Origin of the sequence: Virgisporangium ochraceum, from assembly GCF_016863655.1 — a bacterium.
In the GTDB taxonomy this organism is placed as follows: domain Bacteria; phylum Actinomycetota; class Actinomycetes; order Mycobacteriales; family Micromonosporaceae; genus Virgisporangium; species Virgisporangium ochraceum.
Genome location: NZ_BOPH01000122.1, coordinates 1 through 50,118, shown reverse-complemented (window position 1 = coordinate 50,118; position 50,118 = coordinate 1). Strand labels below are relative to the sequence as shown.

General features: G+C 73.7%; 41 protein-coding genes. 6 read left to right on the top strand and 35 right to left on the bottom strand.

Translation table 11 applies throughout. The annotated features are described in order from the left end of the window. Positions 1–110: 110 nt before the first annotated feature. From der to Voc01_RS43060, 7 genes are all read right to left on the bottom strand, one after another. Positions 111–1,472, bottom strand: a complete 1,362-nt coding sequence (der, locus tag Voc01_RS43090; RefSeq protein WP_203933520.1) for a ribosome biogenesis GTPase Der — start codon at positions 1,470–1,472, stop codon at positions 111–113. Next, entirely contained in the window at positions 1,469–2,128 is a 660-nt protein-coding gene (gene cmk, locus Voc01_RS43085) for a (d)CMP kinase (RefSeq protein ID WP_203933519.1), read from the bottom strand. Before cmk ends, der begins: the two co-directional genes overlap by 4 nt. Positions 2,129–2,205: 77 nt before the next feature. Further along, complete coding sequence (locus tag Voc01_RS43080) at positions 2,206–2,940, bottom strand: pseudouridine synthase (RefSeq protein ID WP_203933518.1); 735 nt, start codon at positions 2,938–2,940, stop codon at positions 2,206–2,208. Next, complete coding sequence (gene scpB / locus Voc01_RS43075; RefSeq protein ID WP_373873941.1) at positions 2,930–3,730, bottom strand: SMC-Scp complex subunit ScpB; 801 nt, start codon at positions 3,728–3,730, stop codon at positions 2,930–2,932. Before scpB ends, Voc01_RS43080 begins: the two co-directional genes overlap by 11 nt. A gap of 364 nt (positions 3,731–4,094) precedes the next feature. After that, on the bottom strand, positions 4,095–5,099 hold the full coding sequence (locus Voc01_RS43070) for a segregation and condensation protein A (protein ID WP_373873939.1): 1,005 nt from the start codon (positions 5,097–5,099) through the stop codon (positions 4,095–4,097). Then, a complete protein-coding gene (locus Voc01_RS43065; protein ID WP_203933517.1) occupies positions 5,096–5,740 on the bottom strand; it encodes a hypothetical protein in 645 nt (214 codons plus the stop codon). Before Voc01_RS43065 ends, Voc01_RS43070 begins: the two co-directional genes overlap by 4 nt. A 7-nt stretch (positions 5,741–5,747) precedes the next feature. Next, positions 5,748–6,686 (bottom strand): ParA family protein, encoded by a 939-nt coding sequence (locus Voc01_RS43060; RefSeq protein WP_203933516.1) that lies wholly within the window; start codon positions 6,684–6,686, stop codon positions 5,748–5,750. A gap of 216 nt (positions 6,687–6,902) precedes the next feature. Between Voc01_RS43060 and Voc01_RS43055 the strand changes: the two genes are divergently transcribed. Then, on the top strand, positions 6,903–8,363 hold the full coding sequence (locus Voc01_RS43055) for an alkaline phosphatase PhoX (protein ID WP_203933515.1): 1,461 nt from the start codon (positions 6,903–6,905) through the stop codon (positions 8,361–8,363). Here Voc01_RS43055 and Voc01_RS43050 read toward each other — a convergent pair. Next, positions 8,291–9,400, bottom strand: a complete 1,110-nt coding sequence (locus Voc01_RS43050; protein ID WP_203933514.1) for a zinc metalloprotease — start codon at positions 9,398–9,400, stop codon at positions 8,291–8,293. The two genes, Voc01_RS43055 and Voc01_RS43050, sit on opposite strands and share 73 nt — an antisense overlap. Before the next feature lie 39 nt (positions 9,401–9,439). On the opposite strand from Voc01_RS43050, the gene Voc01_RS54325 reads away from it, so the two are divergent. Beyond that, positions 9,440–11,296 carry an Hsp70 family protein gene (locus tag Voc01_RS54325; RefSeq protein WP_203933513.1) on the top strand — a complete coding sequence of 619 codons (1,857 nt, stop codon included), beginning with the start codon at positions 9,440–9,442 and terminating at the stop codon, positions 11,294–11,296. Here the strand turns inward: Voc01_RS54325 and Voc01_RS43040 are convergent, their stop codons facing one another. The 3 genes from Voc01_RS43040 to Voc01_RS43030 form a co-directional block, all read right to left on the bottom strand. Continuing rightward, a complete protein-coding gene (locus Voc01_RS43040) occupies positions 11,297–12,199 on the bottom strand; it encodes a site-specific tyrosine recombinase XerD (protein ID WP_203933526.1) in 903 nt (300 codons plus the stop codon). It lies immediately after the preceding gene. A gap of 13 nt (positions 12,200–12,212) precedes the next feature. Then, a complete protein-coding gene (gene ald / locus Voc01_RS43035) occupies positions 12,213–13,328 on the bottom strand; it encodes an alanine dehydrogenase (RefSeq protein WP_203933512.1) in 1,116 nt (371 codons plus the stop codon). Between the two features lie 391 nt (positions 13,329–13,719). Next, positions 13,720–14,103, bottom strand: a complete 384-nt coding sequence (locus tag Voc01_RS43030) for an FHA domain-containing protein (protein WP_203933511.1) — start codon at positions 14,101–14,103, stop codon at positions 13,720–13,722. Between the two features lie 217 nt (positions 14,104–14,320). Here Voc01_RS43030 and Voc01_RS43025 point away from each other — a divergent pair, with 217 nt between their 5' ends. After that, entirely contained in the window at positions 14,321–14,515 is a 195-nt protein-coding gene (locus tag Voc01_RS43025; protein ID WP_203933510.1) for a hypothetical protein, read from the top strand. 40 nt (positions 14,516–14,555) lie between these two features. Here the strand turns inward: Voc01_RS43025 and Voc01_RS43020 are convergent, their stop codons facing one another. From Voc01_RS43020 to Voc01_RS42995, 6 genes are all read right to left on the bottom strand, one after another. Then, positions 14,556–15,869, bottom strand: coding sequence for a VWA domain-containing protein (locus tag Voc01_RS43020; RefSeq protein ID WP_203933509.1), 1,314 nt, complete (start codon positions 15,867–15,869; stop codon positions 14,556–14,558). 1 nt (position 15,870) lies between these two features. Next, complete coding sequence (locus Voc01_RS43015; RefSeq protein ID WP_203933508.1) at positions 15,871–16,851, bottom strand: PP2C family protein-serine/threonine phosphatase; 981 nt, start codon at positions 16,849–16,851, stop codon at positions 15,871–15,873. 70 nt (positions 16,852–16,921) lie between these two features. Further along, positions 16,922–19,354 carry a serine/threonine-protein kinase gene (locus tag Voc01_RS43010; RefSeq protein ID WP_239160906.1) on the bottom strand — a complete coding sequence of 811 codons (2,433 nt, stop codon included), beginning with the start codon at positions 19,352–19,354 and terminating at the stop codon, positions 16,922–16,924. Then, the gene (locus Voc01_RS43005; protein WP_203933507.1) at positions 19,351–20,568 is read right to left on the bottom strand and encodes a hypothetical protein; all 1,218 of its coding nucleotides are present in this window, start codon (positions 20,566–20,568) and stop codon (positions 19,351–19,353) included. Before Voc01_RS43005 ends, Voc01_RS43010 begins: the two co-directional genes overlap by 4 nt. Before the next feature lie 2 nt (positions 20,569–20,570). Beyond that, positions 20,571–21,608: a glutamate ABC transporter substrate-binding protein gene (locus Voc01_RS43000; RefSeq protein WP_203933506.1), complete on the bottom strand. Its 1,038-nt coding sequence runs from the start codon at positions 21,606–21,608 to the stop codon at positions 20,571–20,573. Next, positions 21,605–23,068: a GlnX family signal transduction membrane protein gene (locus Voc01_RS42995; protein ID WP_203933505.1), complete on the bottom strand. Its 1,464-nt coding sequence runs from the start codon at positions 23,066–23,068 to the stop codon at positions 21,605–21,607. Before Voc01_RS42995 ends, Voc01_RS43000 begins: the two co-directional genes overlap by 4 nt. Positions 23,069–23,223: 155 nt before the next feature. Between Voc01_RS42995 and Voc01_RS53670 the strand changes: the two genes are divergently transcribed. Continuing rightward, positions 23,224–24,060, top strand: coding sequence for a TM2 domain-containing protein (locus Voc01_RS53670; protein WP_239160905.1), 837 nt, complete (start codon positions 23,224–23,226; stop codon positions 24,058–24,060). Between the two features lies 1 nt (position 24,061). Here the strand turns inward: Voc01_RS53670 and Voc01_RS42985 are convergent, their stop codons facing one another. The 16 genes from Voc01_RS42985 to Voc01_RS42910 form a co-directional block, all read right to left on the bottom strand. Further along, entirely contained in the window at positions 24,062–24,439 is a 378-nt protein-coding gene (locus Voc01_RS42985; RefSeq protein ID WP_203933504.1) for a response regulator, read from the bottom strand. A 25-nt stretch (positions 24,440–24,464) separates the two neighbouring features. Then, on the bottom strand, positions 24,465–27,092 hold the full coding sequence (locus Voc01_RS42980; RefSeq protein ID WP_203933503.1) for an ATP-binding protein: 2,628 nt from the start codon (positions 27,090–27,092) through the stop codon (positions 24,465–24,467). Positions 27,093–27,118: 26 nt separating this feature from the next. Then, the gene (locus Voc01_RS42975) at positions 27,119–27,712 is read right to left on the bottom strand and encodes an NUDIX domain-containing protein (protein WP_203933502.1); all 594 of its coding nucleotides are present in this window, start codon (positions 27,710–27,712) and stop codon (positions 27,119–27,121) included. Then, positions 27,709–29,397 carry a CTP synthase gene (gene pyrG / locus Voc01_RS42970; protein ID WP_239160904.1) on the bottom strand — a complete coding sequence of 563 codons (1,689 nt, stop codon included), beginning with the start codon at positions 29,395–29,397 and terminating at the stop codon, positions 27,709–27,711. Before pyrG ends, Voc01_RS42975 begins: the two co-directional genes overlap by 4 nt. 63 nt (positions 29,398–29,460) lie before the next feature. Beyond that, complete coding sequence (locus tag Voc01_RS54320) at positions 29,461–31,743, bottom strand: rhamnogalacturonan lyase (protein ID WP_203933501.1); 2,283 nt, start codon at positions 31,741–31,743, stop codon at positions 29,461–29,463. A 662-nt stretch (positions 31,744–32,405) separates the two neighbouring features. Next, entirely contained in the window at positions 32,406–34,652 is a 2,247-nt protein-coding gene (locus Voc01_RS42960; protein WP_203933500.1) for a hypothetical protein, read from the bottom strand. Next, positions 34,649–35,758, bottom strand: a complete 1,110-nt coding sequence (locus Voc01_RS42955) for a glycosyltransferase family 4 protein (RefSeq protein ID WP_203933522.1) — start codon at positions 35,756–35,758, stop codon at positions 34,649–34,651. Before Voc01_RS42955 ends, Voc01_RS42960 begins: the two co-directional genes overlap by 4 nt. Positions 35,759–35,766: 8 nt before the next feature. Beyond that, positions 35,767–37,380: a murein biosynthesis integral membrane protein MurJ gene (murJ, locus tag Voc01_RS42950; RefSeq protein ID WP_239160903.1), complete on the bottom strand. Its 1,614-nt coding sequence runs from the start codon at positions 37,378–37,380 to the stop codon at positions 35,767–35,769. 2 nt (positions 37,381–37,382) lie between these two features. Next, positions 37,383–38,252, bottom strand: coding sequence for a hypothetical protein (locus Voc01_RS42945; RefSeq protein ID WP_203933499.1), 870 nt, complete (start codon positions 38,250–38,252; stop codon positions 37,383–37,385). After that, positions 38,242–39,180: a copper transporter gene (locus Voc01_RS42940; RefSeq protein ID WP_203933498.1), complete on the bottom strand. Its 939-nt coding sequence runs from the start codon at positions 39,178–39,180 to the stop codon at positions 38,242–38,244. Before Voc01_RS42940 ends, Voc01_RS42945 begins: the two co-directional genes overlap by 11 nt. A 29-nt stretch (positions 39,181–39,209) precedes the next feature. Beyond that, complete coding sequence (gene steA, locus Voc01_RS42935; RefSeq protein WP_203933497.1) at positions 39,210–40,382, bottom strand: putative cytokinetic ring protein SteA; 1,173 nt, start codon at positions 40,380–40,382, stop codon at positions 39,210–39,212. Between the two features lie 315 nt (positions 40,383–40,697). Continuing rightward, the gene (gene recN, locus Voc01_RS42930) at positions 40,698–42,443 is read right to left on the bottom strand and encodes a DNA repair protein RecN (protein ID WP_203933496.1); all 1,746 of its coding nucleotides are present in this window, start codon (positions 42,441–42,443) and stop codon (positions 40,698–40,700) included. 39 nt (positions 42,444–42,482) lie between these two features. Further along, positions 42,483–43,370: an NAD kinase gene (locus Voc01_RS42925; protein ID WP_203933495.1), complete on the bottom strand. Its 888-nt coding sequence runs from the start codon at positions 43,368–43,370 to the stop codon at positions 42,483–42,485. After that, positions 43,367–44,143: a TlyA family RNA methyltransferase gene (locus Voc01_RS42920; RefSeq protein WP_203933494.1), complete on the bottom strand. Its 777-nt coding sequence runs from the start codon at positions 44,141–44,143 to the stop codon at positions 43,367–43,369. Before Voc01_RS42920 ends, Voc01_RS42925 begins: the two co-directional genes overlap by 4 nt. 10 nt (positions 44,144–44,153) lie before the next feature. Further along, positions 44,154–44,321: a hypothetical protein gene (locus Voc01_RS42915; protein ID WP_203933493.1), complete on the bottom strand. Its 168-nt coding sequence runs from the start codon at positions 44,319–44,321 to the stop codon at positions 44,154–44,156. A gap of 2 nt (positions 44,322–44,323) precedes the next feature. Then, on the bottom strand, positions 44,324–45,202 hold the full coding sequence (locus Voc01_RS42910; protein WP_203933492.1) for a phasin family protein: 879 nt from the start codon (positions 45,200–45,202) through the stop codon (positions 44,324–44,326). Between the two features lie 127 nt (positions 45,203–45,329). On the opposite strand from Voc01_RS42910, the gene Voc01_RS42905 reads away from it, so the two are divergent. Beyond that, positions 45,330–45,665, top strand: a complete 336-nt coding sequence (locus tag Voc01_RS42905; RefSeq protein ID WP_203933491.1) for an SCP2 sterol-binding domain-containing protein — start codon at positions 45,330–45,332, stop codon at positions 45,663–45,665. A 38-nt stretch (positions 45,666–45,703) separates the two neighbouring features. On the opposite strand, the gene Voc01_RS42900 is transcribed toward Voc01_RS42905, so the two are convergent. Continuing rightward, positions 45,704–46,699: an HAD-IIA family hydrolase gene (locus Voc01_RS42900; RefSeq protein WP_203933490.1), complete on the bottom strand. Its 996-nt coding sequence runs from the start codon at positions 46,697–46,699 to the stop codon at positions 45,704–45,706. Continuing rightward, positions 46,696–47,535 (bottom strand): tetratricopeptide repeat protein, encoded by an 840-nt coding sequence (locus tag Voc01_RS53660; protein ID WP_445009836.1) that lies wholly within the window; start codon positions 47,533–47,535, stop codon positions 46,696–46,698. The genes Voc01_RS42900 and Voc01_RS53660 overlap by 4 nt, the downstream gene beginning before the upstream one ends. Positions 47,536–48,384: 849 nt before the next feature. On the opposite strand from Voc01_RS53660, the gene Voc01_RS42890 reads away from it, so the two are divergent. After that, positions 48,385–49,821 (top strand): hypothetical protein, encoded by a 1,437-nt coding sequence (locus Voc01_RS42890; protein ID WP_203933488.1) that lies wholly within the window; start codon positions 48,385–48,387, stop codon positions 49,819–49,821. The last annotated feature ends 297 nt before the right edge of the window (positions 49,822–50,118 follow it).

The following is a 50,118-nucleotide window of genomic DNA, read 5'->3' as shown; positions in this document are numbered from 1 at the left end:
GGCGCACGCTTCGACAACGGCGCAGGCTTCGACAACGGCGCACGCTTCGACAACGGCGCAGGCTTCGACAACGGCGCACGCTTCGACAACGGCGCGAGCACGAAGCACTACTAGGAGCGCGAGCGCTTCGCGCGCGGCTTCACGGTGACGTGCACCGGCGTCCCCTCGAACGCGAACTCCTCGCGCAGCTTCCGCTCGATGAACCGGACATACCCGGGGTCGAGCGAGCCCGTGGTGAACAGCACGAACTTCGGCGGCGACACCCCCGCCTGGGTGGCGAACAGCACCCGGGGCGCCTTGCCCGCCCGGATCGGGTGCGGGGTGGCCTGCACCAGCGCCGTGAGCCAGCTGTTCAGCTGACCGGTGGGCACCCGCCGCTCCCAGTTCTCCAGCGCGGTCCGCAACGCGGGCGCCAGCTTGTCGACCGCCCGACCGGTGCGCGCGGACACGTTGACCCGCAGCGCCCACGGGATCCGCCGCAGCTCCCGCTCGGTCTCGCGGACCAGCCGCGTGCGGCGGTCGTCGTCGACGAGGTCCCATTTGTTGAACGCCAGCACGAGGGCGCGACCGGCCTCGACGACCATCGAGATGATCCGGGTGTCCTGCTCGGAGATCGGCTCGGCCGAGTCGAGCAGCACGATCGCCACCTCGGCGGCGTCGATCGCGGCGGCGGTGCGCAGGCTGGCGTAGTACTCGGTGCCGCTGGCCTGCCCGACCCGCTTGCGCAGGCCCGCCGTGTCGACCAGCAGCCACTCCTCGCCGCCGATCTGCACCAGCGAGTCGACCGGGTCGACGGTGGTGCCGGCGACCGAGTCGACCACCGCCCGCTCCTCGCCGGCCAGCTTGTTCAGCAGGCTCGACTTGCCGACGTTGGGCCGCCCGACCAGCGCCACCCGCCGGGGCCCGCGCGGTTTGTCCGAGAAGTCCTCGACGGGCGCGGGCAGCGGGAGAGCCGCCAGGACGGCGTCGAGCAGGTCACCCGACCCCCGACCGTGCAGCGCCGACACCGGGTACGGCTCGCCGAGCCCCAACGACCACAGCGACGCCACCTCCGGCTCCTGCCGGGAACTGTCGATCTTGTTGGCGACCAGCAGCACCGGCTTGCCGCCGCGGCGCAGCATCCGCACGGCCGCCTCGTCGACGTCGGTCGGACCCACCATGCCGTCGACCACGAACAGCACCACGTCGGCCGTGGCCACCGCGTTCTCCGCCTGAGCGGCGATGCGGGCCGCCCGGTCACGGGCGTCGGGCTCCCAGCCACCGGTGTCGACCACCGTGAACCGGCGACCCGACCAGGTCGCGTCGTAGGCGATGCGGTCGCGGGTCACCCCGGGCACGTCCTCGACGACGGCCTGGCGCCGGCCGATGATGCGGTTGACCAGCGTCGACTTGCCCACGTTCGGCCGACCGACGACGGCGACCACCGGGACGACGAGATCGACCTCGTCGAAAACCTCCTGAGACAAGGTCACGCCCTCACACCCAGCAGCTCCCGGAGCCGCAGCACCACCTCGTCGATGCCGAGGCGGGTGGTGTCGAGCTCGACGGCGTCGGAGGCGCGCCGCAGCGGGTCGGCGGCCCGGGTCGAGTCGAACTGGTCGCGGCGGCGCAGGTCGGCGGCCGTCGTGTCGACGTCGACCATGGTCTCGCCGCTGCGGCGACGGGCCCGCTCGTCGACCGAAGCGGTCAGGTACACCTTCAGGTCGGCGTCGGGCGCCACGACGGTCCCGATGTCGCGGCCCTCGACCACGATGCGGCCCGCGTCCGCGATGATCTTCCGCTGCTGGGCGACCAGCGCGGCGCGCACCGCCGGCACGGCCGAGACCGCCGACACGGCCGCGGTGACCTCGACGCCGCGGATCGGACCGTCGACCGGCACCCCGTCGACGCGGATGTGCGGCGCGGACGGGTCGATGCCGACGTCGAGCGACACCCGGGAGCAGACGTCGGCGACCGCCGCGGCGTCGGCCGGGTCGACGCCGGCCCGCAGCACCGCCCACGTGACCGCGCGGTACATGGCACCGGTGTCGAGGTAGCGGGCGCCCAGCGCCGAGGCCAGCCGCCGCGACACCGTCGACTTGCCCGACCCGGACGGGCCGTCCACGGCCACTACACAGCCGCCGTTCATCAGCCCTCCACTCGCCGGAAAGTGCGGGGAAACCCCTGAAACCCACAAAGACAGTACCCGCAACCCGGGAGTGGTAGTCAGGCGGACTCCACCGCCTTGAAGAGCCCCGCGATCTCCTGTGCGTTGAGCCGGCGGGTCTTGCCGGTGCGCAGGTCGCCGAGCTTCACCGGCCCGATCGCGACCCGGATGAGCCGGCTGACCGGGTGCCCGACCTCCTCCATCATCCGCCGGACGATGTGCTTGCGCCCCTCGTGGATCACGACCTCCACCAGGACGTTCTTCCCCTCGGAGTCGACGATGCGGAAGTTGTCGACCGACGCCGGCCCGTCCTCGAGCTCCACACCGGAACGCAGCTGGCGACCCAGCCCGCGCGGGATCGGACCCTGGACGTGGCACAGGTACGTCTTCTGCACCCCGTACGCCGGGTGCATGAGCTTGTGCGCCAGATCACCGTCGTTGGTGAGCAGCAGCAGCCCTTCGCTGTCGGCGTCGAGGCGCCCCACGTGGTAGACGCGCCGCGTGCCGGGCGGCAGGAAGTCGGCCAGCGCGGCCCGTCCGCGCTCGTCGTCCATCGTCGACACGACCCCGCGCGGCTTGTTGATCGCCAGGTACACGCGGGACCGGTCGGTGACGATCCGCTCCCCGTCGACGTAGATCTCGGCCGTCGCCGGGTCGGCCCGGTCGCCGAGCTCCGCGCGCGAGCCGTTCACCGTGACCCGTCCCGCCGCGATCAGCTCCTCCACCGCCCGCCGCGACGCCACGCCGGCCGCCGCGAGGATCTTCTGCAGCCGTTGCGGACCTTCAGGGTGCATCGGCGAGGGCCTCCACGTCGTCAGGTAGGAACGGAGCCAGCGGCGGCAGCTCGTCGACCGAGTTCAGCCCCAGCTTCTCCAGGAACAGCGTCGTCGTACGGTACAGGTGCGCCCCGCTGTCCGGTTCGGTGCCCATCTCCTCGACGAGCCCGCGCGACAGCAGCGTGCGCACCACCCCGTCGCAGTTGACCCCCCGGATCGCTGAGATCCGCGACCGCGTCACCGGCTGCTTGTACGCGATGACGGCGAGCGTCTCCAGCGCCGCCTGCGTGAGCCGCACCTGCTGCCCGTCGAGCACGAACCGCTCCACGTACGCGGCGTACGTCGTGCGCGTGTAGAACCGCCAGCCCCCGGCCACCGACCGCAGCTCGAACCCGCGCCCCTGCGCGTCGTACTCGGCCGCCAACTCCCGCAGCGTCGCGACGATCCGCTCCGTCGGCTGCTCGATGATCTGCGCCAGCATGATCTCACCGACCGGCTCGTCGACCACGAGCAGAATCGCCTCGAGCGCACCCTTCAGCTCGGCCACGTCCATGACGATCAGCTGCGTCTCACTCGCTGCCGTGTCGATATGAGACGCACGTGAGGCTTCCTCGGCCACGGTCGATCCGTCCGGCACGTGGGCCGCCACCAGCTCGTCGGGCAGCAGCGGCTCGACGGGCTCCTCCGGCACGGGCGGCCCGAGCGGCTCGCCGGGCACGAGCGGCTCGACCGGCTCCTCGGGAAGGAGCGGCTCTCCGGGCAGCACCGGCTCCTCGGGCAGCAGCGGCTCCGGCTCGAGCACCCCCACGGGTTCGACCGCCCCCACGGGTTCGACCGCCGCGACGGGCGCGTCCGTGGACCTCAACTCCGCGGCGATGTCGATCGTGTCGGAGGTCTCGGAGTCGTCCCACTCCCACTCGGACTCCGGGGTCGGCACCTTCTCCGAGGCAACCCCCTGCTCCGGGGAGGACTGCTCCCCGGCGTCCGGCTGCTCCCCGGAAGCCCGCTCCCCGGTATCCGGCTCCCCCACCGGCTCCCCGGCCGGCCGGGACCACGGCGGCACCCACGCCGCCGCCTGCTCGGCCAGCGACCCGCCGGTGTTCTCGGCTGTGCCATCCTCACGCGTCACGGGGGCGTCCGTTCTCTCGGGCGATCGTGGACTCCGGTGGTCGCTATGGCGCACCCGGGCGTCCAGGATCGGCGGTTGGCTCGGGGGGCGGCGGGGCCGCCTTGTCGTCGGGGGGCGGCGGGGCCGCCTTGTCGTCGGGGGGCGGCGGCGCTGCGGGGAGCGGAGTGGCCGCGGTGTCGGTGGGGGGTGGGGTGCCGGCGTACTCGTCGACCTTCAGGGTGGTGCCGGCGTCGTCGCCGGCGGTCCAGCGGACGGTCAGCTCACCCAGGGCCTGCACCTGTTCGAAGCCGACCAGCCCCTCGCGGTACAGCTCCAACAGTGCCAGGAACCGGGCGACCACCTCCAGCGTGTTCGCGCAGTCGGCACACAGCGTGCGGAACGTGGCCGTCCGCATCTGGAGCAGCCGCTCCCGCAGCAGGTTGGCGTGCTCGCGCACACTCACCTTCACGTCGTGCACGTGGCTGATCGACACCGTCGGCACCGGCCTCGGCGTCATCGCCTTCACGGCCAGGGCGGCCAGCCGATCGGCACCGATTCCGAGGATCAGCTCCGGCAGCAGGTCGGCGAACTGCGGCTCCATCGACACCGAGCGCGGGTAGCGGCGGGCCGCCGCGGCCTCCATCGCCGACAGGTGCGCCGCCGCCTCCTTGAACGCCCGGTACTGCAGCAGCCGCGCGAACAGCAGGTCACGGGCCTCCAGCAGGGCGAGGTCCTCCTCGTCCTCGACCGACGCCGACGGCAGCAGCCGCGCCGCCTTCAGGTCGAGGAGGGTGGCCGCGATGAGCAGGAACTCGCTGGCCTCGTCGAGGTCCCAGTCCTGGCCCATCGCCCGGATGTAGGCGATGAAGTCGTCGGTGACCCGGTGCAGGGCCAGCTCGGTCACATCGAGCTTGTGCTTCGCGATCAGCTGCAGGAGCAGGTCGAAAGGGCCCTCGAAGTTGGCCAGCTTCACGTGGAAGCCGGTGGCGTCGGCGGCGGGGGCGACCTGGGGTTCCGACCCCGGGGCGGTCTCCGACGACGGCTCTGCCACCGCAGAACGGTAACTCACGCCCACACCCTCACCAGCGGCCCGGCCACCGTATCGAGCGCCATGAGCAGCGGCGGACGCCCGGAGAGATACTCCGGGACGGGCACCACGAGCAGCACCAGCACCCCCACCGCCGCCAGCCGCTCCCACTCCCCGGCGGCACCCGGCGTGCTGATCAGCCGGTACCCGTCGAACGGCGGCACCGGCAGCAGCGCCAGCAGCCCGAAGCACAGCAGACCGACCGCCACCGACAGGATCAGCTGCGCGGCATGGGTCGGCGCGACCGCACCCCGGAGCACGTCGGACGGCAGGTTCAGCCGCAGCGGCAGCCCCATCCGCGGATACGCCCGGTGATATGCGACGAATGCCAGTTGGCTCGCGATGAGCACCGCGACCGGCCCGGCGGCGACCGCCCACCGCTCCCGGGAGGTGGCGGGCACCCGGGCCGGACGTCCCCAGCCGGTACCGCTGAAACAGACGGCGACCAGGCCCAGCGGATCGAGGCGGGAAGCGGACGAGTGGCGGGAAGTGCTCAGCGCGTCACATGTAGTTCTGAGCAGGCGCGCGACGGACCGGGACGCCGCCGCGCGGAGCCCGACCCCGATGGCGAACGCGGCCGCCAACCCCGCCATCGCCGCGGGCTGCGCGAGAGCCCACAGCATCGGGCGGTTACCGGGCCAGACGTTCTTCGTGCGCCGCGATGACCTCGCGGGCGAGCTGACGGTAGTTGCGGGCGCCCGACGACGCCGGATCGAGCGTGGTGATCGGCGCGCCCGCGACCGTGGACTCGGGGAACTTGACGGTCTTCGTGATCACCGTCTGGTACACCTTGTCGCCGAACGCCTCCACGACGCGCTGCAGCACCTGGCGGCAGTGGGTCGTGCGGGAGTCGTACATGGTGGCGAGGATGCCCTCGAGCTCGAGGTCGAAGTTCAGGCGCTCGCGCACCTTGTCGATCGTGTCGAGCAGCAGCGCGACACCCCGGAGGCTGAAGAACTCGCACTCCAGGGGGATCATCACGCCGTGCGCCACGGTCAGCGCGTTGATCGCGAGCAGGCCCAGCGACGGCTGGCAGTCGATGAGGATGTAGTCGTACTCGCGCAGCACCGGACGTAGCACCCGGGCCAGCGCCATCTCCCGCGCGACCTCGTTGACCAGCTGGATCTCGGCCGCCGACAGGTCGATGTTGGCCGGCAGCAGGTGCAGGCCGGCCAGGTCGGTCTTGATGAGGATGTCGTCGATGCCGACGTCGCCGTCCATCAGCAGGTTGTAGATGGACAGGTCCATGTTGTGCGGGTTCACGCCGAGCCCGACCGACAGGGCACCCTGCGGATCGAAGTCGACCACCAGCACCCGACGGCCGTACTCGGCCAGCGCCGCACCGAGGTTGATCGTCGACGTCGTCTTGCCGACGCCGCCCTTCTGGTTCGCCATCGCGATGATGCGCGCCGGCCCGTGCCGGTCGACCGGCGCCGGCTCAGGGATCGGCTTGCGGACCGTGTAGGCCGTGGGATCCGACGGTCCGAGCTCAGCACCGATGTCCATCGACGCCTGCTCGGCCCGCATGGTGGTCGTCCACGCCTCGGCCTGCTGCTCCATGCCCGCCATGCTCAGCCTCGCCCTCCCGGCGGCAAGCCCACTACCGGGCCGGCGGGCTGGCCGTCGCCCGACTGTACGACACCGCATGGAACGCGCTTCACCAGCGCGCGCGGCGTGTCGCGGACGAGAAACTTTGGCACGTTGCGACGCTCGCCGTACGGCGCCGTACGGGAAGATCCATTAAACTCACGTTGATCTATATTTCCTCATCGTCGAGGAGGACCCATGGAACGTCGTTCGTTCCTCGCCAGCGGAGCGGCCGGAGCCGCCGGCCTGCTGGCAGCAACCACGTTCGATTCGGCCGCCACGGCGGCCACCCCGCCGAGAAACCCCGTCGACGGCGACACCGGCGGCTACGGGCCGCTGCGCCCGGTCGCCGCCGCCAACGACGGGGTCGAGTACTTCGCGCTGCCCGCCGGCTTCTCGTACGTGGTGTTCGGCCGCACCGGCACCCCGATGGTCAGCGACCCGTCGCTACGCAACCCCAGCAGCCACGACGGCATGGCCGCGTTCGACGGCCCGGGTCGCACCGTCCGGCTCACCCGCAACCACGAGGACCGCAACGCGCCCGGCCAGGGCACCGTCGGCGGACCGGCGCAGACCCGGTACGACCCGCTCTCCGGTGGCGGCGTCAGCGTGCTCGACTACGACCCGCGCACCCGCACGGTCGTCCGCGACCACATCGGCGTCAACGGCACGCACATCAACTGCGCCGGCGGCATCGCCTGGCGCCACCAGGGCTGGCTGACCTGCGAGGAGACGATCGTCGGGCCGGAGGCCGGCTACGGACGCAAGCACGGCTACGTGTTCCTGGTGCCGGCCGGCGCGCGCAACACCGTCCCGGCCGAGCCGTTCACCCGGATGGGCCGGTTCTCGCACGAGGCGGTCGCCACCGACCAGCGCACCGGCGTGGTCTACCTGACCGAGGACGCCGGCTCCGGACGCGGCAGCGGCTTCTACCGGTTCCTGCCGCGCGACCCGGCCCGGCTCGACCGCGGCGGCCGCCTGCAGATCCTCGCCATCGACAAGCGCCCGCAGACCGACCTGCGCGAGAACCAGACCGAACGCAGGTGGCTGCCGGTGACCTGGCGCGACATCGACGACCCCGACCCCGACCCGGTCGTGGAGGCCGAACTGCCCGGCGCCACCAGCGTGTTCGCGCAGGGCTGGGCCGCCGGCGGCGCCAAGTTCAACCGGCTCGAGGGCATCTGGGCCGCCGAGCGCAGCTTCTTCATCGCCTCGACCAGCGGCGGCGACGCCAAGAACGGCGACGTCAACGCCGACGGCTACGCGGAGGGCTACGGGCAGATCTGGGAGTACACCCCCGTCGGCGACAGGATCAGGCTGGTCTTCGAGTCACCCGGCGGCTCGGTGCTCGACTCCCCCGACAACCTCACCGTCAGCCCACGCGGCAACCTGCTCATCTGCGAGGACGACGCCGGCAGCGCCGACGGCGACGAGCACCCGCTCGCCCCCGGCCTCACCGACGTCAACCGCCTCATCGGGCTGACCCGCGAAGGGCGCACGTTCGAGTTCCTCGTGAACAGGTTCAGCACGAGCGAGCTGGCCGGCGCCTGCTTCAGCCCCGACGGGCAGACGCTGTTCATGAACGTCTACGGCGACGCCTCCGAGGGCAGCGGGTTCACCGCGGCGATCACCGGACCCTGGCGGCGCGGGGTCCTCTGACTCATCGCGAGGCCCGGGCCGGCGTCGCGGACCGCCCGGACCACCCGCGCCAGCTCCGGAAACCGACCGCCGGCCTCCCCCTCGAACGGGTGGCCGGCGGCCGCACGGAGCAGGACCGCGACGTCGTACACGTCACCGTCAGCGGGCCGGACCCGCGCCAGCACCTCCCCGGCCCGCTCCGGCCGCTCGGCGAGCAGCTCCGCCAGTCCCATCGCGATCCTCGACGCCGCGGAGTCGGGCCGGGCGTCGAAGGCCCGCCGCGCCACCTCCACGATCTCGTCGATCTCCTTGTGCTCGACGGGCGCGCGGATGACGGCGGCGGCGTGCAGGTACCACATCCCGAACTGGATCGTGAGCACCTGCGCGATCGCGGGATCGGCGCCGGGCAGGTCGCTCAGCCGCTCGGCGTCGGCAACGAGGTCGGCCCGTACCTCGGTGGCCGTACCGAGGTGACGGTCGAGGTACGCGGTCAGCGGCTCGACGTCGCCCGGGTCGATCAGCCGCAGCGTCCGGTTCACCTCCTCCCGGAACCGCGCCTCCCGCAGCCATTCGCGCACCTCGGCCGGCATCGCCAGCCAGAGCCAGAGCAGGGTGCCGTCGTGCGTCGCGCCCGACATCAGGTTCAGCACGCCGAGCAGCACCGCGACCAGGAACGCCTCGACCAGCACGAGCTGGATGACCAACGGAAACCGGTTCACCACCGACGCGACCCCGACCGCGGTGGCGAGGTTCGCCAGCGCACCCCCGAGATACACCACCACCATCCGCGCCCGCAGGGCAGACGCCGACGGCGACGGCCGCACCAGCACCTCGTTGCGCCATCCGGTGAACGGCATGATCCGGACCGCGACCACCGGCACCCGCATCAGCAGCGCCGCGCCGAGGTGACCGAACTCGTGCAGCACGATGTTCACCCACACCGAGGCCCACAGCGCCACCGCGGCGACCACCGCGACCGCCACCGACTCGGTGGCCAGCAACGCGAACGCCGCGGCGAGCAGGGTCAGGAACACCGCCGATGTGACGACCTGGCGCACCGGCAGATGGTACGGCCCCCGCCGTTAAGATCGGCGTCCATGGCTGGTGGGTACGTGCTGGGTGTCGACTTCGGCACGTCGAACACGGCCGCGGTGCTGCACGGTCCCGACGGCGGCCCGCGGCCGTTGCTCTTCGACGGCGTGCCGCAGCTGCCGTCGGCGGTGTTCGTCGCCGGCGCGACCCGGCTCGCCGGCCGCGACGCGCTGCACCAGGGGCTGGCCCGGCCGGCCGGGCTGGAGCCGAACCCGAAACGCCGCGTCGACGACGGCACCGTCCTGCTCTCGGGCGAGGAGCTGCCGGTGGCCGAGCTGGTCGCGGTGGTGCTGCGCCGCGTCCGCGAGGAGGCGACGCTCGCCGCGGGCGGGCCGGTCGGCTCGCTCACCCTCACGTGTCCGGCCTTCTGGGGACCGCGTCGGCAGAGCGTTCTCACCGCCGCGGCCCGGATCGCGGGACTGCCGGAGCCGGTGCTCGTGCACGAGCCGGTGGCCGCCGCGGCCCACTACGCGGCCGCACACCGGTCGCCGCTGCCGGCCGGGCGGCCGGTGCTCGTCTACGACCTCGGCGCCGGCACGTGTGACGCCACCGTCGTGCGGCGCACGCCCGACGGGATCGACGTCGTCGTCAGCCGTGGCCTCGACGGCGTCGGCGGCCTCGACGTCGACGCCGCCGTCGTGGACATGCTCGCGGCGACGGTCCGCCCCGACGACCCCGCGTGGACCCGCCTGCGCCGGCCGGTCACCGCCGCGGACCTGCGCGCCCGCAACACCCTGTGGGACGGCGTGCGCACCGCCAAGGAGCAGCTGTCCCGCACCGCGTCGACGTACGTGTACGTGCCGCTGCTCGACGCGGAGGTGCCGCTCGGGCGGGAGCAGTTCGACGCGCTGGCCGGTCCGGTGCTCGCCCGTACGGTCGACCTGGCCCGCGCCGCCGTCCAGGACGCCGGTGCTCTCACCGACCTGGCCGCGGTGCTGCTGGTGGGCGGGTCCAGCCGGTTGCCGCTGGTGGCGTCGCGGTTGCACCGGACGCTGGAGGTCGCGCCGACGCTGGTCGACCAGCCGGAGCTGGCGGTCGCCCTGGGCAGCGTCACGGACGTGGTCCGCCGCACACCGGTCCCGCCGCCGGTTCCGGACCCGGTGCCGGTACTGGAACCGGAACCTGTGCCGGAGCCCGCGCGGGTCTCGCTGGAGAAGGCCGCCCCCGAACCGGCCGCACCCCCATCCACCGCACCCGCGCCCGCACCCGAACAGGCCGCGCCCGCCGCACCCGCGCCCTCGCCCGCCCCGGAGCCGGAGCGCGGCTCCCCCGTCGCCAAGGTGATCGGCGTCCTCGCGATCCTGCTCGTCGTGGTGCTGATCGCCGGCATCGCCGCCCTCGTCGACCGCGACGCCGACCGCGACGCCGACCGCACCGGCGCCGGACCCACGACCTCGGCCAGCCCCACCCCCACCCCGGCGGCGACCGGCCCACCCGGCGACCTGTCGATCGAGAAGGGTTCGCGCCAGTGCCGCGTCGGCCCCGTCGCCCCGAACCTGTTCTTCTTCGACGTGCAGCTGGTGCTGCGCTGGAGCGCCCCCGACGGCCGGCCCGCTCCGCAGGGCGTCGTGGTCGAGCTGACGCGGTCCGTCGACGGCGGGACCCGGCGGACCGTGCGGTACACGTTCAACCAGGGCCTGCAGCCGGCCGGAACGACCGGCAGCGACGACGGCTACTACCGGATCACCGGCGACAGCTCCCTGCTCGGCGACAACCTCGTGCTCACGGTCACGATCGACTCGCTGGGCGCGGTCACCGAGACCGACGCCACCAACAACACGCTCTCGATCCTGACGTTCATGCCCAGCGAGGCCGACGTCGGCACCGGGCCCGGGGTCCAGTTCGACTGCCCGGGGATCTGATCAGGACAGCGCCCGCGGGTGCGAGGTCGCGTACACCTCCCGCAACCGGTCGACCGTGACCAGCGTGTAGACCTGCGTCGTGGTCACCGAGGCGTGGCCGAGCAGCTCCTGCACGACGCGGATGTCGGCGCCGCCGTCGAGCAGGTGGGTGGCGAACGAGTGCCGCAGCGTGTGCGGCGACACCCCGTCGAGGCCGGCGCTGCGGGCGGCCCGGTTGAGGATGGTCCAGGCGCTCTGCCGCGACAGCGGCGCCCCGCGGTGGTTGAGGAACACGGCGGGTGTCCCCCTGCCCGCCGCGACCAGGGCGGGCCGGCCGCGCACGAGGTAGGCGTCGAGGGCCCGGGCGGCGTAGCCGCCGAGCGGCACGATCCGTGTGCGGCCGCCCTTGCCGTGCAGGGTCACCAGGTCGGTGTCGAGGTCGTCGACGGCCAGCCCGACCGCCTCGGAGATGCGCGCGCCGGTCCCGTAGAGCGTTTCCAGCAGGGCGCGGTCGCGCAGCGCCCGCGCGTCGTCGCCCGGCACCGCCGCGAGGATGCGTTCGACCTGGTCGACGTCGAGCGCCTTCGGCAGCCGCTTGGGCAGCTTGGGCGGTTTCACGTCGGCCGTCGGGTCGGCGTCCACCAGTCCCTCACGCACCGCGAAGCGGTGAAGCCCGCGCACGGCCGACGCCGCGCGGGCCGCGGACGCCGCCGACAGCGGCGCCGCGCCCCCGCGCAGACCCGCCAGGTGCGCGGCGACGGTGCCGGGCCGCACCTGGCCGAGGTCGTCGATCCCGGACGTGGTGAGCTCGCCGACGTAGCGGCCGAGGTCGCGCCGGTACGCCGACAGGGTGTTCACCGACAACGCCCGCTCGACCGCGAGGTGGTCGAGGTAGGCGCGGACGGCTTTCTCGAGCTGGTTCAGGCGAGTCCTGCCTCTAAGCCAGCACGGCCTGGAGCGGTCGGTGCGGCATACCGTGCGCCTCGGCGACCGGACCGTACGTGACCTGCCCGCCGTACGTGTTGAGGCCCTTGGCCAGCGCCGGGTCGGCGTTGAGCGCCTCGCGCCAGCCACGGTTCGCGAGCTCCAGGGCATAGGGCAACGTGACGTTCGTGAGCGCGTACGTGCTGGTGTGCGGCACGGCGCCGGGCATGTTCGCCACGCAGTAGAACATCGAGTTGTGCACCCGGTACGTCGGTTCGGCGTGCGTGGTCGGCCTGCTGTCCTCGAAGCAACCACCCTGGTCGATGGAGATGTCGACGAGCACGCTGCCCGGTTTCATCCGCTTCACCAGCTCGTTGCTGATCAGCGTCGGCGCCTTCGCGCCGGGCACGAGCACCGCCCCGATCACCATGTCGGCGTCGAGCACCGCCTTCTCGATCTCGTACAGGTTCGACGCGACCGTCTGCAGGTGCCCCTGGTAGATCCGGTCGGCGTCACGCAGCCGGTGGATGTTCTTGTCGAGCAGCAGCACCTCGGCCTGCATGCCGAGGGCGATCGCCGCCGCGTTCATGCCCGACACGCCGGCCCCGATCACCACGGTCTTGGCCGCGTACACGCCGGAGACGCCGCCCATGAGCACGCCCCGCCCGCCACCCTGACGCATCAGGTGGTACGCGCCGACCATGGGGGCGAGCCGGCCCGCGACCTCGCTCATCGGGGCGAGCAGCGGCAGCGACCGGTCGGGCAGCTCCACCGTCTCGTAGGCGATGCCCGTGACCTGCCGTTCCACCAGCGCGTCGGTGCACGCCCTCGACGCGGCCAGGTGCAGGTACGTGAACAGCACCTGCCCTTTGCGCATCCGCCCGTACTCCTCGGCGATCGGCTCCTTGACCTTGAGGATCAGCTCCGCCTCGTCCCACACGTGGTCGGCACCGGGCAGGATCGTCGCGCCGGCGGCGCGGAACTCCTCGTCGCTGATCGACGACCCGAGGCCGGCCCCCGCCTCGATGAAGACCTCATGGTCGTTACGGACGAACTCGTGCACCCCCGCCGGTGTGATCGCCACCCGGTACTCGTGGTTCTTGACCTCCCGCGGAACCCCAACCTTCACGACCAGCCACCTCCTGCGACACCGCGGGCGGCCCCGTTGCCGCCACTCGTACGACACGACGCCGCTGAGCCGAAGTCTAGATACCCCACCGGGTGACCCCGCTACGCCTCGCCGCGATCTTCCGCCGCGCGGGCGGGCCGGCGCCCTTAAATCAACGACGCTCTATCCAGTGCGGATTCTGGGCCGCAAGCCGCACTAAATGGAGCGTCGTCCATGAACAGGCACGGGGCGGCCGCGCCGGCCAGGTGACCGTGATTGCAGGCGCCCGGCCCGCCGCGCCGCCTCCCCGCGCCGCCTCCCCGCGCGCGGCTGCCCAAGATCGCGATCAGCGGAAGCAACCTCGAGTCTGACTTGAGTTCCGCTCCTCGAACGGCGATCTTGCCCACCGTCCCTAGGTGACCGTGATGACCGTCCAGGCGCCGGCGAAGATGCGGTCCCCCGGCTTGACCGCGATCGGGGCCCGCACCGGGATCGGCTTCGCCGGGTCGTTGACGTACGTTCCGTTCGCCGAGCCCAGGTCCACCACCGCCCACCCGTCGGCCTGGGGGAGGAACAGGGCGTGGGCATGCGAGATGCCCGGGTCCTCGGGTGGGCCGGTCAGGTCGATGTCGGGGTGGATGCCGCGGCTGCGGCTGCGCCGCCCGACCAGTACCTGGCTGCCCCGCAGCGGGAACTGCCGTTCCGGGCAGAAGTCGGGGAACACCAGCGCACCGGCGTCGGGGCCGCCGGCGGCCCGCACGATCTCGTAGTAGGTGCGGTCCGCGCTCACGGTCACCCCGGTCGCCGGTCCCTCCTCGGCCGGAGGCGCCGGCCGGGGCTCGGGCACGACCGGCCCGGAAGCCGGCCCGGAAGCCGGCCCGGAAGCCGGGCCAGTCGCCGGCCCGGAAGCCGGCCCGGAAGCCGGGCCAGTCGCCGGCCCGGAAGCCGGCCCAGTCGCCGGCCCAGAAACCGGCCCAGGCGCCGGCGCGGGCGACGACGGAGCGGGAGCCTCCATGAGCGTCGCGGTCATGAAGTCGTACCCGTCGACCTCGCAAAACCGCCCCGACCTCGGCGTCCCGCACAGCGGGCAGGCGTCGCCGGCGTCCGGGTCGGCGGCGGGCGGCGTCGGGGGCGGGGTCACCACCGACGTCGAGGGCGAGCCCGAGGTGACCGGCGCGGTCATCGACCGGCCGCACACGTCGCAGTAGTCGGTGGCGGCCGAGGCGTGACCCCGTGGGCAGGTCGGCATCAACTGCCCCGGACCCGGCGCGTGACCGTCGAGCGCACGTCGACGATCTCGGCGTCGACCGCGTCGGGGGTCCGCTTGAGCCGCACCGTGCCACTCTCCTCGTCGACCACGTCGACCACCTTGCGCAGCAGCTTCGCCGTATCGTCGCGGCCCGACGCGGCAGCCAGCCGCACGGCCGCGCCGAGCTTGGCCGTGGCCACCTCGTCGTCACCGGCGGCGCGGGCGGCCATGCCCTCCTGGATCGCGGCGGCCAGGTCGGCCTGGCCCGTGTAGTGGGCGACGTGCGGGCTCAGCCGCGTCGACAGCGCCGTGTCGTCGGTCCACCGGGCCAGAACCAGCTTCTGGACCAGCGTCCGCTCGCCGGCGACGAGGCTGACCCGCGCGGCCAGGATCTCCTCACCGACCGCGTCGGGCTCGACCTCGATCGACACGTGGTAGTCGCGGCTCTCCGCGCCCCACGCGCCCGTGGGGTAGTCGCCGATGCGGTCGCTCACGGCGGTACGCCGGCCGGTGAGGTCCTCGATGTGCGGGAACACCTGCTTCACGAACCGAACCGTAGAGCCGGCGGGCGTCCAGAGCCGCAACGACACCCGGGCGATCTCCTTGCCCATCGCCCGTTCGGTGAGTGCCTGGAACACGTCGGGCAGCTGTTCGGGTGACTCCAGGCCGTCGGCCGAGCCGAGCAGCGCCGAGGCGATCTGGCGCAGCTCCGTGGCCCGCCAGTCGGTGCCGACGCCGCGGCTGTCGCACACGAACTTCCCCTCGCACAGCCCGAGGACGTCGGTGAGCCGACTGGCCGGTTCGCCGTTCTGCCCGTCGGTGAGCAGGATCGCGTGGTTGACGTCGGCGCCGTGGCCGTCGCCTCTCTCGGCGACAGATCTACCGTTTTCAGCGAACAGCCGCTCGGCCAGCTTCAGCCAGGTGCTCATCGCGGTGCCGCCCGACGCGCTGAGCCGCCGCACGGCGTTCTCGGCCCGGGCCCGGGTGGCCGGCGAGGCCGCCTCCATGCCCTCCCGGGTCGGGTAGACCATGCGGGCCATCGAGTCGCCGGACACGATCGCGAACGGCACCCCGTCGTGCAGCGCGTGCACGGCGGCCAGCGTTGCCTTCTTGGCGTTGGTCAGCTTCGTCGGCGGGTAGGCCATCGAACCCGACGTGTCGATGATGATCACCTGGGCGGAGGAGGCCGCTGACGTGCGTCCGACAAAACCTCCCGACGCGGCGGTGACCGTCACGACGGCATCGACCACCCGACCGCCCTCGGGCAGGTACTCGTTCTGATAGACGTCGGCGGTGAAGCCCGGCTCTGTCACGTCAGCCCTCCTGCGCGGGTGGCGGGAACGGCAGCACCGCCACCGTGATGTTGTCACGGCCCCCGCCTTCCAGCGCGAGCCGCGTGAGCGCCCGCGCCGCGTCGGCCTCGGAGCCGCCCAGCGCGGCCGCGACCAGCTCGGCGGGGTCCTTGGCGTACCGCGACAGGCCGTCGGAGCAGACGAGCAGCCGGCCCGGCCCGTCGGGTCGCAGTGTCGCGACGCGGGCGCGGGTGTCGGGCGCGTCGGCGCCGAGCCAGCGCAGCAGCGCCACCGAGTGCGGGTCGACGCCGGGCACCGGCACGCCCGTCGCGGCGAGCTGGGCGGCGGGCGAGTCGTCGACGGTCAGCTGCCTGGCCTCGACGCCGTACGCGCCGACCCAGTAGGCGCGGCTGTCGCCGACCCAGCCGACGGTGATGCCGTCGGGTGCCACCACCGCCGCCACGTACGTGCAGCTCGGCGGCACGTCCGCGGCCCGCGCGCCGGGCAGCGCGGCCACGGCGTCGGCGGCGGCACCGGTCGCGGCCTCGACGGCCTGCGCCGCGGTCGCCCCGCGGGCGAGCGTGTCGAGCAGCACCACGATCGCGGAGTCGACGGCCACCCGGGCGGCCAGGTCGCCCGACGGCGAGGTCGACACGCCGTCGCACACCACCGCCAGGGTCGCGGACCCGAACCGGCCGACCGCGAGCGCGTCCTCGTTGCGCCCGCGCAGGAGCCCCCGGTCGGTGACGCCGGCCACCCCGGGAACGGTGATCTCCATCCGGTCGGTGCCGTTGACCCGCGCCCGCCCGCACCGGTCGCAGTGCCCCTCGGCGGTGATCGCGGTCTCGCCGCAGCCCGGGCACGGCAGCACACCCGACGTGGTCGACCGCCACGACAGCCCGCGCGCCGGATCGGCGCCGCTGGCCCGCAGGTCGGCGCCGCACCGCTCGCAGTACCGCTCGCCGTCGTGGATCGGCCCGTCGCACGACGGGCAGACACTCATCTGATCGCTCCGCTGCGCTCCGCGATGCATTCGCGAGCACTGAGTTGATGATTCGCTCGCTGACGCTCGCTCATACCCACGTCCTCGGCCGCACGGTGTTGGCCCGGTCGACCCAGCCGACCCGGCTCTCCGGGTCGGGGGCCATCTTCGCCAGCGCCCGGTACGCCTGCTCCAGCCCGAGCCGCAGCGACCGCTCGCTGAGCTCGTGCCCGAGCACCTGCGATCCGGACGTCCGCCCCGAATGGCCGACCCAGGCCAACGACCTCTCCAGCATCTCCACCGCCAACCACGCGTTGCGCTCGACGTCGAGCCGCAGCCGCTGCAGGCGGCCGGACGCGTCGAGCAGATCGGTCTCCAGCACGTGCGCCAGCTCGGCGCCGACCTTGGCCCGCACCGCGGCCACCTGTGCCACCAGGTACTGGCTGGAGCTGTCGGGAACCTCGTCGAGCACGCTCACGCAGCCGGCCCGTTCGCCGCGGGCCAGCCGCATGCGGGCCAACCCGAACGCGGCGCTGACGAAGTCGCGGTCGGTGAGCCACACCCGCTCGTACCGGGGCTCGGCGCCGCGCGGGTCGCCGTCGAGCTCGGTGGCGGCGGCGAGCGCGAGACGGGCGGCCGGCTCGCCGGGCAGCTCGCTGTAGACGGCGTCGAACGCCGCCCGCGCCTCGGCCGGCCGGTCGGCGCGCAGCGCGGCGAGGCCGCGGTGCCAGTCGATGCGCCAGTCGGTGAACCCGCGGGCGGAGTCGAGGTCGGCGAACGCGCCGTCGGTGTCGCCGAGCTCGATGCGGGCCCGGACCAGCCGCAGCCCGATCTCGACCGACTGCACCGGCGCGTTGGCGAGCACCGCGACCAGTTCCGCGGGGTCGGTGGTGGCGACCGTGGCGAGGTAGCCGACGCCGGGGTCGCTGGGGTCGGGCAGCGGCAACGGCAGCGCGGCGGCGACCGTCGCGCCGTTGACGTGGCCGTCCTCGGAGCCGTCGAAGAGACCGGCCACCGTGCCGAACACCCGCCGTTCGCGGGTGAACTGGGCCGACGGCTCCGGCCGCGGCACGCCGTCGTACGCCGACAGCACTTCGCGCAGCACGCCGCGCACCTGCTCGGCCATGTCGGAGGTCGACGGGAACCGGCGGGCCGGGTCGCGGTGGGTGGCCTTGCGCAGCAGCCGGTCGAACGACTCCTCGGTGGCGAGCAGCCGCACCTCGCCCCGGTCGGGCAGCCGGTCGACGTAGGTGGTGGAGAAGCCGCGGAACCCGAAGCTGAGCACCGCGAGCGCCCGTCCGACGGTGTAGATGTCGGAGGCGACCGACGGGCCGACCGTCGACACCTCCGGCGCCTGGTAGCCGGGTGTGCCGTAGACCGCGCTCGTCACGTCGTCGATGCGTCGGACCGCGCCGAGGTCGATGAGCTTGATCTGGTCGTCGGCGTGGATGACGTTGTCGGGCTTGAAGTCGCAGTACAGCAGGTCGCGGTCGTGCAGGTAGCCCAGGGCCGGCAGGACGTCGAGGGCGTAGGCGAGCACCTGCGGCAGCGGCAGCGCGGCGCTGGTCTGGTCGCGGTTGGTCAGCAGCAGGTCGCGCAGCGACGGCCCGCCGACGTACTCCATGACGATGTACCCGACCGCGGTGCCGGTGCGCGGGTCGGGGTGGCTCACGAAGTCGTGGATCTTCACGATGTGCGGGTGGTCGACGTTGACCAGGAACCGCCGCTCGGCGACGGCCGCCGCCATCGCGTCGGGGTCGCCGGTGTCGATCAGGCCCTTGAGCACGACCCACCGGTCGGCGACGGTGTCGGAGACGTTGCGGTCGCGCGCGAGGTAGATCCAGCCGAGGCCGCCGTGGGCGAGGCAGCCGAGCACCTCGTACCGGCCGCTGATGAGGTCGCCGGCCGACAGCCGCGGCAGGAACGAGTACGGCGAGCGGCAGGTGGGGCAGAACCCGCTGGTGAGGCCGGGCTGTCCGTTGCGGCTGCGACCGACGGGGTGGTCGCAGCGGGCGCAGTAGCGCCGCTTCTCCTGCACCACGGGGTCGGCGAGCACGGCCTGCTGCGGGTCGCGGCGCGGGATGCGCGGCATGTCGAGCAGGCCGGCACCGAGCCGTCCGCGTGAGGAGCGGCTGCGCCGGCCCGACCGGGACACGCCGCTGCCGCTGGGCGGCCCGCTCGCGGCGGTCGGGGTCGACACGGCCGGCCCGGCGCCGGTGGTCGCGCCGAACGCCGCGTTGAGGTCGCCCCACGCGTCGGGCGCGACCGCGGAGCCGGTCGGTGTCAGCTCCGGCGCCAGGACATGTGGTTGCGGTCCGTCCGTGGGTTGCGCCATTGAGGAGACGGGCCGCGACGCGGGCCCGTACTCGTGCGGCGGGCCGGGCCGCGGCGCCGGAGGCGCGGACCCGTGCGGCTGGCCGGGCGGTGAGGCCTGCGCCGGTGCGGCGGGCGCCTTGCGGCCGCACTCGTCGCAGTAGCCCTCGGGACCGTAGCTGCCCGTGCAGCCCGGACGTCGACAGTTCATCGCGGCTTCCTCCCTTCGATCGGCGCGGCGGTGAGCGTCGCCAGGAGCTGCTGGTAGGCGTGCACCGCCTTCGTCGCGGCCGGCAGGTCGCAGGGCCGCGTGTACAGGAGGCCGTGGGCGGCGCGGTGCCGCTCGGTGAGGTCGGGGTGCTCGGCCAGCCCGAGCCGGGCACCCTTGACCCGGTACGCGTCGAGCCGGCCGCGCAGCTCGTCGCGCCGCTCCACCAGCCCGGTGGCGGCCGAACGCAGCAGGTCGGCCCGTTGCCGGGCGGCGGCGACGGCCCGGTCGAGGTCGTCGAGCTCGGCTCCGAACCGCAGCAGGCCGGCCGACCCGGGCGGCCCGCCACCGGGCGCCGCGAGGGCGGTCCACCGGTCGCGCAGGCCCGGCGCGGCCGACGGTGGCGGCGGCAGCCCCGGGTCGGCGATCTTCTCGTGTGCCACGGCGTAGGCGGCGTGTACGGCCTCCTCGGCCGCGACCACGTCGTCGATGGCTGCGCTCGTCGCGGCCCGCCGGGCGCCCAGCCCGGTCTTCACGGCGACGGCCGCCTGGAGCCGGTCGCGGGCGGCGGTGGCGTTGGCGGCGAGCCGGCGCAGCGTCGCGTCGAGCTCGCCTCCGGCGGCGGCGCCCAGCGGGTCGGCGACCGCGACGGCGCTGATCTCGGCCAGCTCGGTGCGCCGCCCGGTGATGGTCGCCGGCGGGTCGCCGAGGTCGGCCGACAGCCGTTCGGCCTCCGCGATCGCGGCGGCGATCGGGGCGAGCCGGTTCGCGACGGCGTCGGCCGCGGTCGCGATCTGGTCGAACGCGACGGTGACGGCCATGCAGCAGTCGATCAGGTACCGCACCGCCACGGGCAGCGGCAGGGCGCCGGCGGGTCCGGACGTGGTGACCGCCGGGCCGGTGAGCAGGTCGGTGAGCCTGGCGAGGTCGCTGCCGCCGGGCCGGGCCTTGCGCGCCCGCGCGACCCGGGCCGCGTCGAGCGCGGTGCCGAACGCGGTGAAGTCGGCCCAGATGGCGCCCATGCGCACCTGGGCCTCGTTCCACGCGGCGGCGGTGCGCCCAGAGGTCGGCGCGGTCGCCAGCAGCGTGTGCGCGGGATGGGTGTCCATCGCGTACAGCGCCTCCGCGATGCGCTGGTGGTCGGCCGCGAGGGTGCGGAGCGCCTCGTCGACCTCCTGCCGGCCCATCGGCGCCCGGCCGGTACCGAACCTGCCCACCCCTACGCCTGGTACCGGGCCGGTGGTGGGGCGGGTGCGGGGCCGAGGGTGGTCAGCCACCGGTTGTAGATCGCCGTCCAGGTGCCGTTGGCGCGCACCTGGTCGAGCACGCCGTTGACGTACCGCACCAGGTCGGCGCTCTCCTTCTTGATGCCGATGCCGTAGGGCGCCGCGGCGAACCCGGGCCCGACCACCTTGGTGCTGGGGTCCTGCGCGGCGAACCCGGCGAGGATCGCGTCGTCGCTGGACACCGCGTCGATCTGGCCCTGCTGCAGCAGCACCATGCAGTCGAGCGCGTCGGGCGCGGCGACCGCGACCGGGTTGGACCTCGCCTGCTGGATCGCGGTGATGTTGGTGCTGCCGGCGGCCGCGCAGACCTTCTTGCCGCCCATGTCGTCGATGCTGCGGAACGGCGAGTCGACGGGCACCAGCAGCCGCTGGGCGCCGGTGTAGTACTCGGTGGAGAACGAGATCTGCTGCCACCGCTCGCAGGTCATCGTCATCGCGCGCACGACGAGGTCGACGCCGCCGTTCTGCAGCGCCGGGATGCGCTCGGCGGCGGTCATCGCCCGGAAGATGACCCGGTTCGGGTCGCCGAACAGCGCCCGCGCGATCTCGCGGGCCAGGTCGACCTCGAACCCGACCAGCTGCCCGGTGACCGGGTCGCGGTGCCCGAACAGGTACGTGTTCTGGCTGACCCCGACGATGAGGTTGCCCCGCTGCACGATCGCGGCCATCGACGAGCCGGCCGGCGGCGCACCCGCCGGCGGCAACGCGCCGGGCCGCAGGCTGAGCAGTGGATCGCAGGTGGCCGCCGACGCGGATCCGGACGGCTCCGGTGCCGGATCCTGCACGCCGGCCGGCTTCGGCTGCACCGGTGCCGCGTCGGCCGCGCCCGGCACCTCCGGCGGCGACGAACACCCCCCGAGCGCAGCGGCCAGCACCAGCGCCACAACTCCGGCCCGCGCCACAACCCCGGCCCGCATCCGCTCCACTACCCCGGCCCGCATCCGCTCCACTACCCCGGCCCGCGTCCTCACCGGTACTCCATCACGCGTTGCGCCATTCCGACCACGACCCCGATCAGCAGCAGTGCGGTGAGCACCCCCAGCCCACCGGCGACGCCACCGAACGCGTCGCCGGCGCCGGCCACCTCGCGGTCGAAGGACTCGCCGCCGTGGCGCAGGCCCTCGGCGAGGTGCTCGTCGACCCGGTTGAAGATGCCGCCCGCGCTACGGTCGTCGCTGCCCACCGCGAGCTTCACCGCCTCGGGGTACTGGCCGCCGTCGTCGAGTTCACGGATGCGCTTGTGCAGGTCGCGCCAGGCCTTCACGTCGGCGATCGCGGCGTCGGCGGCCGCCCGGCCGGCGCGGTCGGTGGCCCGGGAACGGGCCTCGGCCAGGAGACCGCCGTTGCCGTCCTCGCCGGCCAGCCGGTTCATGGTCTCGGTGAACCGCTTCTCGAACGCGGCGCCGCCACCGCGCGCGACAAGCGTGAGCGACTCGTCGCCGCGCGCCTGCAGCGCGGCGATGCGCGCCTCCGTGAACACGTCGACCTGCGCCGAGCCGTCCTTGCGGCTGGCGGAGAGGTGACCGGCCGCGCCGAACGACGCGACGCCCAGCCACAGGACGGCGACCAGCGCGGCCGCGGTGGCGGCCACTAGCCCGAGGTTGAACACCCGGTTGGTGCGCCGGGCCAGGAAGACCTGCACAAAAAGCAGCCCGAGGAGCGACAGCAGCAGGAGCGGAAGGGCCAGCCACGGCACCGACGACGCGTCGTCGCGGGCGTCGGCGAGCTGCTCCGACACCGCGGTGTAGAGCTGCTGGGCGGCGGGCAGCAGCGCGTCGCGCATGAGCGCCGACGCCTCCCGCAGGTACGCCGCGCCGAGGGGGAGCTGCTGCCGGTTGAGGGCGCGCGCGGTCTCGACGATGCCGGTGTAGACGGGCAGGTTCGCCGAGATCTGCCGCAGCGGCTGGTCGGCGGCCTCGGCGGTGACGCCCGCGGCGAGCCGCACGAGGGCGTCGCTCGCGGCGGCGAGGTCCTCCTGGTAGCGGGTGCGCAGCTCCGGAGGCTCGGAACCGCCGAGCAGGAACGCGCTGGCCACGGTGGCGTCGGCGTCGGAGAGCGCCCGGTAGAGGTCCTGCGCGGCGACCACGAGCGGACCGTTGCCGGCCGCGACGCCGCCGACGAGGTCGGCCCGCTGGCGCACCGCGCCGATGCCGGCGGCGCCGGCGGCGATGCCGAGCCCGACGAGCACCACCGTGAACAGGACGAGCAGCCCGGGGGTGCGCCCGGCCCACGCGAGGACCCGGCGGCGCAACCCGGTGTGACCGCGGACCGGGAGGGCGACCTGCCGGTTCCCGGGCCGGCCGTTGCCGGGCCCGGTGGCGGGCAGCACCGGCCTGCCCTGCTGAACGGGCACCTGCCCCTGGCCCGGTGGCGCACCGGTCGGCGCACTGGCCAACGGTGTCCGGGGCAACGGTGTCTGGACCGTCGCCACCACCTCCCCCTGGTAGGCGGCTCCACTGAATGAACGCCGGCGCAACGATCGGGGTCAACGGTAACCGAGTGGGGCCATTCCGTGGTTACCCGCCCCGGCACGGATGGCCCGCCCGGGATCTCCCTCCGGTGGACCGCAGGCGCTACCGTAATCGCATGGCAGACCGGCCTGACCGCCCGCGGCGTACGGAGGTTCCCCTCCCGCCCATGCCCGCGGCGTGGCGCGAACCGGCCGACGACCCGCGTTCCGGCACCAGTGCCGGTGGCGGCGCGGGTCACGATGCCGACGGGGCCGACCACGGGGCCAGCTACGGGGCCGAATACGGGGCCGACCACGGGATCGCAGCCGAGCGGCCCGGTCCGCGACCGCCGTCGATCCGTCGCCCGGTCACCGGAGCGTCCGCTCCCCCGGTCCGCACGCCCCGGCCGCCGCACCTGGGGCCGCAGGTGCCACCCGTGGCGGCGCGGAAGCCCGCCCCGCCGCGGTTCGCGACCCCGCCGGGTCCCGGGTTCGGCCCGACCGTCCCGCCGTTCGCGGGGCAGCCGCTCACCACCGTGGTGCCGGTCTCCGCGCCCCGGCCGCGGCCGGTCTCCCCGATCCCCTACCCTGGCCTTCCGCTGTCGGCGCCACCGATGGCGGCCGGCGCGATGGCGCACCCGATGGTCGGTCCGATGGCGGGCCCGGTGCCCACCGGGGTCGACCCGGCCACCGGCGAGCCGCTGTCCGACCGGTCGGGCCTCACCGCGGGTCTCCTGCAGGTCTTCCTCGGTGCGGTCGGCGCCGGCCGCCTCTACACCGGCCACGTGGCGATCGCCCTGCTGCAGATGTCCACCGGGTTCCTGATCTTCGCGTTCACCCTGTGTGCGGGTGCCGGCCTCGGCGAGGAGTCGATCTGGGCCCTCATGTGGGTCGCCCTGGCCTGGCCGGTGATCGACGGGATCGTCCTGCTCGGCTACGGCGGCCGCGACAGCAACGGCCACCGCCTCCGGTAGCTCAGCTCAGGTGCTCGACGATCGTGCGCACCAGGTCGGCGCTCGTGTAGGGCTTGGCCAGGAACGTGTCGCAGCCGGCGTCCATCGCGGCGGTCTGCTCCCGGGCCATTGCCGCCGCGGTCAACGCGACCACCGCGGGCCGGTCGGGCCGGCCGGCCAGGCCGCGGGCCACCTCGAGGCCGCTGCCGTCGGGCAGGTGGACGTCGAGCAGCACCACGTCGAACCCGTCGGCACCGGCGAGCGCGGCCTGCGCCTGCGCCAGGGTCTCGGCCTCGACGAGGTCGACGCCCTGTAGCAGCGGCTCGGCGGTCCGCGCGATGATCGCCCGCACCAGCGACCTGTTCAGCTCGTTGTCCTCGACCAGCAGGATCCGCGTCACGGCCGCACCCCGCACCGGTGCCCGGTCACGACGGGACCTTCTGCAGCACCGGACCGTCGTCGACCACCAGGGGATGCACGTGCTCGCCCAGCCAGCGCTGCAGGTGCCGGGCACCCAGGTCGGCCCGCGACACCACCCCGAGCACCGGTGCCGGCCGGTTGGCGGGGTCGTCGCCGCCGTCGGTCGGCGGGCCGGCCATCAGCCCGGCGAGCAGCACGTCGGCCGGGGTCATGGTGCCGTCGGTCATCATCACCAGCGGCACGGTGCGGGTCGCCGGCGCGGCCCGGAGCGCGTCGAGCGCCGGGGTGTCGTCGGGGCCGGTGACGGCGGCGTTGCACAGCACCAGGTCGAAGTGCCGGCCCTGGGCGAGCCCGGTCGCGTCGGTGACCGAGCCGGCCAGCACGGCGCCGACCCCGCAGTCGCGCAGCCACTGACCGATGTGCTCCCGTGCCGGTTCGTCGGGGTCGACCACCAGCACCTCGGGACGGCGCTGCCCGACGGTGTTGCGCGCCATCGCGTCGAGGAGCGCGTCGCGCTCCACGGGCTTGACGAAGTGGTCGACGGCGCCCAGGGCCAGCGCCACGTCGCGGTCGTCGACGACGGTGACCACCACGACCGGGATGTGCCGCAGCCGCTCGTCGCCCTTGAGCCGTTGCAGCACCGTCCAGCCGTCGATGCCGGGCAGGATCACGTCGAGCAGGATCAGGTCGGGTGTCAGGGCGACGGCCTGCTCGATGCCGGCCTCGCCGCTCGCGGCGACGTGCATGCGGTACCCGGCACCGGTGAGGTAGGTCCGCAGGAGGCTCGCGGCCGCCGGGTCGTCCTCGATCACCAGGACGCCGCCGCGGCCGGTCTCGAACTCGTCGCGCTCCCGCGTGGCGCCGGACGGTGGCGCCGGCGCGGCACCGGCCGGCAGCACCAGCGTGAACCGGGACCCCTGCCCGCGCTCCGACCACAGCTCGACGCGGCCGTGGTGCGCCTCCGCGAGCCGGCGGGTGAGCGCCAGCCCCAGCCCGGTGCCGGCCGACCGGGACGCGGCGTCACCCGCCTGGTGGAACTCGTCGAAGACGCGCAACTGGTCGGCCGGGTCGATGCCGGGGCCGGTGTCGGCGACGCTGAGGTGGGTCTCGGCGCCCTCGCGGTGGGCCGTCACGTAGATCGCGCCGCCCTCGGGCGTGAACTTGATGGCGTTGGACAGCAGGTTGTTGAGCATCTGCCGCAGGCGCATCCGGTCGGCGGTCACCACCTCGGGCGGTGCGGCGAGCGTCAACCTGAGCTTCTTCGCGTCGATGAGCGGGGTGAGCGGCGCGACCGCCTCGCCCACGGCGGACCCGACGTCGATCGGCTCCAGCCGCAGGTCGATCCGGCCGGCCTCGACCTTGGACAGGTCGAGCACGTCGTTGATGAGGCCGAGGAGGTGCCGGCCGCTGGAGTGCACGTTGCCGATCCACTCGTCGGGCACCTGGCGGCGGTCGTCGACCAGGTCCTCGTAACCCATCAGCTCGCTGAACCCGATGATCGCGTTGAGCGGGGTGCGCAGCTCGTGGCTCATCGCGGCGACGAAGTCGCTCTTGGCCTCGTTGGCGGCGCGCAGCTGCGCGACGGTGTCGGTGAGCCGCGCGGTGAGCACCGCCCGCTCGGCGAGCACCGTGGCCTGCCGGCCGAGGTCGGCGAACACGGCGATGTCGTCCTCGGTGAACAGGCTGCGGTACAGGCCGAAGATCAGCAGCGTGCCCTGCCCGCCGCCCTCCATGGTCAGCGGCACGGTGATCACCAGGTACCGGCGTCCCTCGATGGTGGTCCACTTCGCGGAGCCGCGCTGTAGCTGGTCAGCTGCGACCGGTCCCCCCGACGGCACCTCACGCGACGGCGGCGAACCGGCGACCGCGACCGGACCCGGCGGCGTCAGGACGACCACGCCCTCGGCGGACATCGCGTCGCGCACGATGACCGCGTAGTGCTGCCAGATCTGCCCCGGCGCCGACGACGGCGGCGCGGCCAGCAGCCGGCCCGTGAGCCCGTAGGCGGTACGCGCCGACCACTGGCGACGCAGCCAGCCCGGCGGCACGAACGCCACCACGTAGGCGAGGGTCGGTCCGAGCGCCATGACCCGGGCCGCCTCGGCCAGGTGGGCGTCCGGAAGCACCCGGTTCAGCGCCGCCACCAGCAGGACGAGCCCGAAGAGGAACGTTCCGGCGGCGGCGAACGCGATGCGGACCCGCGCCGCGCCGGAGCGCCGGCGCGCCTCCGTGAACAGGTAGGCCGCGGCCACCGACTGCAGCGCCACGAACCCGACCACCAGCGACATCTGCACCGGCATCGGCAGCGGCGTCGGCTGGGTGACGACCGCCGCGACGGCGGCGAGCCAGCTGCCGAACGCGAGGCCCGGCCACACCCAGGCGACCGGCCGGATCATCGCAACGAGGGCGAGGGTGAGCAGCGGCTGGCCGTAGAGCGCGATGATCGCCGGCAGCCGCACCGCGTCGGGCAGGGTGTCCTGGAGCACCCGGCTCACCTGCAGCACGTACAGCGCGGCCACCGACACCAGGACCAGCGCGACCACGCCCTGCAGGCGGTCGCGGGTCCACAGGAACGCGACGATCGCCCGCGCGAAGATCAACGCGAACAGCACCGCGGCGGCGATCACCAGCACATAACTCAGCGTACTGGCGTAATCACCTATTTCGGGAGGGGTTCGTCCACCTGCCGCAACGTCTCCCAGTTCCGCGCCTTCGCCTGCGCCAGCGCCAGGATTCCCACCAGGCACGCCGCGTTGGTGATCTCCCCGCTCAGCGCCATGGTCACGGCCCGGTCCAGCGGCACCCGGGTGACCGTCATGCCGGCCTCCTCGTGGGTCCGCTCGTGCCGCTCTCCGACCGGCACCTCGCTGAGGTCGCGGGCCAGGAACAGCCGGATGATCTCGTCGGAGCAGCCCGGGCTCGGGTTGGCGTCGATGAGCAGGTCGTAGCGGCCCGCGCGCAGGTCGGCCTCCTCGGCCAGCTCACGCGCCGCCGCTTCGGCCAGCTTCTCTCCGGGGACGTCGATGAGCCCGGCCGGCAGCTCCCAGATCTCCCGGCGCAGGGCGTGCCGGTACTGCCGGACCAGGACGACGTTGTCGTCCGCGTCGAGCGCCACGACGCCGACCGCGCCGACGTGACGCATGTAGTCGCGCTCGGCGACGCTGCCGTCGGGCATCTTCAGCTCGTCGGTGACGATCGTGAAGACCCGGTTGCTGAGCCGTTCGGTGCTGTTGAGGACCTCGTAACCCGTCATGCGGTGTTCAGCTCCATCGGCAGGCGGTCCTGGGCCGAGTACTCGCAGGCCGCGCCGACGAACGCGGTGAACAGCGGGTGCGGGCGGGTCGGGCGGCTCTTGAGCTCCGGGTGCGCCTGGGTCGCCACGAAGAACGGGTGCCGGTCGGCCTCGAGCTCGATGAACTCGACCAGCTTGCCGTCGGGCGACAGGCCGCTGGTCACCAGGCCGGCCTTCGCCATCGCCTCGCGGTAGCGGTTGTTGACCTCGTACCGGTGGCGGTGCCGCTCGGTGACGTCGGTGCTGTCGTACGCCTTCGCCACGAGCGAGCCGGGCTCCAGCTTCGCCGGGTACGAGCCCAGCCGCATGGTGCCGCCCAGGTCGCCCTTGCCGGCGACGATGTCCTCCTGGTCGGCCATGGTCGCGATCACCGGCTCGGTGGTGTCGGGGTCGAACTCGGCCGAGTTGGCGCCGGTGATGCCGCCGACGTTGCGGAGCACGTCGAGGGTCATGCACTGCAGTCCCAGACACAGGCCGAGGATCGGTACGCCGTTCTCCCGTGCGTACCTGCTCGCCCCGACCTTCCCTTCGATGCCGCGGATGCCGAAGCCGCCCGGGATCACGATGCCGTCGACGCCGGCCAGCGCCTGCGCCGCGCCGGTGGGCGTCTCGCAGTCGTCGCTGGGCACCCACTTGATCGTGACGCGGGCCCGGTGCGCGAACCCGGCCGCCCGGATCGCCTCCGACACCGACAGGTAGGCGTCGGGCAGGTCGATGTACTTGCCCACCAGCGCGACGGTGATCGTCTGCTCGGGGTGGTGCACGCGGTCGAGCAGGTCGTCCCAGCGCTTCCAGTCGACGTCGCGGAAGCTGAGGCCGAGGCGGCGCACGACGTAGGCGTCGAGGCCCTCCGCGTGCAGCACCTTCGGGATGTCGTAGATGCTCGGCGCGTCGGGCGCGGCGATGACGGCCTCGCGGTCGACGTCGCAGTAAAGGCTGAGCTTGTGCTTGAGCTTGTCGGGGATCTCCCGGTCGCTGCGGCACACGAGCGCGTCGGGCTGGATACCGATGTTCCGCAGCGCCGCGACGCTGTGCTGGGTCGGCTTGGTCTTCAGTTCGCCGCTCGGCGCCAGGTACGGCACCAGGCTCACGTGCAGGAAGAAGCAGTTGTCGCGTCCGATGTCGTGGCGGATCTGGCGGATCGCCTCCAGGAACGGCAGCGACTCGATGTCGCCGACGGTGCCGCCGACCTCGGTGATCACCACGTCGGGGGCGCGCCTGCCGTCGGTGTCGGCCATCGCCCGGATGCGGGCCTTGATCTCGTTCGTGACGTGCGGGATGACCTGCACCGTGTCGCCGAGGTACTCGCCGCGCCGCTCCTTGGCGATGACCGCGTTGTACACCTGACCGGTGGTGACGTTGGCGTTGCGACCCAGGTCGCGGTCGAGGAAGCGCTCGTAGTGCCCGATGTCGAGATCGGTCTCCGCCCCGTCCTCGGTGACGAACACCTCGCCGTGCTGGAACGGGTTCATCGTTCCGGGGTCGACGTTGAGATAGGGGTCGAGCTTCTGCATCACCACGCGGAGACCGCGAGCGGTGAGGAGATTCCCGAGGCTTGAGGCGGTGAGGCCCTTGCCGAGAGAGGAGGCAACGCCTCCGGTGACGAAGATGTGCTTGCTCGTCTTACCCGAAATCGCTCGATCCACGGGACTCCACAGTAACACCCGTCACGGGTGAGGGCCGCGCGGCACGCGGCCCTCACCCTTCTTTTACCGGTAACTCGCGGTGGGGACCGGGACGCGCGCCCAGTCCGTACCCGTTCCGAGGTGGAAGCTCGTGTACGACGGCTGGTTGTACGTCGTCTGCTGACGGGCCACCTCGGCCCGGTACTGCGGGTCGTGCATCAGCGTGTACAGCTTGTGCGTGGTCACCTCGGTGCTGAGGTGGATCCGGATGGCGCTGCTGTCGGCCGTGCGCAGCAGAAGCTCCTCCCGCCAGTCCCCGAAGATGTCGGCGACGAGGCCGGGGTTGCCCTTGGTGCCGTTGTTGGTGAGCGTGTTCGCGGCCGTGAGGAGCGTTCCCCTTCTGTGATCCTGGATCGTCGGCGTGACCTCCAGCGCGCCGTCGACGATCTGGGTGCTCAGGTCGGCGGCCCAGCGGATGCTCTGGTTCGTACCGGGGATGGTGTCGCCGAGCTTCTGACCCTGCGCGGTCCACAGGCCCATGCCGGTGGTCGCCCACGCCTCCAGGCCGGCGTGCTCGGGCAGGATGTCGCCGACCATGCCGCGGCCGGTGTCGCGCCCGGAGTAGGTCCCGAAGAGCACCTGACCGGTCTTCGCGTCCCGCATCGCGTGCCCGTAGGGTGCCCCGGCGGCTCCCTCGTGCACCGTGTAGATCTCCAGGCCGGGACGGGTCGGGTCGATGTCGGTCACGTGCATGGCGTCGCCGTGGCCGAGCCGTGCCTGCGTGCCGGGGCTCGCGCTACCCTCGGGCAGCGGGGCGAACGAGCTGTACAGCAGGCTGCCGTCGTGGTCGATGGTGGCCGCGCCGTAGACGATCTCCTGCTTGCCGTCGCCGTCGACGTCGGAGCTGCTCAGCGAGTGGAAGCCCTGCGTGGTCAGCGTCCTGAACTCGGGGTCGGTGCCGTCGCGTCCGTGCGGGCTGTCGTTGAACGGGTTGGTCATCGGCGTCCAGCCGCTGTCGACGTACCAGCGCTTGTGCAGGCGGCGGCCGTCCCAGTCGTAGGCGACGAGCGTGCTGCGCGTGTAGTAGCCGCGGGCGAACACCGCGCTCGGGCGCCTGCCGTCGAGGTAGGCCACCGTGGCGAGGAACCGGTCGACCCGGTTGCCCGGTTCGATCCGCGCCATCGCGTAGTCGCCCCACATGAGGCCGTCGTCGTGGCGTCCCGGTTCGTAGCGGACGGTCTGCAGCTCCCTGCCGGTCGCCCCCTCGAACACGGTGAGGTACTCGGGGCCGTCGACGATGAACCCGGCGAAGTTCCGGAGCTGGTTGCGGGCGCTGCGCGCCGGCGCGTACACGTCGACGAAGTGGTTGGCCAGGGCGGTGGCGTCCTCCCTACTCAGCGGGTACGTGTAGGCCGGCGCGATGCCGAAGGCCTGCTCCAGCGTCGCCGGCCACCGGCCCGCCTCGACCTCGGGATGGTCGTGCCAGCCCTGGAACATCGTCACGAGGTGCTCGAAGTAGTCGGCGGCGCTCATCCGGTAGTCGTCGGCGTGGGTCACGCCCTTCGCGACGTCCTCGCGCGGCAGCGAGACGAACCGTTCGCTCCTGACCGCGCCACTGCGGTCGTAGCGGATGATCTTCGTGCCGGGCGCGGTCTTGAACATCAGCTCCGACCGGCCGTCGCCGTCGAAGTCGTAGACCAGGAACTGCGTGTAGTGCGCGCCGGCCCGCACGTTGACGCCGAGGTCGATGCGGTACAGCGGGGTCCCGTCCAGCTCGTACGCGTCGATGTAGACGTTGCCCGTGTAGCCGACCTGCGAGACGTCCTTCGAGTTCGACGGGTCCCACTTGACGATGTACTCGTACGCCCCGTCCCCGTCGACGTCACCGACGCTGAGGTCGTTGGCCGAGTACGTGTACGCCTCCCCCGCCGGGGTGACCCCGTCGGCCGGCTTGCGCAGCGGCAGGTCGAGATGCGTGGTCGACCACGCCCGGGCCGGGGCGCTCTTCCGCCCCCGCACGGGGGCGACCTGGTACGTGGAGCCGGCCGTGCCGGCCGGGTCGAGGTAGTTCGTGCTGTCCGTGACCGTGGCGATCCGCCGGCCGTCACGGTAGACCTCGAATCCCGGTCCCTTCATGCCGGACGACGTGCGCCCGGTGACCTCGTGGCCGAGCAGCCGCCAGCTGAGGAACGCCCCACCGGTGGTGGTCGCGACCACCAGTCCCCGGTCGAGCTTCTCCAACTGCACCCGCCCGTGCCCACCCCCGGCCGGCGCGCCAGGTGCGGCCGAGGCCGGTAACGGCACCCCGACCAGACAGACGGCGGCCACGGCCAGCGCGGCGAACCGCCTCCGGTTCCACGCCCTCATCGCAGCTCCTCGCATTGCGTCAGCTCGCCCGCCGCGGCATGGGCAGGACCGCTGGACGGCGCGGCTCAATGGATGGACGGTGTGTGTGTGTTGAAACGTTCCAGCAGAATCGAAACCTACAAATCAGCAAGCCCCCTGTCAACCCAAGCCCGTCGATTGACCAGCCCCGACTTAAGACGCTCACCAGACAAACCCAGCCCACCCGGTGAGTCCCACCGACAGCCGCTCCCCGCACACCACCGGCCCCGCACACCACCGGCCCCGCACACCACCGGCCCCGCACGCCACCGGCCCCGCACGCCACCGGCCCCCGCACACCGCCAACACGCCCACCGCCGCCACACCCACCTGCCGCCACGCCCACCCACGCGGCCACGCACACCGGCGCTGCGTCCGCCCGCAGCAAATCCGCCCGGCGCCGCCCGCCCGACGCCGCCCGCCCGACCCCCGCTCCCGGCCGCCCGTCGCCAGCCCCGCCGCACCCGTGCGCCGCACCCGTCGCCGATCTTGCAGTTGTGGCCGCCCCCTTAGATGGATATAAGGCGATTTGCCCCCGGCCACAACTGCAAGATCGGCGCGGAAAGCACGCACGCACGGCGGGAGCACGCACGCCGGGAGCACACGCGGCGAGCACATCGCGACGAGGCCCCGAAGCCGGGCGGTCAGCCCGCGGCGGGCTCCTTGACCGGTGGGTCGATCACCACCGGTACCGTGCGGTCGGCCGCGTGGTGCCGGACCCGCAGCACGGCCAGCACCGTCAGCGGCATCGCCACCACCAGCGCAGCCCCCATCACGTTCAGCGCCACGCCCTCCACCACCCCCGCCAGCAGGGTCGCGACGATCGTGCCCGCCAGCGCCCCGCGCACCGAGGGGAACAGGCCGTACACGCGCCGCAGCCCGCCCCGGTCACGCAGGAGGGCCAGCCCCGTGTAGAGGGCGACCCCCAGGACCAGCACCGTCAGCGGGCTGTTCGCGAACGTCACCACGCTCGACTCCCCGGCGCGGCGCATCACCAGGTCGACCGTTCCGTCGTCGACGTGGGCGAAGAACCGGCCGACGCTGCTCTGCTGCTCCGACGGCCGGCGCAGGTCGAGCAGCGCGAACGTGGCGGCCAGTCCCGACGCCGCCAGCACCGCCCAGGCCAGCCGCCGGTACGACAGCCACCCGCCGACCGACATCGCGGCGGCGGTGCACACGCCGGCGGTCAGGCCGACGGCGCCGGCCGCGTCGGCGCCGAAGTACGGGCTGCCGACGATCACCGCGCCGACCGAGCCGACCCCGGTGATCACGACCGGCCGCCACCGCCGCGGGGACAGCTGGGCCAGGAACGCCGCGAACAGCAGCAGGCTGCCGGTGAACATGCCCAGCCCGATCGTGCCGATGCCCGCGTACCGGGCGCCGGCGAGGGCCGAGTAGCCGGTCACGCCGTCCAACTGCAGGCGTGACCCCGTGAGCACGTCCAACGCGATGAGCAGCGCCGCCGCGCCGGCCACCGCACCCAGTGGCCCGAGCGCCCGCTGCCGGGCGGTGGCGACCCCGGCCACGAACGTCGCCGCCAGCAGCACCAGGACGAACAGTGCCGCGAACACGAACCCGGGCCGGCCGACCCGCCACCACGGCACCATGTCGGCGACCATCGCGGCCGGCGTGGCGAGCGCGGCGGCGAGCAGCCCCCACTCGGCCCATTCCTCGGCCGAGTGCGGGACCCGTACCGACAGCCAGCCGGGCAGCATCCGCCGCCTCACGAACAGCCTGCCCGGCGCCGAGGACGACAGCCCGCCCGGCGCCGGCACCGACGAGGAGCGCCGCAGCAGCGGCACCACCGCGAGGAACAACGCGAGCTGCACCACGGTCAGCACGAGGAAGAACGTGGTCGACACCCGGCGCTGCGCACCGGCCAGCCGGTCGGCGTCGGCGAGCCGGTCGACGGCCGAGAGCAGGTCGGCCGGCCGTCCCGGTTCGCGGGTCGCGGCCGCGCCGGCGAACAGGTCCAGCGGGGCCGGCCGGTCGAGGGCGGCCAGCGCGGTCGGGGCGAGGTCGATCAGCCGCAGGTAACCGTCGCGGCCGGTGCTCGGCGAGGTGAGCCAGCCGGGGCCGAACCCGGGACCCTGCGCGATCGCGACGTGCAGCCGCGTCGTCTCGTCGGTGTCGGACAGGCCCGCGACCACCACGAGCGACCGCGCCGGCCGGGCGCCGAGCACCGCGTTCAGCGCCCGGTCGGCCTGGCGGGCGGCGACGATCCGGGAGGTGCCCTCGCCCGCGATCGTGCCGGCGTCGACGAACGACAGCCGGCACGAGCCGAGCAGCTCCCGCAGGTTCTCCTCGACCGACGGCGCGTACCGGTCGATACGGCCGAACGGGCGGGCGGCGGCCAGCGCCGCGCCGGGACCGACCGCGGTCGTGCACTGCGCCGCCTCGGCCAGCGAGCCGAGCTCGACCTCGTTCTCGAGCTCCTCGTTCGCGAGCTCGGTGCGGTCGTGCCAGATGGTCGGGATCTTCGCGCCGCGCGACTCGTCGTCGCCGGCCGGCTCCAGGTCGGGGTAGGTCAGGATGCAGCCGCCCTCGGGCGGGGTCTCGTACCCGCGGGCGTAGTTGCCGGCGCCGAGGGTGAGCCACCCGTCGACGGGGCAGGTCACCGACCGGGCCGAGCGCACCACGAGCGCACCGACCGAGCCCTGCTGGGCCAGCGCCCACAGCGTCGGTGTCTCGACCGGGCTGAGGTCGTCCCACCGCAGGCCGGGCGCGCCGACCAGCACCACGCTGTCGGCCGACGCCCGCAGCGTCGCCGACTGCGGCCGCGGCACCAGCGCCAGGATCCCGATCAGCGCCACGGCGAGCGCCAGCAGGAACGGCAGGATCCGGTGCTGCGGACCACGAAGCACCGCACCCCAGCGCCGGAACCGGTTCACGGCGCGTCGACCGCCACGAGTTCGGCGTACACGGCGGCGACCCGGGCGGCCGTCTCGGCCTCGGTCGGCCACGTCGCGGCCCGCGCGAGGCCGCGCCGGGCCAGGTCGGCCCGCGCGTCCCGGTCACCGAGCAGGGTGCGCACGGCCGCGTCGAACGCGTCGGGGTCGTTCGGCGGGACGAACGAAGCGGCGTCACCGACGAGTTCCGGCAGCCCACCGACCGCGGTCGACACCAGCGGGACCCCGGCCCGCAGCGCCTCCTGGGCGAACAGCTGCCGCGCCTCCCAGTCGCTGGTCACCACGGCGAGGTCGGCGGCGCCGAGGAGGTCGGGCACGTCCTCGCGGTGGCCGGCGAGCGTCACCGGCGCGTGGCTGGTGAGGATGCGTTCGGCCAGCGGCACGTACTCGGGTCCGCTGCCGGCGATGACCACCGCGGGCAGCGGGTCGAGCGCCGGGTGGCCCCGCCCGGTCCACCGGGCCGCGACGTCGATGAGCAGGTCGTGGCGCTTCTGGGCGTGCAGCCGCCCGACGCTGAGCACGATCGGCCGGCCGGCACCGATGCCGAACTCCGACCGCACCTCGCCGGGTGGCCGCACCGGTGCCGGCAGCGTGGGCGCGGCGACCTCGCCGAGCCGCACGTCCTTTCCACCGAGCGCCTTCACGCGTTCGACCAGGTCGGACGACGCACCGAGCGTGACGTCGGCCGCACCGGCGACGTACCGCTCGAGCTGGCTGTAGATCGCCTTGCGGAGACCGCCGGCGAGCACCCGGTTGTGCCAGGTGACCACGAGCGGCACCCTGCGTGACCGCGCGAGCGCCGCGACCAGCCCGGCCCGCAGCCCGTGTGCGTGGACGACGTCGGGCTCGACGGTGCTCAGTGCCCGCCGCATGACCCGCACCGCGACCGCGTCGGCGGGCTGCGGGCTCGCCGGGATCTCGACCGGCGTGAACGAGGCGCCGAGGGCCGCGAACCCGAACTGCGTGTCGGTGGCCGCCGGGCCGAGCACGGTGACGTCGATGCCGCGGGCGACGAGGGCCGCCGTCAGCGACATCACGTGCCGGCCGACGCCGCCGGTGCTGGAGGCGAGCACCAGTGCCACCCGCATGTCGTCGGTCACTCCTTCTTGATCATTCTGTTCTTGATCATTGTGGGGACCCGCGCGAGGGCGGGCCGTACGTCGTGCCTGTCGGCCGCGTACGCCACCGCCGTGAAGACCACGACGACCAGCACCGCGCACAGGACTCCGCGCAGCATCGCCGCGGGTACGCCGGCCCCCTCCGGCACCGTGATGGTACGCGCCGCGAGCGCGACGGCCGTACCCGCGGCGGCGGCGCCGAGCCCCACCAGGACGGCCCGGGTGGCCCCGGCGAGGGCGGCCGGTCCGATCCGGCGGCGCGCGCTGACCACCAGGGCGACGCCGAGCACGGTCAGCCCGACCGAGTGGCCGGCGGCGAGCGCGCCCACGCGGTCCCGGTCCGGTAGCACCGTGGCGAAGACGAACGCCGACGCCGCGACCGCGGCCCAGCCCACGGCGGTGGCCGCGGCGACCGCGGCCGGCCGGTGCCGCGCGTAGAGCGCGCGCGACAGCAGCGCGAACAGGCCGTAGCCGACGACGCCGGGTCCGAACGCGGCGATGCCGGCGGCGAGCGGCGCCGGGTCGGGGTCCTTGGGGTCGAGCGACGAGAGGACGACGGCGGCGTCCGGCGCGACCGCCACCAGAAGCGCGGCGCCGGCGAACGCGACGAGCAGGGTCGCCCGCAGCGCGGTGGCGGTGGTCGCGGCGAACCCGGTGTGGTCGCCGGCCGCCTCCTTCTCGGCGAGCGTCGGGAACGCGGCGGTGGCGATCGGCACCGTGAGCACCGCCCACGGCAGCAGGAACACCGTCTGGGCGAGCGCGAAGACCGCCACCGACCCGGCCGGCCCGCGTCCGGCGAGGATCAGCACGAGCGCGAGGCTGGCCTGCTGGGCACCGACGGTCACCGCGCCGGCGACGGCCAGCCGCCGCACCGGGCCGGCCACCGCGCCGAGCCGGTACGTCGGCCGGTACCGCAGCCCGAGCCGCCGCACCGGGATGACGAGGCACAACGTCATCACGGCGACGGCCAGCGTCGTACCGCCGGCGAGCAGGGCCAGGTCGATGCCGTCGATGGCGGCCACGTCGGGGGCGGGGCCCGCGCGCAGGGCGAAGGCCACGTACATCACTGCCACGGTGACCGAGGACAGCAGCGGAGCCAGCACCGGCCACACGAACCGTTTGTGCGCCTGGAGCACGCCGGCGAGCACGATGCCGATCCCGTAGAGCGGCAGCTGCGGCGCGAAGATCCGCAGCATGGTGACGCCGACCTCCCGCTCCGCGGCCGACGCGTCGCCGACGAACACCCCGACGATCGGCCCGGCCGCCAACGCCAGGACGACCGACACCGGCACGAGGATGCTGACCACCCAGGTGAGCTGCGCGCTGACGGTCCTGTCGACGGCGGCGCGGTCGCTGTCGCGCAGCGGCGCGGCGAGCACCGGCACCACGAGGCTGGCGAGCGCCCCACCGGCCACGATCTCGAAGACGATGTTCGGGATGGTGTTCGCGGCCTGGTACAGGTCGCCGAGCCGGGCGAGCCCCACCGCCCACGTGAAGACCAGAATGCGGCCAAATCCGGCAATCCGGCTGGCCACGGTGAGCGCCGCGATCACACTCGCGGCGCGGGCCACCCGCGCGCCGACCACCGTCACCGTCAGTCGGCGCTGTCCCCGGAGCGGCCGAGCGCGTCGAGCTCCCGCAGCACCGGCGTGCCCTCGATGACCCGCGTGAAGCTGACCTTCTCACTGGCCGCGGTCAGCGCCACGATCCCCGCGAGCAGTGCCAGCCGCCCGCGCCGCCCCGTGCGGGCCGCGGCGGCGGTGCCGAGCAGCGCGCCCAACGCGTTCGCGCCGGCGTCGCCGAGCATCGCGCGTTCGGCCAGGTCGTCGGGCAGCAGCGCGGCCGCGGCGCCGGCGGCGGCGCCCGCGACCGGAGCGGCGGGACCACCGGCGGCGGCCAACGGCACCGCCGCGGCCAGCCCCACCTTCAGCGCCCGCCCGGGACGCAGGTCGAACAGGTTCATCAGGTTCGCCGACCCGGCCACCAGCGCGCCGGCCAGCAGCGCGTCGACGGCCCCGGCCACCTTGCCCGAGCGGGCCCAGCGGCCGGTGTGGTGGTCGAGGTGACCGGCGGCGGCCATGCCGGCCACGCCGATCCCCACGATCTTGATCATTCCGCTGGTGACCCGGCCCTCGCGCAGCGCCGTGAGGTGACCGCGGAAGCCCTTGGCACCGGCGTGCCCGGGCAGGTGGCCGACCGCGTCGTCGTAGGCGCCGACCGCGCCGGCTCCCACGCCCGCGACCGCCGCCGCGACGCCGGCCGGACCTCCGGCCAGCGCGGCCACCCCACCCGCCGCGGCGGCGTAGGACAGGCCGCCGGCCAGGCTCACGTCGCGTCCCCGGAAGTTCGTCCGCCGCAGCGCGTCCCGCGCCTTCTTCGCGGCCGGGACCTCGACGGCCCTGAGAGCGAGCCGCGCGGCCGCCGCGGCGGCGAGCGCGGCGACGAGCGCGCCCCTACGACCCATTCTTGGCTCCGGCGGGCGCCTTCGGCACGAGCCCGTTCTGGCCGGACACCCCGTAGTGGCCGGGTGTCTTGCCCTCGATCTGGTCCGCGAGCGCCAGCATCACGCCGACGCGGCCCTGCGGCGAGCCGGCGTTGTCGACCGTGGAGACCGGCTTCGACAGGGTCGAGTCGCCGCGCACGGCGCCGACGAGGTTGCCGTCGCCGGCGGTGCTCTCGGCCGCGACCAGCAACGGGCCGGCCTTGTCGAACTGCTCGACGATCGTCTTCAGGCCGGCGTTGAGCTTGCCCGCGTCCTTCTCCTTGTACGGGGCGCCGGCGAGCACCAGTACGGCCTCGGCCGGCTCCTTCACGGTCGCGCCGACCAGGTACGAGCCGGTGAACGCGGTGAGCGTCTTGGTGCGCTGCTCCTGCGTCACGGCGGGCGTGCGGTCGACGAGCACGGCGGCGAGCAGCGCCGACGCGGTCTCCGCGCCGTTGGTGTTCGTCGGCAGGCCGGTGACGGTCTCGGGGGTGCTGTTGTCGACGAGGTCGAGCAGCTCCTCCTTGCTCGCCGGGTCGACGAACCGCTTCTGGAACGCCAGCTGCCCGGTGACGGTGACGCCCGCGGCCTTCAACGCCTCGGTGACGCCGTCGACGTAGTCCTTCTCGGCGTCGGTGGTGGTGAGCACCAGCACCCGCTTGCCGTTGAGGCGGCTGCCGACCGCCCAGGGCCCCACCTCGGTGGCGAAGCGCTCCTCCTGCTCGGCCTCCTCGTTGAGGTGGTTCAACTGGTCGCGGAGCTGGTTGTTCGTCTTGCCCATCTCGTCGACCTGCGCGGCCAGGCTGTCGGCGGCCGGCCCGTTGAACGCGGCCGTTCCGACGATGAGACCGAGGGCCAGCGCGAGGAACACCGCGGCGATGGACACGACGTGGTACCGGAAGTTGATCACGGTCTTGGCCCTCTGGTTTGACTTGCAGGCTATGAGAACAGGTTGAACATGAGCTTGTCCCACCACTCGGCGGCGACGCCCAGCCACGCCTTGCCCAGTGTCGACACGGCGACGGCGGCCGCCATGGCCGCGAGTGCCGACATCACCAGTAGTACCAGGGACGAGGTGGAGAGGTTCTGCCGGTACAGCCGGCTGACGCCCTTGGCGTCGACGAGCTTGCCGCCGACCTTGAGCCGCGTGAGGAACGTGCTCGCCATGCCGGCCCGGCCCTTGTCGAGGAACTCGACGAGCTTGTCGTGGGTGCCGACCGCCACGATCAGCGTCGCGCCCTTCTCGTCGGCCAGGAGCATGGCGATGTCCTCGCTGGTCGCGGCCGCGGGGAAGGTCACCGCCGGTACCCCGAGCTGGTTGACCCGTTGGAGACCGGGTGCGCGCCCGTCCGGGTACGCGTGCACGACGACCTCGGCGCCGCAGCGCAGCACGTCGTCGGACACCGAGTCCATGTCCCCGATGATCATGTCGGGTGTGTAGCCGGCCTCGACCAGCGCGTCGGCCCCGCCGTCGACGCCGATCAGCACGGGCTTGAACTCGCGGATGTACGGCCGCAGCACGTCGAGGTCGGCCTTGTAGTCGTACCCGCGCACGACGATGAGGCAGTGCCGCCCGCCCAGCCGGGTCTCGACCGCCGGCACGCCGACGCCGTCGAGCAGCAGTTCCCGCTCCTGCTTGAGGTACTCCATCGTGTTGGCGGCGAACGCCTCAAGCTGCACCGACAGGCCCTCCCGGGCGTCGGCCATCGCCTGCGTCACGGTGTCGGTGTCGTGGCGGCTGCCCTCGGCGAGCGGCTCGTCACCCCGGAAGATCTTGTTACCTTCGATCCGGACGACGTCGCCCTCGCGGAGCTTCTCGAACAGCTCCTCCCCGAACTCGTCGATCAGCGGGATGCCGGCCTTGACCAGCACCTCCGGCCCGAGGTTCGGGTACCGCCCGGAGATCGACGGCTTGGCGTTGAGCACCGCGGCCACCTCGGCGGCCACCAACGAGTCGGCCGCCACCCGGTCGACGTCGACGTGGTCGATCACGGCGATGTCGCCCGGACGCAGCCGGCCGGCGAGCCGCTTGGTTCGCCGGTCGAGCCGGACCGTGCCGACAATCTGCCCCGGCTCGGCGGGCCGGGTGCGGCGCAGCATTGGTAGACGCATCGGTTCCATCCTGGCACGTCGCGGCGACATCCCGGTGACGCGACTCGCCGAATGCTCACGTTTGACCGGATATGGGGTTTTCAGGCCGGGTCATCCCGCCTCGTTCACCTTGACGCTGACCAGGCCCGCTCGAACCCCGGCCGTTCACACACGGTGAGCGGTCGGGACGACGGAGCCGGTCAAGATCGTGATCCGAGGAAGAAACGTGGAGTCCCGCTTCAGGTTCTTTCCTCAGGTAGTGATCGTGGCCGGTGGCGGCGACCGGATTCGAGCCGCCGGCAGCTACGCGTGGTTACCGCAAATCATGTCAGCGCACTAGCCGCGCTTCTCCCGGGCGGCGACCGCCAGCAGTTCTTCGGCGTGGGCTATGCCGAGGTCGGAGTCGGGGAGGCCGGCGAGCATGCGGGCCAGTTCCCGGGCGCGTTCGGTGTCTTCGACCAGTCGGACACCGCTGGTGGTGACGGCGCCGCCTGTGTCCTTGGCCACTACGAGGTGGCGGTCGGCGAACGCGGCCACCTGGGGGAGGTGGGTGACGACGAAGACCTGGTGGTCGCGGGCCAGCTTGGCGAGGCGACGGCCGATCTCCACCGCGGCCCGCCCGCCGACGCCGGCGTCGACCTCGTCGAAGACCAGCGTGGGCGGACCACCCGCGCCGGCGAACACCACCTCGATGGCCAGCATCACCCGCGACAGCTCGCCGCCCGAGGCACCCTTCTGCAGGGCCAGCGACGGCGCGCCCGGGTGCGCCAGCAGCCGCAGCTCGACCTCGTCGGCGCCGTCGGGTCCCACGCCGACCTCCGCGCCCGACACGGTGAGCGTCGGCCCGCCGCCCACCGGACGCTGGCCGATCGCCACCTCGACCCGCGCGTGCGGCATGGCCAGGCCCTTCAGCTCGACCGTGACGGCGTCGCTGAACCGGCCGGCCGCCTCGCGCCGGCTCGCCGACAGCCGGGCGGCGAGTTCGGCGGTCTCCCCCGCCAGCCGGCGCCGCTCGCGGTCGAGCTCCTCGAGCACCTCGTCGGACGTGTCGAGCTCCGACAGCCGCGCCTGCGCATGGGCCGCCCAGGCCAGCACGCCGTCGATGTCCTCGGCGTACTTGCGGGTCAGCGACCGCAGCGCGGACCGCCGCTCGTAGACCTCCTGCAGCCGCGCCGGGTCGGCGTCGAGCGCGTCGAGGTAGCGGCTCAGGTCGACGGCGACGTCGCCGATCACGGTGGCGGCCTCGGCCAGCCGGCCGGCCTGCTCGCCCAGGTCGGCGTCGAGGCCGGCCTGCGCCTCCAGGGTGCGCTGCGCCGTGGACAGCATCCCGTTGACGTCGGGGGTGTCGTCGGTGGACCCGCCGAGGATCTGGTACGCCAGCTGCGCCGCGGTGCGCAGGCCCTCGACGTGCTCGAGGCGTTGCGCCTCGGCCTTGAGCGCCTCGTCCTCCCCCGGCTGCGGGTCGACCCGCGTGATCTCCTCGAGGCCGAGCTTGAGCAGGTCGGCCTCCTGGTGCCGCTCGCGCGCGGTGCGCCGCCGGTTGGCGAGGTCTTCGTCGACCGCGCGCCACTGGGCGAACCGCTCGCCGTACTCGCCGAGCAGCTTCTCGTGCGCCGCCCCCGCGAACCGGTCGAGCGCCGCCCGCTGCTCGGCCGCCCGCAGCAGCCGCAGCTGGTCGCTCTGACCGTGCACGGCCACCACCGCCGAGCCGACCTCGGCGAGCACGCCCGCCGGCACGGCCCGCCCGCCGACGTGGGCGCGGGAGCGGCCCTCGGCGGTGACGGTGCGGCTCAGCAGGACGGTTCCGTCGTCGTCCACCTCACCCCCGGCCTCCTCGACGCGGGCCTGGACCACCGGCGCCGCCGCGCCGGCCAGCCGTAGGCGGCCCTCGACCACGGCCCGGCCGGTATCGGCGCGGACCCGGCCACCGTCGGCCCGGCCGCCGAAGAGCAGGCCCAGGCTGGTGACCACCATGGTCTTACCGGCGCCGGTCTCACCCGTGATCACGGTGAGGCCGGCCCCGAGGGGAAGGGTGGCGTCGGAGATGACGCCGAGACCGGTGATGCGGATCTCGTCCAGCACAAAGAAGGACGATAGTCCCGGGGTACGACAAGACGCGAGTTAGGAGTGCTGAGCCCGCCAGCCCTCGACGGGCAGGCCGAACTTCGCTACCAGACGGTCGGTGAACGGGTTGTCACTCAGGCGAACCACCTTGACCGGCTGCTCGCCGCGGCGGGCGGTCACCACCGAGCCCGGCGGGAGCGTCCAGGCCCGCCGCCCGTCGCACTGGAGCTGCGCGAACGTCGTGTACGGCGCCACCGTGACGGTCACCGTCGACGTCGGCGCGGTCACCAGCGCCCGGCTGAACAGGGCGTGTGCGCTGTTCGGCACCACGAGGATGGCCTGCACGTCCGGCCACACCACCGGTCCCCCGGCGGAGAACGCGTGAGCGGTGGACCCGGTGGGCGTGGCCACGAGAACCCCGTCACACCCGTAGCGCGACAGCGGCCGCCCGTCGACGTCGACCATCACCTCGAGCATGCGTTCACGCATGCCCTTCTCGACGCTGACCTCGTTCAACGCCCACGACCGGGCGATCAACTGGCCGTCGCACTCCACCTCGATGTCGAGCGTCATCCGCTCGTCGACGTGGTAGTTCCGCGACACCACGTCGCGCACGGCCCGTTCGAGGTCGCTGACCTCGGCCTCGTTGAGGAAGCCGACCTTGCCGAGGTTGATGCCGAGCAGCGGCACCTTGGCCGGCCGGGCCAGCTCGGCCGCGCGGAGGAACGTCCCGTCTCCGCCGAGAGCGAACACGATCTCCGCGCCCTCGGCGGCGGCGGGGCCGCGCACCGGCCGCACGCCGGGCAGCTCCAGCTCGGGTGCCTCCTCGGCGACCACGCGCACGGTGAATCCGGCCTTCAGCAGGTCGGCGGCGACGCTGCGCGCGTGCGCCGAGCTCTGCCGGCGGCCGGTGTGGGTCACCAGGAGGGCTTCGCGGCCGGTCATGCGGTCACCGCGTCAAGGGCGTCAGGATCGATGGGACCGGCGTCGCGGCGCAGCCACAGGAAGAACTCGACGTTGCCGGCCGGCCCGGGTAGCGGGCTGCGCGTGACGCCCGCCACCCCGAAGCCGAGCGCGGCCGCGCTGGACGCCACACCCGTCACCGCCTCCGTCCACAAGCCGGGGTCGCGGACGACCCCACCCGGCCCTACCCGCTCCTTGCCCACCTCGAACTGCGGCTTGACCATCGGCACCAGATCGGTGGTGGTGCATGCGGCGAGCGCGGGCAGCACCAGGGTCAGCGAGATGAACGACAGGTCGGCGACGGTGAGGTCGGCCGGCCCGCCGATGACGTCGGGGGTCAACGCGCGCACGTTCTGACGATCGAAGACTCGGACACGATCATCAGTACGCAGCGACCACGCCAGTTGGCCGTACCCGACGTCGACCGCGACCACTTCGGCCGCGCCGGCCCGCAGCAGCACGTCGGTGAACCCACCGGTCGACGCCCCCGCGTCGAGGCAGCGCCTTCCCTCGACCGCGAGGGTCGGGAACGCCGCGAGCGCGCCGGCGAGCTTGTGCCCACCCCGGGACACGTAGTCGGACCCGCTGTCGACCACCCGCACCGGGTCGGCGGGGTCCACGAGTGCGGCCGGCTTGCCGGCCACCAGTCCCTTCACCTCGACGCGGCCGTCCGCGACCAGCGCGGCGGCCTGCTCGCGCGAGCGGGCCAAACCACGCCGGACGAGTTCGACGTCGAGGCGGTTCCGTCGGGCCATGCGCGGTGGGTCAGCGCTCCTGGCCGGAGTCGATCGACGCCAGCGTCCCCTGCAACTCCTGCTGCACGGCGGCGAACCCCGCCACCTGTTCGCCCGGCGGCAGGTCGGCGATCCGGTCGAGCTCCGCCAACGCCGCGTCGACACGCGGGTGCCCGGTCTGCTCCTGAGGCTCGGTCATCGTCAGGCCCGCTTGGCGGTCTTCTTGGCGGTCGCCTTGGCGGGCGACTTGGCCGGCGCCGCCTTGGCCGCGTCCTTGGCCGGCGCCGCCTTGGCCGGAACCTTCGCCGCGTCCTTGGCCGCGTCCTTGGCCGGCGCCGCCTTGGCCTTCCTGGCGGGCGCCTTGGTGGGTGCCGCATCCGTGGAAGCCGCGTCCGTGGAGGCCGCCTTCGCGGGGGCCGCCGCGGTAACCGCCGCCTCCGGAGCCACCTTCGCGGGAGCCACCTTCGCCGGAGCCGTCTTCGCCGCGACCGCCTTCTTCGCCACAGTCTTCTTGGCAACCGCCTTGACCGCCGCCGGTCCCCCAGCCGCCGCCGAACCAGCCGCCGGTGCCTCGACCGCCGCCGAACCCGTCCTTGGCGCCTCGGCCGCCACGGCCGCCCGCGCGGCCCGAGCCGCGTCCGCGGTAGCCGCGATCTCCGCCTCGCCGGCCGCGTCCACAGCCGCCGCCTTCTTCGCCACCGTCTTCTTCGCGACCGCCTTCTTGGCGACCGGCGACGCCAGCGACGAAGGCACCGGCCCGCTGTCGGCCGCCGCCGGCTTCGACGCCTGCAGCTGCGCCTCCAGCTCCCGCACGCGGGCGGTCAGCGTCTCGACCTCGTCGGCCTTGGCCAGCCCGACGGCGTTGAGCGCGCGCTCCAGCTCCACCCGGACGAGGTTGCGCACCGCCTCGCGGTTGGCGGCACTGGCGCGGACCAGCTCGTCGGCCAGGCCCTGCAGCTGGTCGGCGCTGACCCCGCTCTTGCCGACCACCTTCTTCGCCGTCTTCAGCGCCTTCTTGGTGGACGCCTCGGTGACGCCCAGCGCCATCTCCAGGTATGCCCGCCACGCGTCCTGCCGCATTGTGCGCAGCTCCTCTCAGCCGGTTCCCCGCAACGCTACCCGGCTGCCGCGGGCGCGGTGCGGTAGCGTGCCGCACATCGTCGGCGTGGCGATCCTGCCACGTCCGTTCCGAGGGAGGGCACCGAACATGGCCACCGTGGACCAGTGCCGCGAGGCGCTCAACCAGCTAGCCGCGAGGTTGGCGGAGAACGCCGGGGCCGGTGGCCGGCTCGACTTCGACCGCACGCTCGCCTGCCAGGTCCCCGACCTGGGTGCCGCCTTCCACGGCCGCCTCGAGGACGGCAAGATCGTCGACCTCACCGACGGCGACGACCCCAAGGCCAAGATCAAGCTGATCATCGCCAGCGACGACCTGCTGGAGCTGGTGGCCGGCCGCCTCGACGCCGGCAAGGCGTTCGCGAGCGGCCGCCTGAAGATCAAGGCCAGCGTCATGGACCTGCTGAAGCTCCGCAAGCTCCTCTGACCCAACGTCCGGCCCGACCCAACGTCCGGCCGGAAGTGTCAGCCCAGCCCCAGCGACGCCAGCGCGGAGGCCGCACCGTCCCCGTCGGCCCGGATCCGCCCCGGCGGGGCGTCGCCGCGCCAGGCCGTGGCGCACAGGGCACGCAGCGCGTCGAGGGTCTCGCCGGCTCCCCGGAGCACCAGGTCACCGCCGTCGGCGACGGCCGTCCACCCGTCGGCCCCGGACGCCACCGGACGCGCGTCCCCCTCGGTGAACAGCCCACCGAGGTCGGCCGCCACGTACGTCGGACGCTGGTGCGCCGGCGCGGCGACCAGGTCGACCGGACGGTGCACGCCGGTCAGCACGAACAGGCTGTCCATCGACGCGGCGTTGGCCCCTTCGATGTCGGTGTCGAGCCGGTCTCCGACGACGACCGCCCGCGACGCCCCGCGCCGCTTCGCGGCCTGCTCGAACAGCGCCGGCGCCGGTTTGCCGACCACGAGGTCGGGTTCCCGGTCGACCGCCACGGCCAGCGCGGCGACCAGGGCTCCGTTGCCGGGCAGCGGTCCCCGCGCCGACGGCAGGGTGCGGTCGGCGTTCGTGGCGACCCACCAGGCCCCGCCCCGCACGGCGACGCATCCTTCGGCGAGCTGCTGCCAGCCGACGTCCCGCCCGTACCCCTGCACGACGGCGACGGGCGAGTCGTCGGCCGACCACACCGCACGCAGTCCCACCTCTTCGATCTCGGCGGCCAGTTCCGCGGTCCCGACGACGAGGACGCGGCTACCCGCCGGCAGCCGTTCGGCCATGACCCCGGCGGACACCTGCGCCGACGTGACCACCTCGCCCTCGGAGCTGGGCACGCCGAGCTCGGCGAGGTGCGCCGTCACACTCGACGCCCGCCGCGACGCGTTGTTCGTCGCGTACGCCACGCCGAGCCCGAGCTCGTGCAGCCGCGTGATCCCCGCCACCGCGCCGGGCACCGCCGCCGGCCCGATGTACACCACACCGTCCAGGTCGAAGATGAAGAGATCGTGCGTCGCCGCGATCGTCATCCGTCGTGGTCCGGCGCGTCGGTCCCGTCACCGTTCGTCGGTTCGGTGAAAACCACGATGTGACGCGCGTGGGTGCCGGCCTGCGACCCCGCGGACTCTCTGTTCTCCCCGGCTTCCGCCGTGTCCTCCGACGCACCGGCCGCGGTGGGCGCGCTTCGGGGAGCGCCGGCTTCCTGGGACGCCGCCCCCGGAGCCGCGCTTCCCGGAGCACCGGCTGCCCCGGCCGGCCCTCCCGTTGCCGCCTCTCCGGCGGCACCGGCGGGGTCGGCCGGGTCGTCGATGACCACGCCGTCGAGCTCGAGCACCCGCTCGGCCGCGTCGGTCACCAGGTCGTCGTCGACGTCGGCCGCCCGCGCGAACCACATCCGCGCGTCGTCGGTGCGCCCGGCCGCCAGCAGGTTGTCCGCGTACGCGTACCGCAGCCGCGCGGCCCAGGGCGCCTCGTCGTCCTGCAGGTCGGGGATCTGCAGCATGGCGACCGCGGCCCCGTACTGCCCCATGTCCCCGCGGGCGCCGGCGGCCACGATCAGCAGCTCGATCGCCTCGTCGGGCTCCAGCTTGTCGAGGTTGGCCGCCCGGTACAGGTCCACCGCCTTCTCCGGACGTCCCTGTGCCCGCTCGCAGTCCGCCAGGATCGCCAGGTGCGTCTGCCGTCCCGTGATCCGGTGGTAGGTCCGCAGCTCCGCGACGGCCATCGCCCACTGCCCCGTGTGGTACGCCGCGAGCCCGACCGCCTCGCGGACGCTGGCCACCCGTGGCGCCATCCGACGGGCCACCATCGCGTGGGCCAACGCCCCCGCGGGGTCCTCGTCGAGCAGCAACCCTGATGCCACCAGCCGCTTCGCGACCGCACTGTTCACCGGACCGGTCAGCGTCCGCAGCTCCGACCGGATCTCCGGATCCAGGTCCCGCGGGTCGACGTCCTCCGGCAGCTCCGGATCCCCACCCGAGGCCCGCTCCGGGTCCGAGCCTTCCGAGTGTTCCTCGTCCTCGTCCTCGTCCTCGTCCTCGTAGTCGTCGTCCTCGTCGTCTCCCTCGTCGGACGCGTCGGCATCCACGGCCTCGACGGCCTCGACCTCCGACAGGTCCTCCGATCCGACCTCCGAGCCAACCCCACCCGCGACGGTGCCGTCCGCATCGTCAACGCCGGCAACCTCGTCCGACGGGTCGGCACCGGTCATTCCGGCGGGCAGATCCACGGCGAGGTCCTCGGCCGGGTCGACAACGTCGTCCCGGACCCCGGCGACCTCCTGCTCCGAGGAAGCCCGGTCCTCCCACCGCTCCCGGCCGTCCCGCTCACCGCGCGAGCCGTACCCGTCCCGGTCCCGGCCCCGGTCGCCATCGCCACCGAACCGGTCGCGGTTACCCCGTTCCCCGTCCGACGGACCGTAACGCCCGCCGGGCCGGTCCCCGTAGGGCCGCTGCTCCCGACGCCCCGAAGACCGGTCCCCGTCCTGGTAGCGCCCGCCACCGGACCGGTCCCGGAACTCCGGACCCGACCGCCCACGCGGCCGGTCCCCGGCCTCCCCGTGCGCCGGACGCTCCCCGTCACGCCGGTACGGCCCACGGTCGCGGTCCCGGAACTCCCCGCCCGAGGCGTCCCGCCCCCGACGCTCGTCCCGGTCGCCGAACCGACGCTCGTCCCGCCGCTCGAAGCGACGCCCGTCGCGCCCGGTCCGCTCGTCGTGCCGCTCGTACCGTCCCCCCTCCCGAGAGGGACGCTCATCCCGCGACTCGAACCGGTCGCCCCGGCCGGTACGCCCATCGTCACGCCGGTCGAAGCGCCCGCCGTCCCGGCGCGGGAAAGGCCGGTCGTCGCCGCGGAAGTTCGTGCCCTCCCGACGGAACCCGCCAGAGTCACGCCCTCCCCGGGGCCCGTCGCCGTCCCGCCCCCGGAAGCCTCCCGGGCGGTCACCGCCGGGGCGGTCGCCACCTCGGAAGCCACCCTCACGGTCACCCCCACGGAAGCCACCGTCACGGTCGCCCCCGCGGAACCCGCGGTCGCGGTCTCCTCCGCGGAAGCCACCCTGACGGTCGCCGCCGCGCGAGCCGCTGTCGCGGTCTCCTCCGCGGAAGCCCCCTGGGCGGTCGCCACCGCGGAATCCGCCGTCACGGTCGCCGCCGCGGAACCCGCGGTCACGGTCTCCTCCGCGGAAGCCCCCTGGGCGGTCGCCACCCCGGAAGCCACCCTCGCGGTCGCCACCCCGGAAGCCGCCGCCGGGCCGGTCACGATCCCGGTAGCCGGGCCCTTCCCGGCTGCCACGGAAGCCACCCTCGCGGTCGCGGTAGCCGGAGCCCTCGCGGTTGCCCCGTGGCCCACCGCCCTCACGGTCGCCGAAGCGTCCGCCTTCGCGGTCGCGGAAGCCCCCGCCCCGGTCGTCGCGGAAGTTGCGGTCGCCGCGGAACCCACCCGTTCCACGGTCGCCCTGGCCACCGCGGAAACCACCGGACCCCCGGTCGCCACCCTGTCCACCACGGAAGCCACCCGACTCGCGGTCGCCCGAGCCGCCACGGAACCCGCGCGTGTCGCCCGAGCCCGAGCCGCTGTCCGGGCCCCGGTCACGCGGCCCCCGGTCCGACCGGTAACCACGGTCGTCTCCGTCACGATCCCCGCCGCGGAAGCCGCCGCCCTCGCGCCCCCGGAAGCCGCCGCCTTCACGCCCACGGAAGCCACCGCCCTCGCGGCCGCGGAAGCCACCGCCGTCGCGATCGCGGAAGCCGCCGCCCTCACGCGAGCTGCGGTCGCGGTCAGACGAAGGACGGCCGCCCTCGCCGCCTCCGTAACCGCCGCGGCCACCCGCACCGCCGCGGTTGCCAAAGCCTTCGCGGTCCCGGAAACCGCCCCGGTCGCCCGAGCCACCCCGGTCACCAAAGCTGCCCCGGCCTCCCGAGCCGCCCCGGTCGCCGGAGCCGCCGCGGTCGCGTCCGCCAAAGCCCCCGTCACGGCCACCAAAGCCACGGCCGCCGGAGCTCCGCTCGCCATAACCGCGGTCCCTGGAGCCGCGGTCGCTGGAGCCGCGGTCGCTGGAGCCGCGGTCGCTGGAACCGCGGTCGCCGGAACCGCCACGGTCCCGGTCGCCGCCGCGGGAACCGCGGTCACGGCCCTCGAAGCCGCCGCGTGATCCGCGGTCACGGCCTTCGAAGCCGCCGCGTGATCCGCGGTCACGGCCTTCGAAGCCACCGCGTGAACCGCGGCCGCCGTCGTCGCCGCGGGGGCGGTCGGCGTTGGGGTTGTCGGAGCGACCGGAGTCGCGGGGATCCGGGGACGGATCCGGGGACGAGGATTCCGTCACGATGATCCCCTCCAAAGGGTTCAGTCAAGGGGTCCGTACCCGGCCTGCGGGCAGTGAAACGGCAGTCGGTTTCAAACGGACCGTACATGCAACGAGGGCCGCCTCCACGGGCGGCCCTCGTCAATG

Coding starts and splice junctions, on each gene's coding strand:
- cmk (WP_203933519.1), bottom strand. CDS start 2,128: ATGAACGGCGGCTGTGTAGTGGCCGTGGACGGCCCGTCCGGGTCGGGC.
- Voc01_RS43080 (WP_203933518.1), bottom strand. CDS start 2,940: ATGCACCCTGAAGGTCCGCAACGGCTGCAGAAGATCCTCGCGGCGGCC.
- Voc01_RS43065 (WP_203933517.1), bottom strand. CDS start 5,740: ATGCTGTGGGCTCTCGCGCAGCCCGCGGCGATGGCGGGGTTGGCGGCC.
- Voc01_RS43060 (WP_203933516.1), bottom strand. CDS start 6,686: ATGGCGGGCATGGAGCAGCAGGCCGAGGCGTGGACGACCACCATGCGG.
- Voc01_RS43055 (WP_203933515.1), top strand. CDS start 6,903: ATGGAACGTCGTTCGTTCCTCGCCAGCGGAGCGGCCGGAGCCGCCGGC.
- Voc01_RS54325 (WP_203933513.1), top strand. CDS start 9,440: ATGGCTGGTGGGTACGTGCTGGGTGTCGACTTCGGCACGTCGAACACG.
- Voc01_RS43025 (WP_203933510.1), top strand. CDS start 14,321: ATGAGCGTCGCGGTCATGAAGTCGTACCCGTCGACCTCGCAAAACCGC.
- Voc01_RS43015 (WP_203933508.1), bottom strand. CDS start 16,851: ATGAGTGTCTGCCCGTCGTGCGACGGGCCGATCCACGACGGCGAGCGG.
- Voc01_RS43010 (WP_239160906.1), bottom strand. CDS start 19,354: ATGAACTGTCGACGTCCGGGCTGCACGGGCAGCTACGGTCCCGAGGGC.
- Voc01_RS53670 (WP_239160905.1), top strand. CDS start 23,224: ATGGCAGACCGGCCTGACCGCCCGCGGCGTACGGAGGTTCCCCTCCCG.
- Voc01_RS42975 (WP_203933502.1), bottom strand. CDS start 27,712: ATGACGGGTTACGAGGTCCTCAACAGCACCGAACGGCTCAGCAACCGG.
- Voc01_RS54320 (WP_203933501.1), bottom strand. CDS start 31,743: ATGAGGGCGTGGAACCGGAGGCGGTTCGCCGCGCTGGCCGTGGCCGCC.
- Voc01_RS42955 (WP_203933522.1), bottom strand. CDS start 35,758: ATGCGGGTGGCACTGGTGCTCGCCTCCAGCACCGGCGGCGTCGGCCGG.
- Voc01_RS42945 (WP_203933499.1), bottom strand. CDS start 38,252: ATGGGTCGTAGGGGCGCGCTCGTCGCCGCGCTCGCCGCCGCGGCGGCC.
- steA (WP_203933497.1), bottom strand. CDS start 40,382: ATGCGTCTACCAATGCTGCGCCGCACCCGGCCCGCCGAGCCGGGGCAG.
- Voc01_RS42925 (WP_203933495.1), bottom strand. CDS start 43,370: ATGACCGGCCGCGAAGCCCTCCTGGTGACCCACACCGGCCGCCGGCAG.
- Voc01_RS42920 (WP_203933494.1), bottom strand. CDS start 44,143: ATGGCCCGACGGAACCGCCTCGACGTCGAACTCGTCCGGCGTGGTTTG.
- Voc01_RS42915 (WP_203933493.1), bottom strand. CDS start 44,321: ATGACCGAGCCTCAGGAGCAGACCGGGCACCCGCGTGTCGACGCGGCG.
- Voc01_RS42910 (WP_203933492.1), bottom strand. CDS start 45,202: ATGCGGCAGGACGCGTGGCGGGCATACCTGGAGATGGCGCTGGGCGTC.
- Voc01_RS42905 (WP_203933491.1), top strand. CDS start 45,330: ATGGCCACCGTGGACCAGTGCCGCGAGGCGCTCAACCAGCTAGCCGCG.
- Voc01_RS42900 (WP_203933490.1), bottom strand. CDS start 46,699: ATGACGATCGCGGCGACGCACGATCTCTTCATCTTCGACCTGGACGGT.